Origin of the sequence: Nocardia xishanensis NBRC 101358, from assembly GCF_001613365.1 — a bacterium.
In the GTDB taxonomy this organism is placed as follows: Bacteria; Actinomycetota; Actinomycetes; order Mycobacteriales; family Mycobacteriaceae; genus Nocardia; species Nocardia xishanensis.
The window spans coordinates 114,885-172,555 of sequence record NZ_BDCF01000005.1; the positions used below are offsets into that span (position 1 = coordinate 114,885).

48 protein-coding genes and 3 pseudogenes (2 of these 51 cut by a window edge) are annotated in these 57,671 nt (G+C 67.6%); 21 read left to right on the top strand and 30 right to left on the bottom strand.

Going from position 1 to position 57,671, the window contains the following annotated elements:
- Positions 1 to 411, top strand: partial view of a universal stress protein gene (locus tag NX1_RS05895; protein ID WP_068055245.1) — the 3' portion only. Its footprint begins 483 nt before the window's first position; the window shows 411 of its 894 coding nt (coding positions 484-894); the start codon falls outside the window, past its left edge; the stop codon is at positions 409 to 411.
- A 19-nt stretch (positions 412 to 430) separates the two neighbouring features.
- Here NX1_RS05895 and ppsA read toward each other — a convergent pair whose 3' ends face one another.
- The 5 genes from ppsA to NX1_RS05920 all read right to left on the bottom strand — a co-directional run bounded on the left by ppsA (position 431) and on the right by NX1_RS05920 (position 8,206).
- Complete coding sequence (ppsA, locus tag NX1_RS05900; RefSeq protein WP_068054976.1) at positions 431 to 2,737, bottom strand: phosphoenolpyruvate synthase; 2,307 nt, start codon at positions 2,735 to 2,737, stop codon at positions 431 to 433.
- Positions 2,738 to 2,926: 189 nt separating this feature from the next.
- Positions 2,927 to 4,105 carry a site-2 protease family protein gene (locus NX1_RS05905; RefSeq protein ID WP_245668346.1) on the bottom strand — a complete coding sequence of 393 codons (1,179 nt, stop codon included), beginning with the start codon at positions 4,103 to 4,105 and terminating at the stop codon, positions 2,927 to 2,929.
- The gene (locus NX1_RS05910) at positions 4,105 to 4,776 is read right to left on the bottom strand and encodes a DUF2267 domain-containing protein (protein WP_068054979.1); all 672 of its coding nucleotides are present in this window, start codon (positions 4,774 to 4,776) and stop codon (positions 4,105 to 4,107) included. Before NX1_RS05910 ends, NX1_RS05905 begins: the two co-directional genes overlap by 1 nt.
- 13 nt (positions 4,777 to 4,789) lie before the next feature.
- Complete coding sequence (locus NX1_RS05915; RefSeq protein ID WP_068054982.1) at positions 4,790 to 5,356, bottom strand: flavodoxin domain-containing protein; 567 nt, start codon at positions 5,354 to 5,356, stop codon at positions 4,790 to 4,792.
- A 123-nt stretch (positions 5,357 to 5,479) separates the two neighbouring features.
- A complete protein-coding gene (locus NX1_RS05920; RefSeq protein ID WP_068054985.1) occupies positions 5,480 to 8,206 on the bottom strand; it encodes a cation-translocating P-type ATPase in 2,727 nt (908 codons plus the stop codon).
- Between the two features lie 198 nt (positions 8,207 to 8,404).
- Here NX1_RS05920 and acsA point away from each other — a divergent pair, with 198 nt between their 5' ends.
- Genes acsA through NX1_RS05945 form a run of 5 tightly spaced genes read left to right on the top strand, consistent with a single transcriptional unit; the run spans position 8,405 to position 13,893 of the window.
- A complete protein-coding gene (gene acsA, locus NX1_RS05925; protein ID WP_068055251.1) occupies positions 8,405 to 10,219 on the top strand; it encodes an acetate--CoA ligase in 1,815 nt (604 codons plus the stop codon).
- A gap of 59 nt (positions 10,220 to 10,278) precedes the next feature.
- Entirely contained in the window at positions 10,279 to 11,223 is a 945-nt protein-coding gene (gene pdhA / locus NX1_RS05930; RefSeq protein ID WP_373864866.1) for a pyruvate dehydrogenase (acetyl-transferring) E1 component subunit alpha, read from the top strand.
- Positions 11,220 to 12,188 (top strand): alpha-ketoacid dehydrogenase subunit beta, encoded by a 969-nt coding sequence (locus tag NX1_RS05935; RefSeq protein ID WP_084501059.1) that lies wholly within the window; start codon positions 11,220 to 11,222, stop codon positions 12,186 to 12,188. Before pdhA ends, NX1_RS05935 begins: the two co-directional genes overlap by 4 nt.
- 16 nt (positions 12,189 to 12,204) lie before the next feature.
- A complete protein-coding gene (locus NX1_RS05940) occupies positions 12,205 to 13,635 on the top strand; it encodes a dihydrolipoamide acetyltransferase family protein (protein ID WP_245668347.1) in 1,431 nt (476 codons plus the stop codon).
- Positions 13,636 to 13,638: 3 nt separating this feature from the next.
- Positions 13,639 to 13,893 carry a phosphopantetheine-binding protein gene (locus NX1_RS05945; RefSeq protein WP_084501061.1) on the top strand — a complete coding sequence of 85 codons (255 nt, stop codon included), beginning with the start codon at positions 13,639 to 13,641 and terminating at the stop codon, positions 13,891 to 13,893.
- Positions 13,894 to 13,980: 87 nt separating this feature from the next.
- On the opposite strand, the gene NX1_RS05950 is transcribed toward NX1_RS05945, so the two are convergent.
- On the bottom strand, positions 13,981 to 14,979 hold the full coding sequence (locus NX1_RS05950) for an Acg family FMN-binding oxidoreductase (RefSeq protein ID WP_068054992.1): 999 nt from the start codon (positions 14,977 to 14,979) through the stop codon (positions 13,981 to 13,983).
- 140 nt (positions 14,980 to 15,119) lie between these two features.
- Here NX1_RS05950 and otsB point away from each other — a divergent pair, with 140 nt between their 5' ends.
- The gene (otsB, locus tag NX1_RS05955; RefSeq protein ID WP_281216020.1) at positions 15,120 to 19,079 is read left to right on the top strand and encodes a trehalose-phosphatase; all 3,960 of its coding nucleotides are present in this window, start codon (positions 15,120 to 15,122) and stop codon (positions 19,077 to 19,079) included.
- 75 nt (positions 19,080 to 19,154) lie between these two features.
- Here the strand turns inward: otsB and NX1_RS05960 are convergent, their stop codons facing one another.
- The 8 genes from NX1_RS05960 to NX1_RS05995 form a co-directional block, all read right to left on the bottom strand.
- Positions 19,155 to 19,682: a flavodoxin family protein gene (locus NX1_RS05960; protein ID WP_068054995.1), complete on the bottom strand. Its 528-nt coding sequence runs from the start codon at positions 19,680 to 19,682 to the stop codon at positions 19,155 to 19,157.
- Positions 19,683 to 19,730: 48 nt separating this feature from the next.
- Entirely contained in the window at positions 19,731 to 20,201 is a 471-nt protein-coding gene (locus NX1_RS05965; protein ID WP_068055002.1) for a hydrogenase maturation protease, read from the bottom strand.
- Positions 20,202 to 20,342: 141 nt separating this feature from the next.
- On the bottom strand, positions 20,343 to 21,632 hold the full coding sequence (locus NX1_RS05970) for a Ni/Fe hydrogenase subunit alpha (protein ID WP_068055005.1): 1,290 nt from the start codon (positions 21,630 to 21,632) through the stop codon (positions 20,343 to 20,345).
- A complete protein-coding gene (locus NX1_RS05975; protein WP_068055008.1) occupies positions 21,619 to 22,392 on the bottom strand; it encodes an NADH-quinone oxidoreductase subunit B family protein in 774 nt (257 codons plus the stop codon). Before NX1_RS05975 ends, NX1_RS05970 begins: the two co-directional genes overlap by 14 nt.
- The gene (locus NX1_RS05980; RefSeq protein WP_084501063.1) at positions 22,389 to 23,243 is read right to left on the bottom strand and encodes an FAD/NAD(P)-binding protein; all 855 of its coding nucleotides are present in this window, start codon (positions 23,241 to 23,243) and stop codon (positions 22,389 to 22,391) included. Before NX1_RS05980 ends, NX1_RS05975 begins: the two co-directional genes overlap by 4 nt.
- Positions 23,240 to 23,743: a Crp/Fnr family transcriptional regulator gene (locus tag NX1_RS05985; RefSeq protein WP_068055011.1), complete on the bottom strand. Its 504-nt coding sequence runs from the start codon at positions 23,741 to 23,743 to the stop codon at positions 23,240 to 23,242. The genes NX1_RS05980 and NX1_RS05985 overlap by 4 nt, the downstream gene beginning before the upstream one ends.
- A complete protein-coding gene (locus tag NX1_RS05990; RefSeq protein WP_068055013.1) occupies positions 23,730 to 24,857 on the bottom strand; it encodes a 4Fe-4S dicluster domain-containing protein in 1,128 nt (375 codons plus the stop codon). Before NX1_RS05990 ends, NX1_RS05985 begins: the two co-directional genes overlap by 14 nt.
- A 36-nt stretch (positions 24,858 to 24,893) precedes the next feature.
- Positions 24,894 to 26,231, bottom strand: a complete 1,338-nt coding sequence (locus tag NX1_RS05995; RefSeq protein ID WP_245668348.1) for an MFS transporter — start codon at positions 26,229 to 26,231, stop codon at positions 24,894 to 24,896.
- A gap of 137 nt (positions 26,232 to 26,368) precedes the next feature.
- Here NX1_RS05995 and NX1_RS06000 point away from each other — a divergent pair, with 137 nt between their 5' ends.
- The gene (locus NX1_RS06000; RefSeq protein ID WP_068055263.1) at positions 26,369 to 27,295 is read left to right on the top strand and encodes a LysR family transcriptional regulator; all 927 of its coding nucleotides are present in this window, start codon (positions 26,369 to 26,371) and stop codon (positions 27,293 to 27,295) included.
- 62 nt (positions 27,296 to 27,357) lie between these two features.
- Here NX1_RS06000 and NX1_RS06005 read toward each other — a convergent pair.
- From NX1_RS06005 to NX1_RS06020, 4 genes and pseudogenes are all read right to left on the bottom strand, one after another.
- Positions 27,358 to 28,281 (bottom strand): annotated as a pseudogene (locus NX1_RS06005) (sterol desaturase family protein).
- A gap of 43 nt (positions 28,282 to 28,324) precedes the next feature.
- Positions 28,325 to 29,068: a helix-turn-helix domain-containing protein gene (locus NX1_RS06010; RefSeq protein ID WP_068055015.1), complete on the bottom strand. Its 744-nt coding sequence runs from the start codon at positions 29,066 to 29,068 to the stop codon at positions 28,325 to 28,327.
- A 207-nt stretch (positions 29,069 to 29,275) separates the two neighbouring features.
- Positions 29,276 to 29,569 (bottom strand): hypothetical protein, encoded by a 294-nt coding sequence (locus NX1_RS06015; protein ID WP_068055018.1) that lies wholly within the window; start codon positions 29,567 to 29,569, stop codon positions 29,276 to 29,278.
- A gap of 155 nt (positions 29,570 to 29,724) precedes the next feature.
- Entirely contained in the window at positions 29,725 to 31,149 is a 1,425-nt protein-coding gene (locus NX1_RS06020) for an amidase (RefSeq protein ID WP_068055022.1), read from the bottom strand.
- 156 nt (positions 31,150 to 31,305) lie between these two features.
- Between NX1_RS06020 and NX1_RS06025 the strand changes: the two genes are divergently transcribed.
- The gene (locus tag NX1_RS06025; protein ID WP_157119562.1) at positions 31,306 to 32,322 is read left to right on the top strand and encodes a helix-turn-helix transcriptional regulator; all 1,017 of its coding nucleotides are present in this window, start codon (positions 31,306 to 31,308) and stop codon (positions 32,320 to 32,322) included.
- 21 nt (positions 32,323 to 32,343) lie between these two features.
- On the opposite strand, the gene NX1_RS06030 is transcribed toward NX1_RS06025, so the two are convergent.
- Together NX1_RS06030 and NX1_RS06035 are read right to left on the bottom strand one after the other, a co-directional pair.
- Positions 32,344 to 32,988, bottom strand: coding sequence for a TetR/AcrR family transcriptional regulator (locus NX1_RS06030; RefSeq protein WP_084501067.1), 645 nt, complete (start codon positions 32,986 to 32,988; stop codon positions 32,344 to 32,346).
- 2 nt (positions 32,989 to 32,990) lie between these two features.
- Entirely contained in the window at positions 32,991 to 34,514 is a 1,524-nt protein-coding gene (locus tag NX1_RS06035; RefSeq protein WP_084501069.1) for a wax ester/triacylglycerol synthase family O-acyltransferase, read from the bottom strand.
- Positions 34,515 to 35,300: 786 nt separating this feature from the next.
- Here NX1_RS06035 and NX1_RS06040 point away from each other — a divergent pair.
- Both NX1_RS06040 and NX1_RS06045 read left to right on the top strand, forming a co-directional pair.
- Positions 35,301 to 35,609 (top strand): hypothetical protein, encoded by a 309-nt coding sequence (locus NX1_RS06040; protein ID WP_068055028.1) that lies wholly within the window; start codon positions 35,301 to 35,303, stop codon positions 35,607 to 35,609.
- A gap of 79 nt (positions 35,610 to 35,688) precedes the next feature.
- The gene (locus NX1_RS06045) at positions 35,689 to 36,339 is read left to right on the top strand and encodes a TetR/AcrR family transcriptional regulator (RefSeq protein ID WP_084501071.1); all 651 of its coding nucleotides are present in this window, start codon (positions 35,689 to 35,691) and stop codon (positions 36,337 to 36,339) included.
- 13 nt (positions 36,340 to 36,352) lie between these two features.
- On the opposite strand, the gene NX1_RS06050 is transcribed toward NX1_RS06045, so the two are convergent.
- Positions 36,353 to 37,843 (bottom strand): class I adenylate-forming enzyme family protein, encoded by a 1,491-nt coding sequence (locus NX1_RS06050; RefSeq protein ID WP_068055274.1) that lies wholly within the window; start codon positions 37,841 to 37,843, stop codon positions 36,353 to 36,355.
- Between the two features lie 354 nt (positions 37,844 to 38,197).
- Here NX1_RS06050 and NX1_RS06055 point away from each other — a divergent pair, with 354 nt between their 5' ends.
- Positions 38,198 to 39,586: an MFS transporter gene (locus tag NX1_RS06055; RefSeq protein ID WP_068055031.1), complete on the top strand. Its 1,389-nt coding sequence runs from the start codon at positions 38,198 to 38,200 to the stop codon at positions 39,584 to 39,586.
- Between the two features lie 132 nt (positions 39,587 to 39,718).
- Here NX1_RS06055 and NX1_RS06060 read toward each other — a convergent pair whose 3' ends face one another.
- From NX1_RS06060 to NX1_RS06080, 5 genes are all read right to left on the bottom strand, one after another.
- Positions 39,719 to 40,741 (bottom strand): MerR family transcriptional regulator, encoded by a 1,023-nt coding sequence (locus tag NX1_RS06060; protein ID WP_068055033.1) that lies wholly within the window; start codon positions 40,739 to 40,741, stop codon positions 39,719 to 39,721.
- A 14-nt stretch (positions 40,742 to 40,755) separates the two neighbouring features.
- Positions 40,756 to 41,421, bottom strand: a complete 666-nt coding sequence (locus NX1_RS06065) for a HEAT repeat domain-containing protein (protein ID WP_174555456.1) — start codon at positions 41,419 to 41,421, stop codon at positions 40,756 to 40,758.
- A gap of 454 nt (positions 41,422 to 41,875) precedes the next feature.
- Positions 41,876 to 42,601 (bottom strand): PaaI family thioesterase, encoded by a 726-nt coding sequence (locus tag NX1_RS06070; protein WP_068055051.1) that lies wholly within the window; start codon positions 42,599 to 42,601, stop codon positions 41,876 to 41,878.
- A 91-nt stretch (positions 42,602 to 42,692) separates the two neighbouring features.
- Entirely contained in the window at positions 42,693 to 43,334 is a 642-nt protein-coding gene (locus NX1_RS06075; RefSeq protein ID WP_068055054.1) for a DUF305 domain-containing protein, read from the bottom strand.
- On the bottom strand, positions 43,331 to 44,905 hold the full coding sequence (locus NX1_RS06080) for an LVIVD repeat-containing protein (protein ID WP_068055277.1): 1,575 nt from the start codon (positions 44,903 to 44,905) through the stop codon (positions 43,331 to 43,333). The genes NX1_RS06075 and NX1_RS06080 overlap by 4 nt, the downstream gene beginning before the upstream one ends.
- A gap of 582 nt (positions 44,906 to 45,487) precedes the next feature.
- On the opposite strand from NX1_RS06080, the gene NX1_RS06090 reads away from it, so the two are divergent.
- A complete protein-coding gene (locus NX1_RS06090) occupies positions 45,488 to 45,967 on the top strand; it encodes a DUF6301 family protein (protein WP_068055060.1) in 480 nt (159 codons plus the stop codon).
- Between the two features lie 427 nt (positions 45,968 to 46,394).
- Here NX1_RS06090 and NX1_RS06095 read toward each other — a convergent pair whose 3' ends face one another.
- Entirely contained in the window at positions 46,395 to 46,832 is a 438-nt protein-coding gene (locus NX1_RS06095) for a DUF2690 domain-containing protein (protein ID WP_068055071.1), read from the bottom strand.
- Positions 46,833 to 46,975: 143 nt separating this feature from the next.
- Between NX1_RS06095 and NX1_RS06100 the strand changes: the two genes are divergently transcribed.
- From NX1_RS06100 to NX1_RS06105, 3 genes are all read left to right on the top strand, one after another.
- Positions 46,976 to 47,815 (top strand): DUF2690 domain-containing protein, encoded by an 840-nt coding sequence (locus NX1_RS06100; protein ID WP_068055075.1) that lies wholly within the window; start codon positions 46,976 to 46,978, stop codon positions 47,813 to 47,815.
- Between the two features lie 446 nt (positions 47,816 to 48,261).
- Positions 48,262 to 48,396: a hypothetical protein gene (locus NX1_RS38340; RefSeq protein ID WP_281216021.1), complete on the top strand. Its 135-nt coding sequence runs from the start codon at positions 48,262 to 48,264 to the stop codon at positions 48,394 to 48,396.
- Between the two features lie 334 nt (positions 48,397 to 48,730).
- The gene (locus NX1_RS06105) at positions 48,731 to 49,846 is read left to right on the top strand and encodes a hypothetical protein (RefSeq protein WP_068055078.1); all 1,116 of its coding nucleotides are present in this window, start codon (positions 48,731 to 48,733) and stop codon (positions 49,844 to 49,846) included.
- Between the two features lie 11 nt (positions 49,847 to 49,857).
- Here the strand turns inward: NX1_RS06105 and NX1_RS06110 are convergent, their stop codons facing one another.
- Positions 49,858 to 51,363: an amidase gene (locus NX1_RS06110; protein WP_068055081.1), complete on the bottom strand. Its 1,506-nt coding sequence runs from the start codon at positions 51,361 to 51,363 to the stop codon at positions 49,858 to 49,860.
- Between the two features lie 639 nt (positions 51,364 to 52,002).
- On the opposite strand from NX1_RS06110, the gene NX1_RS06115 reads away from it, so the two are divergent.
- From NX1_RS06115 to NX1_RS06125, 3 genes are all read left to right on the top strand, one after another.
- The gene (locus tag NX1_RS06115; protein WP_068055084.1) at positions 52,003 to 52,362 is read left to right on the top strand and encodes a hypothetical protein; all 360 of its coding nucleotides are present in this window, start codon (positions 52,003 to 52,005) and stop codon (positions 52,360 to 52,362) included.
- Positions 52,363 to 52,486: 124 nt separating this feature from the next.
- Positions 52,487 to 53,713 (top strand): 3-oxoacyl-ACP synthase III family protein, encoded by a 1,227-nt coding sequence (locus NX1_RS06120; protein ID WP_307650013.1) that lies wholly within the window; start codon positions 52,487 to 52,489, stop codon positions 53,711 to 53,713.
- A 2-nt stretch (positions 53,714 to 53,715) separates the two neighbouring features.
- On the top strand, positions 53,716 to 54,684 hold the full coding sequence (locus NX1_RS06125) for a beta-ketoacyl-[acyl-carrier-protein] synthase family protein (protein WP_169812187.1): 969 nt from the start codon (positions 53,716 to 53,718) through the stop codon (positions 54,682 to 54,684).
- 15 nt (positions 54,685 to 54,699) lie between these two features.
- On the opposite strand, the gene NX1_RS06130 is transcribed toward NX1_RS06125, so the two are convergent.
- The gene (locus NX1_RS06130) at positions 54,700 to 55,299 is read right to left on the bottom strand and encodes a TetR/AcrR family transcriptional regulator (protein WP_068055089.1); all 600 of its coding nucleotides are present in this window, start codon (positions 55,297 to 55,299) and stop codon (positions 54,700 to 54,702) included.
- Positions 55,300 to 55,402: 103 nt separating this feature from the next.
- Here NX1_RS06130 and NX1_RS06135 point away from each other — a divergent pair.
- Positions 55,403 to 56,653, top strand: a pseudogene (locus NX1_RS06135) (NADH:flavin oxidoreductase/NADH oxidase family protein); the annotation flags it as partial.
- A gap of 281 nt (positions 56,654 to 56,934) precedes the next feature.
- A pseudogene (locus tag NX1_RS37740) lies at positions 56,935 to 57,090 on the top strand (acetoacetate decarboxylase family protein); the annotation flags it as partial.
- Between the two features lie 88 nt (positions 57,091 to 57,178).
- Here the strand turns inward: NX1_RS37740 and NX1_RS06140 are convergent.
- Positions 57,179 to 57,671, bottom strand: partial view of a TetR/AcrR family transcriptional regulator gene (locus NX1_RS06140; RefSeq protein ID WP_068055091.1) — the 3' portion only. Its footprint extends 140 nt past the window's final position; the window shows 493 of its 633 coding nt (coding positions 141-633); its start codon lies beyond the right edge, outside the window; the stop codon is at positions 57,179 to 57,181.

Here is a 57,671-nt window from a genome sequence, read left to right on the forward strand (position 1 = left end):
GGCAAACCGGTCTTGGTCGGCGTGGACGGGACTGCGAACAGCGTCCCCGCCATCGAATTCGCCTTCGACGAGGCGTCGCGACGCGAGGTCGGCCTGATCGCGCTGCACGCGTGGAGTGATTCGAGCGGGATCGACCTCGTCCCGGGCTGGGACGCCGTGCGGGAACGAGAAGACGCGTTGCTCGCGGAGAATCTGGCCGGATTCGGCGAACGCTACCCGGATGTGCCGGTGCGGCGTGTGCTGGTCCGCGACCAGCCGGTTCGGTCCCTGGTCGATCAGTCGGAGGATGCCCAGCTGGTCGTGGTGGGCAGCCACGGCCGTGGCGGGTTCACCGGCATGTTGCTCGGTTCGACCAGCGTCGCCTTGCTCCATGCGGTGGAGTGCCCGGTCATCGTCGTGCGTGAGCGATGAGAACCGGGGGTGAGCCTCGTCAGTAGGCATCCCCCCGTGCGGACAGCGCCTGTTCGAGCAGAACTCGCCGCTCGGCGGCGGCGATCGCCCGGCGTGCCGCGGGCACGGCGTCCGGTGTCACCGAGATCGAGGTGATGCCCATCCGCACCAAGTACTCCGCGAACTCGGGCCGCGTCGAAGGCGCCTGGCCGCAAAGCGACGACGTGATCCGCAGCCGCCGAGCTGTCTCGACGATCTTCCCGATCGCGTCGAGCACGGCGGGGTCGGATTCGTCGAACAGATCGGCGCACGTAGCGGAGTCGCGGTCGACGCCGAGCATCAGCTGGGTGAGGTCGTTGCTGCCGATCGAGACGCCGTCGACGCCCATGCCTACGTATTCGGGCAGCCAGTGCACGACGGAGGGCACCTCCGCCATCACCCAGCGGTGCAGTCCGCGCTGGCCGCCCAGCGGGCTCTGGTCGACCAAGTCGAGGCACGCCTCGAGCTCCCACCGGGTACGCACGAACGGAATCATCAGGTGCAGGTTCGGAGTACGTTCCCGGACTCGGGCCAGCGCGGTGAGCTCCAAGGCGAACACGTCGGGCTCGCGGATGTAGCGGTAGCAGCCGCGGTAGCCGATCATCGGATTGCGTTCGTCCGGTTCGTAGTCGCTTCCGCCGACGAGGTCACGGAATTCGTTGCTGCGCAGGTCGGTCGCTCGATAGACCACCGGCCGCGGGGCGAATGCCGTCGTGATTCGCTGCACGGACTGGGACAGACGTTCGATGAAAAGGTCCTGCTCGCCGTGGGCGATCAGATCCCGTGGATGGCGTCCGTCGAGCGCCTGCGTGATCAGCGTTTCCGCGCGCAGCAGACCGACGCCGTCCACGTCGGTGCCCGCGAGACGTTCGGCGACCTCGGGTAGCGCGAGATTGAGGTAGATACGGGTCGCGGTCGGTTCCGCCGCGGCGATCGGCGCCGCGGGCCGTGGCACGGCTTGCACCGCTTCCGATCGGCCCGCGCGGATCTGGCCTGCGGAGCCGTCGACGGTCACGACGACGCCGTCGGTGAGCGTGGTGGTGGCCGTACGGGTGCCTACCACGCACGGCACGCCGAGTTCGCGCGCGACGATCGCGGCATGGCACGTCATCCCGCCGCTGTCGGTGACCAGGGCCGACGCTCGTGAGATGGTGGGCAGCCAGTCGGGATTGGTCATGGTCGCGACGAGTACTTCACCGACCCGAAGTGCCGAGCCCTCCGCCGGCGAATGCAGGATGCGCGCGGCGCCGCTGGCTTGGCCCGGTGCCGCCGCGAGACCCTGGAGCAGAACCTGAGCCGGTGTCCGTTCAGCGACCGGATGTTCCGCATCCGCGCGGTCGGCCAGTGTGGTGATGGGCCGTGCCTGCACCAGCCACAGCCGCTCGTCGTCGAATGCCCACTCGACGTCCTGCGGCCTGCCGCCGTGCAGCTGTTCTACCTGCAAGGCTGTGCGGGCCACGGACACCGCCTCGTCCTCGCTGAGCACCTGGGCCGCGGCCTCGTCCTCGCCCAGCTGGACGCGCTGGTCGCCGGTGGGTCCCGGCACGATGGCGAACCCTTGATGGCCGGTGCGAGCGGAGATCAGCGTGGGCCCTTCTGGGTCCAGCGTGTAGGTGTCGGGTTCGGTCGATCCGGACACCACGACCTCGCCTTGGCCGCGCGCCGCCTCGATCACCACGCGATCCAGGCGGCCGGTCGCCGGGTCGGCGGTGAAGGCGACGCCAGACCTGCGTGCCGCGACCATACGCTGCACGACCACCGCGATATCAGGACGTTCGTGCATCTCGCGGCGAGCGCGGTAGGTGAGCACTCGGGGAGTGAAGAGGGACGCCCAGCAGTCGACGACGGCGTCCATCAGCCGATCGTCGCCGCGAACATTGGTCCGCGAGAGGTTCATTCCCGCGAAGGAGGCGGTCGCACTGTCTTCGCCGACCGCCGACGAGCGCACCGCGACGGGCGCTGAATCGCCCAGCCGGTGGTAGGCGGCCAGTACGGCGGCGTGCACTCCCGCCGCCATCGGCGACTGGTGGACGAGCTCGCGCATCCGGGCGCACAGTTCGTCCAGTCGCGCGCCGTCCGAGCGAGCGCTCTGCGCCGCGGCCTCCAGCGCCTCGGCATGCAGAGTGTCGAGTTCGGCGCCGTGCGGACCGTGGATGATCACCTCCTCGTAACACGATTTGAGGATCACGTACCCGGGCGGCACCGGAAGTCGTCCCGCCACCAGCTCACCGAGATTCGCTCCCTTCCCGCCGGCGCGGTCCGCATCCGTCAGCCGCAGGTCGGCCAGGTCGGCCACGTAGTCGCCCATAACTGCTCCGATCGGTCGCATGTCGAACGTCGCGTGTGTAGTCAGCCTCGCTCTGCGCGGTGTCCGTTCACCACGGCCGAAGGTCCCATCGTTCGGCCCGTTCGGCCCCCGGCCGCCGCTCCACCGGTCCCGACCCAGCCGCGCGGTCGAGCGCGGGCGCCATCGCCCCAGCGAATCCGATCGGTAGCGTCACGGTGTGTCTCCCTGCGGGGTGGCGGACGGGTGCCCGGTCAGGTGCCTGCCGCGCGGCGGCAAACCGAGCGCGGAGCGATCACAGGCGAGGACCAGGTCGGTCGAGGTGATCAGCCCGGTGAGCCTGCCGTCGGCGCCGACGACGGCGACCGCGTCCAGATTGGGACGAAGTACCACACGGGACGCGACGTCGATCAACGGTTCGTCCTCCCGGGCCAGAGCGCCTGCGGGCAGCGCCCGTGCGGCACTGCCCACCGTCGTGGTAGCGCGTGCCGGTGCGGTCACCGCCGCCAGATCCGACCATGCCACCACCGCGACCGGGTGACCTGTGTCGTCGACGACGGGAAACACCCGATGCCCGCTGTCCGCCGCGTCCGAGCGCAGCAGTGCGGCGATCGGCCAGACCGCAGGGATCGCCATCGGGCGCGCGGTCATCACGTCGCGAACCACGCTGTGGCCCAGTCGGTGTCGCAATCCGGCGACGGTGAGTTCGGCGTGCGCCGCCGACTGCAGGAACCAGCCGAGCAGCATCAGCCACAGTCCACCCAGATGCCCGAGCAGGATCAGTTCGGCGATACCGATCAGCAGCAGAAGCGTGCCGAGAAACTGCCCGCTGCGTGCGGCCGAAGTCGCCGCGCGCAACCGGTCACCGGTGCGCCGCCAGATCACCGCGCGCAGCACGCGGCCACCGTCGAGGGGTGCGCCGGGCAGGAGATTGAACAGCCCCAAGACCGTGTTCATCACGGCCAGCCACGCCAGGACCGCGGTGATCGGCCCGTCCGGATCCACCGCCGCGACGGCGGCGCCGGCGAAGAACGCCACGGCGGCGATTCCGAGACTGGTCAGTGGACCGGCCAATGCGATGCGCAGGTCGGCCCGCGCATCCCGCGTCTCCTCGGTCAATTCGGAAACACCACCCAGCAGCCACAACACGATCGCCTCGACCTGAACCCCGTTACGCCGGGCGACGATCGAATGGGCCAGTTCATGAGCGAGCAGCGCCGCGCAGAGCGCGACGGCGCCGGTGACGGCCGTCGCCCACACCACCACGGTGGATGCGGTGCCGGTCAGATAGGAGGCAAGGACCCAGGCAAACAGTCCGACGGTGACCAGCACCGACCAGTGCGCGCCGAGACGGATGCCCGCGATCCGGCCGAGCGGAAAGGTTTGACGCATCATCGTGTGTGTGGCGGGTCAGCTGCCGGGATCCCGGATCCGGTCAGCCCCTCGGCGAGCAGAATTCGATGGGCCTCCTGCGCGGCCGACACGCGTGCGGCGCCGGGCGACGCACCTCCGAGCGGATTCTCCAGTCCGCGCACGAGGACGGCAACGGCCTCGGACAGAGCGTGCAGCCGAATGTCGATTTCGTCGAAGCGGGAGGGATCTTTCCGCCCGGCGAGACTCGCCGTCAACGTACCGGCGAATTCGGCGCCGACCAGAATGCGCCGCAGATCCTCTGGCAGCAGGGCGAAGACGTGTTCGAGCTGGCCGGGGGAGAACAAGCCGTTGAGCGTGTCGGTCACCGACCCTGCCAGTGCCACCGCCTCGTCGCTCGTGACGCCTGCTTCGTGAGCGAATTGATCGAGGAAGGAGGAGACGTCGTGGGAAACGGGGACATGAGCGGGTACCCAGTCCTCGAAGTAGATTCCGCGCAGCATTTCGGGCAATTGCGCGCTCAGATGTGCGCTCGCGTTGACACCGATGCGGTCACGGACGGTGTGTAGCCAGGCGCGCAGAACGCGGTGTGCGAACGCCCGGTCGTTGGTGGCGAGGCCGTCGGCGACGGCGCGCAGCCACTCGTGGGCGGTGTGGATCGCGGGCGCGAGTGGGTCGCGGTGGTAGCTCATGGGCTGCGGCCTTTCACGGATGGATCGTGGTGGAACGCGCTGGTGGCAGCCGCAGACTGTGGGCGATGGTGTCGGTCCACGAGCGGATCTCCGCCCAGTTACGCAGATCCCCGTACTGACCATTGCCGAGTAGCCGGTAGAGGGTCCGGGTCCGCAGCGAAATGCCGTCGCGGTCGTAGCGGCCGGCGAATGCCCGGTAGTCGTGCGCGGCGATCGAATCGCGTAGCGCGGCGATCTTTCTCGGAACGATCCGGGCGAGCCGGCGGCCGACCGGGCCGCGCAGCGCCGGGACGAGTCCGACACTGAACAACCACACGTCTCGGTTCGTCAGCTCGTCGCGATGGGCGTGCACGTAGCCGTCGACGGCGGGGAGGAGTTTCATGTTGTGCACCGCGCTGCCGAGCACGAGGGTGTCGAAGCGGGACAGGTCGGGCGCATGGTCGATGTCGGCGAGCTCGACGACCGCGTCGCGCCCGGACAGTTCGGTGCCGATGAATTCGGCGATGTCGCGGGTGGATCCCTGTTCGGTCGCGTAGACGACCGCGATGCGGTGTTTGTCCTTGTCCTTGTCCTTGTCCATGCCCAAGAGCCTTCTAGCATCGGTCCAGCTCGGTGAGAGGATTCGTGCCCGGGCCGACGGGACCATGGTCACCGCCGAGGCCGACGGGGACGTTCGCCGAGGCGTGAACGTTGTGGGCACGGCTCAGGCGTGGTCCCCACGGCGGCGTAGCAGCCAGCGCCGGAGTTCGTCGGCGCCCCACACGATGAACGGATACGGCAGGGTGAACGCGAGCATGGCGGGCGTCAGGGCGGCCGTCCCGAGCAGGCTCTGTATCGCCGGAACGTAGATGATCACTCCGGCGAGCGCGAGTTCGAAGGCGATCCCCCACAACAGCAAGCGATTGGACAGTACGCCGATCGAGCGCAGCGAGGCACGATCCGTACGCGCGGCGAACGCGGTGCCGATCTGGCCCGCGACCATGCCGAAGAAGGTCATCGTGGTCGCCTGCTGATAGGTGTGGTGCAGCGGCGTGCCCGGTCCGGTGGGGTCACCGAGATGCCAGCCGCCTCGGAGCAGGACGAAGAAGAAGCCCGCCATGGCGAGGATCGCCGCGATCACGCCGAGGAAAAGCCACGCGCGCAACAGCATCGGCGTGCGGATCACCGACTCGCTGCGTTTACGCGGCGGCCTGCGCATCAGGCCGGGCTCGGCCGCTTCCCGCCCGAGCGCCAGCGCGGGCAGCGTCTCGGTGCCGACGTCGAAGGCCAGCAGCTGCATCACAGTCAGTGGCAGCGGGACCGCTCCGCCGGAGAGCGCGAACACCAACAGCGGCGTCACTTCGGGAGTGGTGTGCGCGAAGATGTAGCAAATGAACTTCCGAATGTTGTCGTAGACCCGCCGCCCGGCCTGGATGGCCGCGGTGATGGTGGCGAAGTTGTCGTCGACGAGCACCATGGTGGCGGCCTCGCGCGCCACGTCGGTGCCCGAACGGCCCATCGCCACGCCGATATCCGCGCGTCGGAGCGCGGGCGCGTCGTTGACGCCGTCACCGGTCATGGCGACGACGTGTCCGGCGGCGCGCAGTGCGTCGGCGATGCGCAGTTTGGCCTCGGGCGAGGAGCGAGCGAAGACCAGTTCGGTGGGCCCCGCCAGTAACTCGTCGAGATCGGCCTCGCTCATCCGATCGAGCTCCGCACCGGTGACCACCACCGGCTCACCGCGCGTGATGCCGATCTGGCCGGCCACCGCCGCCGCGGTCAGCCCGTGATCGCCGGTGATGACGATGATGCGGATACCCGCGCCGTGGCACAGCCGTACGGCCTCGGCGACCTCGGCCCGCGGTGGGTCCTCCATGGCTATCAGGCCGAGCAGGACCAGATCTCTTTCGGCCTGTTCCCGATTCCGCGGCGCCGTGCGGCCGTCGAGGTCGCGCTCGGCGACGGCCAGCATCCGCAGACCCTGCTCGGCGCGGGCATCGACGAGCTCGGCGACCTGCGCCCGGCGGCGCGGACTCAGCGGTCGAATACCGCCGTCGGAGCCGAATTCGGCGGTGCACAGCGGCAGCAGCGACTCCGGGGCTCCTTTGGCGTGTACGCGCAGCCGACCGGTCTCGTCCGCGTCGACCGTCGACATTCGTTTGCGCACCGGGTCGAAGTGGAACAGGCGCTGCCGGAAGCGTTCCCGCTCATCGGTGCCGACCTGCTGCCCGAGAGCCGAGGCGGCGACCAGCAAAGCCAGCTCGGTGGGATCGCCGACGGCGGGTCCGGCGTCGGCGAGACGAGCGTTGTTGCATGCGGCCATCGCTGCGGCCACACGGGCCAGGGTGGGATCGTCCTTCGTGGACGCGGCTCCGGGATCGTGGGCTCCGGTCGCGGTGTCGATCGCGACGACACGCATGCGGTTCTCGGTGAGGGTGCCGGTCTTGTCGGTGCAGATCACATCGGTGGAGCCGAGGGTCTCCACGGCGCTCAGACGTTTGACCACCGCGCCGCGGCGCGCGAGTTCACGCACGCCGATCGCCAGCGCCAGGGTGATCACCGGCAGCAGACCTTCCGGGACGTTGCTGACCAGCAGCGCCACCGCGAAGATCACCGCGTTGAGCGGGGATAGTCCGGCGCCGAGCATCGCGAGCGGGATGAACGCGGCGGCGAGCAGGACCGAGATCAACGCGATCAACCAGGCCACCCGGCGCACTTGATGTTCGAGCGGGCTCTCGTCGCGCTCGACGCGTTCGGACAGAGCCGCGATGCGGCCGAGCTCGGTGTGCATGCCGGTGGCGAAGACGATCGCACGGGCCTCGCCCTCGGTGCAGGAGGTGCCGCTGAAGACCAGTTCGCGCGCCTGTGCCAGCGGCACTCCCACGTCGACGGCGTCGGCGCTGCGGTAGACCGGCATCGATTCGCCGGTCAATTCCGAGAGATCCACCTCGATGCCGCCATCGAGCAGCCGCGCGTCCGCACAGATCCGGTCGCCCTCGGCGATGACGAGGACGTCCCCCGGCACGACGCCGGTCGCCTCGATATCGGTGATCGCCCCGTCGCGCACGACGCTCGCCCGCATGGGCAGGTAGGCGGCCAGCGCCTCCACCGCCTGCTCGGCGTGCCTTTCCTGGGCGAACGCGAACGCCGCGTTGATCATGATGACGACCACGATCGCGACGGCGACCGGGACGATGCCGACCGCTCCCGCGAGACCGGCGGCCGCCCACAGCAACAGCGCGAGAGGATGGGTGAACTGGCGCACCAGGTCCCTCGGCCAGGTCCGGTGGCCCCGTCGGCGCAACATGTTCGGTCCGTGATGGATCAGCCGCCGTTCGGCCTCACGAGTGGTGAGCCCGCTGCGGCTGCCGCGCAGGTCGCGCAGCAGCAGATCGATCCGCTCGGTGGGATCGATCCGCAGACCGGGTTCGGCCTCGACCAGGTCGGTCACGGTGCCGCCGCCTCCTCGGGTGCTCGTGCCACGAGCGTGCGCCCTGCCGTGCTCGCCGTACAGGGGCGAAGGTCCCGTTCTGGTGGGCACTACCGCCGGGCGCAACGGGCGGAAACGACGGAGGTCACCGGCAGCCAAGGTCTTTACGCCCTGCCGGAGCAGGCCGAGGCTGTCGTTGACTTGAGCACGGAGGCCGAAATGAAGACTTTGAGCCACGACCCATCGAACTACGAGCGGACGCAGTGGGATCCGATCGAGAAGTCTCCGGCGGAACACATCGACGCGAATCTGACCGACTACCGGACGTCCTACAAGGTATTCGATTGGGCTGCGGCGCGATCCTCGCTTGCCGGGCTACCCGGCGGGGGAGTGAACATCGCCCATGAAGCCGTCGACCGGCACCTGGGCACCTCCGTCGCCGATGTCACGGCGCTGCGCGCACTGCGCGCGAACGGTGACCGCTCCGCCTTGACCTACGCCGACCTGGCCGCCCTGAGCAACCGTTTCGCGGGAGTGCTGCACGAGCTCGGCGTGCGCCCCGGCGAGCGAATCTGCATCCTGCTGGGCCGCACGCCCGAGCTGTATATCGCCGCGCTGGGCGGGTGGAAGGCAGGCTGTGTCGTCTCGCCGCTGTTCTCCGCGTTCGGACCGGAGCCGGTACGGCAGCGCTTGGCGATCTCCGAGGCCACGACGCTGGTCACCACGAAGGATCTTTACCGTCGCCGGGTCGCCCCGATCCGCGGTGAGCTGCCAGACCTGCGGCACGTGCTCGTGACGGACGCCGACTCCGGCGGCGAGCTCGAAGGCGGCGCTATCGACTTGGCGCTGGCGATGGTGGCCGTCGACGCCGAATTCCCGATCGTGCGAACCCAGGCCGAGGATCCGGCACTGCTGCATTTCACGAGTGGGACCACTGGAAAACCCAAAGGCGCGGTGCATGTGCACGGTGCGGTGCTCGCGCACCGGATCAGCGCACGTTACGCGCTGGATCTGCGGCAGGGCGATGTGTTCTGGTGTACGGCGGATCCCGGGTGGGTGACCGGCATGTCCTACGGGGTGATCGCGCCGCTGACCCTTGGTGCCACCGTGATCACCGACGAAGCCGACTTCGACGCCCTGCGCTGGTACGGCGTTCTCACCGCGGAGGCGGTCTCCGTGTGGTACACCGCGCCGACCGCGTTGCGCATGCTGATGCGCCGCGGCGACGAGCTGCCGCCCGGCACCGATCTGTCGCACCTGCGATTCGTCGCCAGCGTCGGTGAACCACTCAATCCCGAAGTGGTCGTGTGGGGCCGACGCGTCCTGGGCAGACCGGTCCACGACAACTGGTGGCAGACCGAGACCGGCGCCATCATGATCGCCAATTTCGCCGCCGAACAGGTGCGACCCGGTTCGATGGGACGGCCGCTGCCTGGCGTCGAAGCCACGATCCTGCGTCGCGGGCCGGACGGCCGGGCGGCGGTGGTCGGCGGCGACGTCCGGCACGCCGAAACCGGCGAGATCGGTGAGCTCGCGTTGCGGGAGGGCTGGCCGTCGATGTTCCGCGGCTACTGGGGCCAACCCGACAGATATGCGAAGGCATTCACCGCCGGGTGGTACTTGTCCGGCGATCTGGCCCGCCGCGACGCCGACGGCTACTACTGGTTCGTAGGTCGCGCGGATGACGTGATCAAGTCGGCCGGGCACCTGGTCGGACCGTTCGAGGTGGAAAGCGCGCTGATGGCGCATCCGGCGGTCGCCGAGGCGGGCGTGATCGGCAAGCCGGATCCGGTCGCGGGCGAACTGGTGAAGGCATTCGTCTTGCTGCGGCCGGCCTACGTCGCCACGGAGTCGCTCCGGGCCGAGCTTCTCGCGTTCGGCCGCAAGGCGCTCGGCGCGGTGGCGCCCAAGGAGATCACCTTCGCCGAGAGCCTGCCGCACACCCGCAGCGGCAAGGTGATGCGGCGGCTGTTGAAGGCTCGAGAGCAAGGTTTGCCCGAGGGCGATGTGTCGACTTTGGAGGCCGGGCAGTGACCGCCACCGAACTGCCAGAGCGTGTCGGCGACCGGCCGCCGCTCGTTGCCGCCGAGCGGATCGAGTTGCTGCGCCAGATGATTCGTATCCGGCGATTCGAGGAGCGCTGTGTGCAGCTCTACAGCGCCGAGAAGATCCGCGGATTTCTGCACCTGTACATCGGCGAGGAAGCTGTCGCCGCCGGGCTGCTTGGGCAGATCGGAGCCGGGGACGCGGTGGTGTCCACCTATCGTGAACACGGGCACGCGCTCGTTCGCGGTATTCCGATGGCGGCGTTGATGTCGGAGATGTTCGGCCGCGCGTCCGGATGCAGCGGCGGTCGCGGCGGCTCCATGCATCTATTCGATGCCGGACGGAGATTCTTCGGCGGCAACGCGATCGTCGGCGGCGGGCTGCCGCTTGCGGTCGGGCTGGCGCTGGCCGACGCCATGCGAAATCGGCCCGCGGTGACAGTTTGCCTGTTCGGTGACGGCGCCGCGGCCGAGGGCGAGTTCCACGAATGTTTGAACCTGGCCGCGCTGTGGCGGTTGCCGATCCTGTTCGCCTGCGAGAACAACCGCTATGCGATGGGCACGGCGCTGCACCGCGAGCACGCGGTCACCGATCTCGCGCTCCGCGCCGCCGGTTACGGTCTGGCCGCATGGCCCGTCGACGGCATGGACCCGGAGGCGGTGGCGACGGCCACCCAGCGAGCCGTGCAATCCATCCGCGGCGGAAGCGGGCCGTGCTTCCTGGAACTGCTGACCTACCGTTTTCGTGCGCACTCGCTCTACGACGCCGACCGCTATCGGGACAAGGCCGAGATCGAGCACTGGAAGAAGCGCGACCCGATCCCCGCCCTTTCCGCCGAATTGCGGGCGTCGGGAGCACTCGACGGACAGTCTCTGGCAGACCTGGAGGCCGCGGTCGACGCCGAACTCGACGACGCGATCGCCGAGGCCGAGGCGGGGCCGCTGGAAGCGGTCGCCGACTTGAGCCGTCATGTGTATGCGGAGCGACCGTGATCACCTACCGGGAGGCGATGCGCGAAGCACTGCGGGAGGCGCTGAATCGCGACGACCGCGTCTTCCTGATGGGCGAGGACGTCGGCGCCTACGGTGGTTGCTTCGGGGTGAGTCGCGGTCTGCTCGAGGAGTACGGGCCGCGCCGGATCCGGGATACACCCTTGAGCGAATCCGCGTTCGTCGGCGCGGGCATCGGTGCGGCGCTGAGCGGCATGCGGCCGATCGTCGAGATCATGACCGGCAACTTCAGCCTGCTGGCGCTGGACCAAATCCTCAACAACGCCGCGACGTTGCGGCACATGTCGGGTGGTCAGCTCGGCGTGCCCCTGGTGATCCGGATGGCGACAGGGCCGGGCCGCCAATTGGCCGCTCAGCATTCGCACAGCCTGGAAGCCTTCTACGCGCACATTCCCGGGCTTCGGGTGGTTTCTCCCGCCACGGTCGCGGATGCTCGCGGGATGCTGTGGACCGCGTTGCAGGATCCCGATCCGGTGGTGATCTTCGAGCCGATCGCGCTGTACGGCAGTGAGGGCGAGGTGGGCCCGGATGCCGATGCGGTGGACATCGACCGCGCGGTGGTCCGGCGCGCAGGCACCGACGTCACCGTGGTCACCTTCGGCGCGACGCTGCCGATCGCCGAATCGGCCGCCGAGTCGCTCGCCGCCGAAGAAGTTTCCGTGGAAGTGATCGATCTGCGCAGCTTGCGACCGCTGGACGAGACGACAGTGCTCGAGTCGGTGGCGCGCACTCACCGCTTGGTGATCGTCGACGAGTGCTGGCGCAGTGTCGGCATCGCCGCGGAAATAGCCGCTCGCGCCGCCGAACACGCCTATTACGATCTCGACGCCCCGATCGGCCGGGTGTGTACCGCCGAGGTGCCGATTCCCTACGCGAGGCAGTTGGAGGAGGCCGCTCTGCCACGGGCCGAGGCCGTCGTCGACGCGGTGCGTGAGGCGGTGAGCTGAGGTGGCCGAGTTTCGGATGCCCTCACTCGGAGCCGACATGGTGGAAGGCACGTTGCTGCACTGGCTCGTGCATCCCGGCGATGTCGTGCACAAAGGAGACATCGTCGCGGAGGTGGACACCACGAAGGCGGCGATCGAGGTCGAATGCTTCGATGACGGTGTCGTGGGGTCGATCCTGGTGCCGGAAGGGAAAACCGTGCGGGTGGGCACTCCGCTGGCGACGATCGAACCGGCGGAATCCGTTCGCGGTGCACCGGTTTCCGGTCCGGACGGTGTGCGACGGATCGGTCTTTCCGCCACGCCGCTGATTCAGCGACTGGCGCAGGATGCGGGCATCGATCTGGCGACTCTGCACGGGTCGGGACCCGGTGGGAGGATCGTGCGCGCGGATGTGGAGAACGCCATCTCCACCGGTCTGGGCGCGCCGCCGCGATCCGCACCTGTCGCCGCGGGTTTCGCCGAGGGAGTGCCCTCGGGTGATCGAACAGCGCGTCAGGAGGGGGTCGGCACACCTCCGAGCGTCCAACGGCCCTCGCCACGAACTGCTGTGGCCCGCGCTTCCGGCTATGCGCGTCGGTTGGCGCTCGAGTCGGGAGTCGAGCTGGCGGATGTCTCGGGCAGCGGTCCGGATGGCGCGGTGCGCGCCGGCGATGTGCGAATGGCCGGCGTCGTCCCTGCCGCGGCGGAACCCGCGCCCGGCCAGACCGCTGACGCGGAGGAGTCCGCGCCGGGGCAGACCGCTGCTTGGGCACAGGAGAGCGGTGCCCAAGCGCCGCCGCGTGATCCGGCCGCGGTGCGCAAGGTGATCGCGGCGGCCATGACCAGATCGAAACGGACGGTGCCGCACTACTACCTGTCCAGCACCGTCGACATGGACGCCGCGCAGCGCTGGCTGGACGCGACGAACAGGCGCGTACCTGTGAGCGCGCGCATCCTGCCGTCCGCTCTGGTGCTGTGCGCTACAGCGCGCGCGGCGCGGAGGGTGCGAGCGCTGAACGGGCACTGGGTCGACGACGAGTTCCATCCGGCATCCGCTGTGCATCTCGGGGTCGTGGTGTCGCTGCGCGGCGGCGGCATCATGGTGCCGACGATCCCGGATGCCGATGCGCTCGCTCCCCCCGCCATGATGGACGCGATGCGCGAGGTCGTCGGCAGAGCCCGCTCCGCCCGGCTACGCTCCGCGGACACCGTTCCCGCGACCATCACGGTGACGAACCTGGGTGAGCTCGGGGTGGATTCGGTATTCGGCGTCATCGCCGCGCCGCAGGTCGCGATAGTCGGTTTCGGGGCCGTCACCGCCCGCCCGTGCGCGGTGGACGGCATGCTGGGCGTGCGGCCCCAGCTGACCGCCACGCTCTCGGCGGACCATCGCGCCAGCGACGGCGCGATCGGTGCGCGTTTCCTCAACACGGTCGCCGAGCTTCTTCAGCATCCAGAGGAGTTGTGAGACATGACGCCCCGAACCATGCCGCGTGAGAAGGCGGAAGACGCCGTGCGTGAAGCGCTGCGCGGATTCGCCACCGAGGCCGACATCCTGGCCCTCGGACAGGACGAACCTTTGCGCAGCACACTGGAACTCGACTCGATCGACTTCCTCACCTTCGTGGAACGGCTCTCCGCCGCCAGCAGCCGGATAGAGGAGAGCGACTACCCACGGCTTTCGACGATTCGCTCCTGCGTCGACTTCCTCACCGGCAGCCGCTGAACGTTTGTCGAGGCCCCAGCGGACGCGTATCCGGCGGGCACGACCGGCATTGGCCGAGTTGCCCAGGTACAGGCGGAGGTCAGGGGATCACTGAGTCCCGGCGGCGGATTCGGTCATCTCGAGGATCTCGCCGAGCGGGCGGCGCGGAGTCGCGGGCGCGTTCTCCTCGGACTCGGGTGCGATACCGACGCGAACAAGAACCTGCGGTCGGCTGGAGCTCGCGGTCAGCTCGCCGACCATGGCACGGCTGTGCGGCACCTCTATGAGATGTGTCAGCGGACATGTGGCATACCCGGCGAGTGTGCATTCCAGAAGTACCGTGGACAGCACCTCACCGCAGCGCACCAATTCGTCGGGAGTGTCGCCGTCGGTGGACAGCACGAGAATCATCGACTGGTCGGCGGCAACCTCGCTGCGTCGCGACGCCGCGGTCGCATCGGGGAAGCGGCGGCCGACGGTCACTCGTTGCCGCTCTTCCTGGGACGGCAGGGCCTGTTCGGGCACACCGGTATCGGCGATGGTGTGCCCGGTCCACCATCGCAGTTCGGCGTGGTAGTCGGCGTCGTAGCGGCGCAGCGACGCGGTCATCTCCGATGCTCGCGCCAGAGTGGGGCGGCTGTCGTCGCCCAGGATGTAGAGGGAGGCGTCGGACGGATCGAAGGTGGATCGCAGGACGTATTCGAAATCCGGCCAGCCGGTCGGCGCCAGAAACGGAAGCCGGTCGGTGTGCCGCCGCAGGATGGCGTCGGCGCGCTCGCGGTCGCCGTCGGTGACCATCCGGGCTGGTTCGAAGGTGATGTCAGCCAGATGCTCACGGCGGTTCGGATCGGGAAAACGGGCGACGCGGATGCGCCATCCCGCGGCGGCCAGGGCGGCACGGAGATGACCGAGGGCAATACCGCAGCTGATCAGCATCTGTCTGCCGGAGGTGTCCGTCGCCGCGAGCATGCGTTCGGGTACCGCGAACAGACGCAATGTCGCGCCGTCGAATGTCCAGTGCCAGGGCTGGCTGTTGTGCAGTGACGGCGCCCGGCCGGCGAGCAGGACGGCCTTCTCGATGATTTCTCCGGTCGGTAGGTGGCCCATATCGTCACGGTAGGGATCGGTTGGCCGCTCCGGAGGAGTCCTTGGTCCCGGATCGCACAGCAGGTGGTCCCCGGGTTGAAGAGCCAGCGCGGGACCATCGGCCTCTGGACGGAAGTCATCGGCCGGTCCAATCTGGATGTGTGGACAAGGGTGCACCGCTGCCGCAGATCGATGCGCGCCGCCACGACGCGGTGATCTTCGACATGGACGGGGTGGTGACCGACAGTGCTTCGATCCACGCCGCGGCCTGGACGGAACTGTTCGACGCGTTCCTGGATCACCGTCCCGCCGGCGCCGGGCAAGACCGTTCACCGTTCACCGAGACCGACTATCTGCGTTTCGTGGACGGCAAACCCCGATACCAAGGTGTCGCGGACTTTCTCGCCGCCCGCGGGATCACATTGCCATGGGGGAATTCCTCCGATCCGGAAACGGCCGAGACCGTCTGCGGGCTCGGCAACCGGAAGGATCGTCTCTTTCGCGAGCGGCTGACCCGCGACGGCGTGCGGGTGTTCGAATCGACGGTCTCGCTGGTCAGGCGGCTCGATGCCGCTGGGATAGGCACCGGCGTGTTCACCGCCAGCCGCCACTGCGCGGAATTGCTCGCGGCCGCGGGAATCGGTGACCTGTTCACCGTTCGGGTGGACGGGATCGAGGCCGAAAAGCTCGGTATGCCAGGCAAACCCGATCCGGCGGTGCTGCTCGAAACCGCCCGCAGGCTGGACGCCGCACCCGATCGCACGGTTGTCGTCGAGGACGCGGAGGCGGGCGTCGCCGCGGGCCGCGCCGGAGGGTTCGCGCTGGTGATCGGCGTCGATCGGCACGAAAGCGCCGACCGGCTTTCGTCGCGCGGCGCGGATATCGTCGTCGGCGATCTCGCCGAGGTCCGGCTGCGGGAAGGCTTCCGGCGGATGTCGGAGCTGCCCGACGCCATCGAGCGCTGGACTTCCATCACGGGTCGGCTCGGCATCGAAAAGCCGGCGGTGTTACTGGATTTCGATGGCACCTTGGCCGAGATCGTCACCGATCCGGCGGCCGCGAAGTCCGTCGACGGCGTGGCGGCGGTGCTGGCGGAGCTCGCTGCACTGTGCCCGGTCGCGGTCGTCAGCGGACGCGATCTGACCGACCTGCGCGACCGCGTCGGTGTCGACGGAATCTGGTACGCGGGCAGCCACGGCTTCGACCTGATGGCCCCTGATGGCGCCCGGCACGTGCACGACGCCGTGCCGGGCGCCGAACAGCAGCTGGCTCGGGCAGCCGATGAACTGCGGAGGCGGCTGGGGGATGTCGCGGGTGCGCTGGTCGAGCACAAGCGTTTCGCGGTGGCTGTCCACCATCGCAATGTCGCCGCAGGCGAGGTCGCCAGGGTGGTCGCCGCCGTGCACGACGTCGGCCACGAGGCCGGTTTACGCGTGACGTCCGGCAGGCGCGTCACCGAATTGCGACCGGATGTCGATTGGGACAAGGGCGCCGCCCTGCGCTGGATACTCCGGCATGTCGACCTACGGGTGCTGCCGATCTACCTCGGCGACGACCTGACCGACGAGGACGCCTTCGACGCCGTCGAATCCGATGGCATCGGGATCGTAGTGCGTCACTCCGAGACCGGCGACCGGCACACCGCGGCAGGATTCGCGGTCAGCGGGCCGCGCGAGGTTCGCGAGTTCCTCCAGCGACTGGCGGAGTCGTTGCGCGCCGAGGTCGAGGCCGCGCCGGAGTCGTGGACGCTCACATTCGACGATTACGACCCCCCGCGCGAGAAGCTCCGCGAGTCGCTGTGCACGGTCGGCAACGGCTATTTCGCCACGCGGGGCGCGGCGCCGGAATCGGCAGCCGGGGCGGTCCACTATCCGGGCACGTACATCGCCGGGCTGTACAACCGGCTCGCCGACGAGATCGACGGACATGCGGTCGACAACGAAAGCCTGGTGAATCTGCCGAACTGGCTGCCGGTCACCTTCCGAATCGGCGACGGAGACTGGTTCGATCTCGACGCCGCCGAACTGGTGTCGTATCGGCAGCAATTCGACATGCGTCGCGCGGAACTCGTACGGCAGTTCCGGGTCCGCGACGCGGAAGGTCGAGTCACCGCCGTGCGGCAGCGCCGCTTCGCCGCCATGCACCGGCCCCATCTGGGCGCGTTGGAGACGACGGTCACGGCCGAGAACTGGTCGGGTGCCGTGACCATCCGCTCGGCGATCGATGGCAACGTGCGCAACAGTCTGGTCGAGCGCTATCGCGCCTTGTCCGATACGCACCTGACGACCGAGCGGGCGGTGGCGCTGTCCGACGATTCGGTACTGCTGACGGTGCGCACCAACGCGTCCGACATTTCGGTGGCGATGGCCATGCGCAGCATTCTGCGGCGTGCCGAGCAACCGGTCCAGGCTCCGCGGAAACTGGTCGACCGAGACGGACTGGTCGGACACGACTTCACCGTCGAGATGGCCGAGGGCCAGTCGGTGACCTTGGAGAAGATCGTCACCATCTTCTCCGGGCTCGATCACGCGAGCGCGGGCGCCGAGCAGGAGGCCGCCCGCTGGCTCGAGACCACCCGCGGCTACCCGGAGCTGTTCGAGGGACACGCCGCCGCATGGGAACACCTGTGGGCACGGCTGCGGATCGACCTCGAAGGCAGTGCCAAGGCGGCGCGGATCGTGCGCCTGCATCTGCTGCATCTGATGCAGACGCTGTCGCCCAACTCCACCGATCTCGACGTAGGCGTCCCAGCGCGCGGACTGCACGGCGAGGCCTATCGCGGACACGTGTTCTGGGACGAGCTGTTCCTACTCCCAGTGCTGAATCCACGCTTCCCCGACGTCACCCGGTCGCTGCTGCGCTACCGCTATCGCCGCCTGCCCGAAGCTCGCCGGGCCGCCGCGGAGGCCGGGCTGTCCGGGGCGATGTTCCCGTGGCAGTCCGGCAGCGACGGCCGCGAGGAGAGTCAGCGGCTGCACCTGAATCCGCTGTCGGGCCGGTGGAATCCCGATCCCAGCCGGCGCGCGCACCACATCGGAATCGCGATCGCCTACAACGTCTGGCAGTACTACCAGGCAACCGGCGACCTCGAGTTCCTTGTCGCATGCGGCGCCGAGCTGCTGGTGGATATCGCCCGCTTCTGGTCGAGCCTGGCGAGCTACGACGCGGCGCGCGGCCGCTACACCATTCGCGGCGTCATCGGCCCCGACGAGTTCCATTCCGGATACCCGGCCGCGCCCGACGCGGGAATCGACAACAACGCCTACACCAATGTGATGGCGGCCTGGGTGATCCTGCGGGCAGTCGACGCGCTCGCCGTCCTGGCTCCACGCGAACGGTCGGAACTCCTGGAGAAGCTCGCCGTGCTGCCATCGGAGCCGCGGCACTGGGAGGAGGTCGCCGCGCGCATGTACGTGCCGTTCCACGACGGGGTCATCAGCCAGTTCGAGGGCTACGAGCGTTTGGCCGAATTGGATTGGGATCACTACCGTCGTCGCTACGGCGACATCCAGCGGCTGGACCGGATTCTCGAGGCGGAGGGCGACGACGTCAACCGCTACCAGGCGGGGAAACAAGCCGACGTGCTGATGCTGTTCTACCTGCTCTCGGCCGACGAACTGCGGGAACTGCTGGGTCGGCTCGGATACGAACTGCCGGGAGAGATGATTCCGCGCACCATCGACTACTACCTGTCGCGCACCTCGCACGGCTCGACGCTGAGCGGGGTGGTGCACGCGTGGGTGCTGGCCAGGGCGAACCGGGACCGCGCCGTCGAGTTCTTCGACCTCGTACTCGAATCCGACGTGGCCGACATCCAGGGCGGCACCACCGCGGAGGGGATTCACCTCGGCGCGATGGCCGGCAGTCTCGACCTGCTGCAGCGCTGCTTCACCGGGCTGGAGATCCGCCGAGATCGCCTCATCTTTTGCCCGAGCTGGCCCGAATCATTGGGCGCGCTGACTTTCCCGATGATCTATCGCGGCCACCGGCTCACCGTTCGAGTCAGCGGCGAAGGCGTCGAGATCAGCTCCGATCCCGGCCCGTCGCCGCCGATCGAGATCGTCTGCCGGGACCAGGTCGCGCGACTGACGCCTGGCGGCACGGTGCGGCTGGCGTTCTAGACACCTGGATCGGCGGGATGACTCAGCGACCGCTGTCAGACGGGAACAATAGCGATCTCTCGCAGCACCCCTGCGCTACGCATGGTGGTCGATGCGGTCGAGTTCGGTGAATGCCATTCGGCAAGCCCAGGCGCGGGCTCTGTCCAGCTCGCCCTCGGACAGTGGACCGGTTGTGTCGTCGACGAGGAAATCCGCAGGTTGATCGGCGAGCGAATAACCCAGGTGCCGCAGCCGTTTTCCGATGCCGCTTGCGGCGGAGCCCGGCAACCAGGGCGGTTTGGCGATCTTGGTACCGAACGCCAAGGCGCGGTGGCCCGCCGCGACCGGCAGCGCGGCTTCGAGCCATTCCCGTATGCCGAGGTCGATCGCGATCGGCGCGTCGGTGAGCTTGGCGGCGTCGCGGCGCGTCCTCGGACGGCTGAGCCCGAAGGCGTGGGTGGGTCCGCCGACTACGAGCAGATTGACCGTCGGCGCGGGCACTTCGCCCGCGGTCACCACGTTCACCACTTCCACTTCGGCATGTTCGCGCAACCCCTGCGCGATGGCTTCGGCGACCTTCGCGGTGTTGCCGAACATCGACTCGTAGACAACTCGTGCACGCATGGCGGCTCCTCTGCGCTGTGCACTGTGGAACCCGGAGTAGCGATGACATTACCGACTTGTCGGCGCCGCCCGTCGCAATTCCCGAACAACGGCTTCGGCCGCGAGCGGGACGGCGGCCGCAACCGGCTCGGACAGGCCGACACCTGGATCGAGGCACGCCACGTCCACGGCGATGACGACGAGACTGCCGGGCAGTCGGCCGAGAGCCCGGCCGAGTGGCAACGCGTCCTGGATACCGAGACTGTGCGAAGAGGCGGCGCCGGGCCGCGGCAGCACGTCGACGCCGGTGCTACGAACCCGTCCGGCAACCGCTGGTTCGGAGCGTATGGCGTCGACCACGACGGCTAGCTGCACGCCGGTCCAGATTTCGAGCAGGCTCGTGGGTTCGCCATCCGACACCGTGACAAAAACCCCTGGGATGCCGAGGTTCACGAGCCGTCGCGCGACGGCCGGGCCGACCCCATCGTCACCGCGGTATTCGTTGCCGACGCCGATGACCACGGCCCATGGCTCGCTCATGCCTGCGCCTCGCTGGCGCTCGGCTCCGGCATGCGCGATGCGCGCTGGTACATGATTCGCTCGCTGCGCTCGCTCATGCCTGCGCCTCGCTGGCGCTCGGCTCCGGCATGCGCGATGCGCGCTGGTACATGATTCGCTCGCTCATCGGCGCACCACGTCCACGTCCAGGAAGTGCGCCGAGCAGGAGATGCACGGGTCGTAGTTCCGGATCGCGCGTTCGCACACCGCGGCCAGCGCGGCGTCGTCCAGGTCGAGATTGCCCGCGACGACGCGCCGCAGATCGTCCTCCATCACCGCCTGGTTCTGCGATGTCGGCGGGATGATCGTGGCCGAGCGCACGATGCCGTGATCGTCGATCTCGTACCGGTGGTAGAGCAGTCCGCGAGGCGCTTCGCTCACGCCGTGGCCGACGCCGGGGCGTGGTTCGACTGGAACCGCTGGGCGGGAGGGGCGTTCGTAGCGGTCGATGAGAGCGAGCGCCTCCTCGATGGCGTAGACGACCTCGACCGCTCGTACCAGGATGCTGCGGTACGGGTTGCGGCATTCGGCGCCGAGGCCGATCTCGTCCGCGACCTGTCGCGCGATCGGTGACAGCCGATGGTGATTCAGCGTGTACCGCGCCAGCGGCCCGGTGAGATATCGCGCACCGTCGAGCAACGCGTGCAAGGCGGTGGAGTGCGGAACCTGGTGTTCTCGTACGTGGCTGGTGAAATCGGCTGCGGCGAAACGAAGTCCGGTGCTGGTGTGCACCTCGCCGTTGTCGATCGCGTATCGGTCGGGATCGGTCGCGGTCAGCAGTTCACACTCGAGTTCCACTTCGGGGAACTCGAATCCCGCGGCCCGGCGTGCGGTGTTCACCGCGTAATCCCGCGCACGGAGCAGTAGTTCGGTCAGGGCGGCGAATTCGGTGCGCTCGGGAACTGAGTAGAAGCCGCCGAGCCGCACGTTGACGGGATGGATGGCGCGGCCGCCGAGGAATTCGAGCAGCGCGTTGCCCGCCTTCTTCGTCGCCAATCCCTGCTCGACGAGCTCGCGGTGGTCGGCGGCGAGCGCGATCGCGTCCGGGTAGCCGAGGAAGTCCGGAGTGTGCAGCAGGTGAATATGCAAGGAATGACTGGAAATCCATTCACCGCAGTACATCAGCCTGCGCAGGTCGGCCAGCGGTCGGTCCAGCTCCACGCCGCAGATTTGCTCGAGTGCGTTGCAGGCGCTGGTCTGGTAGGCCACCGGACAGATTCCGCAGATTCGGGAGGTGATATCCGGCGGTTCGGTGTAGGCGCGGCCGCGGAGAAACGCCTCGAAGAATCGCGGTGGCTCGTAGATGTTCAACTCCGCGCTTTCGACGGACCCGTCCGCGACGACAACGCGCAGCGCGCCCTCGCCTTCGACGCGGGCCAGCGCGCCGACTCGCAGTTGCCTACGCCGACTCATCGCCGCTCCTGTTCGCGAAACCCGGCGCTGCCGCGGCGTAGGTGGCGAAAACACGGTCTATGTCGTCGGTGTCCATGCCGTTGACGCGCAGGATGGGAAGCAGCGCATGGATATTGGGGTTCGCCATCGGGCCGAAGCAACCGAAGCACCCGCGGTGATACGCTGGGCACAGGGCGCCGCATCCCGCCTGCGTGACCGGACCCAGGCAGGGGATCCCCTCGGCGACCATCACACAGGTGGTGCCGCGGCGTTTGCACTCGGTGCAGACGCTCGTATTCGGGATATCGGGCGCGCGGCCCGCCAGGAACGCGCCCAGGGTGTCGAGCAGCTGGCGCCGGTCGATCGGGCAACCGCGCAGCTCGAAGTCCACCGGAACGTGTGCCGAAATAGGGGTGGAAGTGTCCAAGGTGGCGATGTACTCCGGGCTGGCGTACACCACCGACGTGAACTCGGTGACGTCGGCGAAATTGCGCAGCGCCTGGATGCCGCCGTGGGTGGCGCAAGCTCCGATCGCCACCAGAATCCTCGACTGCTCGCGGATCTCGATGATCCGTCGCCGCTCTTCCTCGGTCGTGACCGAGCCCTCGACCAGTGAAACGTCGTAGGGGCCGGATTCCGTGGCGCTGGAAGCTTCCGTGAAGTGGGTGATGCGCACCTGGCCCGCGAGGGTGAGCAGTTCGTCCTCGCAGTCGAGCAAGGTGAGCTGGCAACCATCGCAGGAAGTGAACTTCCATACCGCGAGCGTCGGTGTCTTCGTCATAGTTCTCGCACCGCCAATAGTGGTCCGGCTGTCGCGTAGTCGACGATGGGTCCGTCCCGGCACAGCAGTAGCGTGCCCAGCTGACAGTGACCACATCGCCCGACACCGCACTTCATGTTGCGCTCCAGCGACACTTGAATGTCGCTGGCGGGAATCCTTTTGCGTAACAAAGCTTGTGCACACAAGCGCAACATGGGCTCCGGGCCGCAGAGCAGTGCGGTGGTCCGGCCGGGCTCCACGGTCAGGTGAGCCAGCGGCTCGCTGACGAAACCGACTCGACCCCTCCAGTCCGCTGCGGGATGGTCGACAGTCCGATGGAGTTCGATCGCACCGGCCGCGGACCACAGCTCCTGGTCGTGGCGGAACAGCATGTCCGCCGGAGTGCGGGCTCCGCTGATCAGCACGATCCGCCGGTAGTCGGCGCGGGCCGCCAGCGCGGCGAGCACAGCCGGTCGCAACGGCGCCAATCCGACGCCTCCGCCGACGATGACGAGGTCTCCTCCGGCAGCGGACGCCAGATCCCATCCGGTGCCGAAAGGCCCGCGGACACCGATAAGGCCGCCGACATCGGTATCGTGCAGTGCCGCGCTGACCGCCCCGACCGCCCGGACCGTGTGTTCGAGAACGCCGTCATCGGCGGCGGGATTCCCGCTGATCGAGATCGCGATCTCGCCCACCCCGAAGCTGTAGAGCATCATGAACTGCCCAGCCCGAAACCGTTGCGCCGCGTCCCTTGTCGGCGCTAAGCGCAGGGTCACGGTGTCGGAGGTCTGCACGGCGCGGTCGATGACACGGTAGGGCAGCATCGTGTCTCCGTACGGCGCCGGGCGGGCCCGGATGTCTACGCTCATCGGTCACCTCGCTCGGCCGTGATACGGGACAGACCGGCGGTTTCCGCGGGGTTGCGGTAGAGGTCGAGCAGCCGGGCCCTGGTGGCCTGGAGCCGATCCAGCAGCGCCTCGAACAGCATCAAGGTCAGTGCTAGGGCGAATCGCGGATCTCGGTCGGCGAGTTCGGCCAGTGTCCGCGCATCGAACTCGATGGCCTCGACCGGTTCGGCGGTCACCGCGCCGAAATGCCATCGGTAGGGCGGCACCAGCCATGACCAGCCGAGCACGTCGCCGCCCTCGAGGGTCTGGAGGACGACGCCGCCGCGTCCCGGCACCTGCGCGTCCAGCAGTATCCGGCCGCGCCGGATCAGCCAGCATCGGTCGGCGGGCAAGCCTTCCCCGATCACCCGGTGCCCCGCGGGGAAGGCGACATCACGGCCGGCGCGGGCCAGCGTGCGCAACTGTTCTTCGCTCAGCGCCGCCAGCCGCCCGAACGCGGACAGTTCGTCACCGGTCGGCATCGTCGGTTTCCTCGGCCAGTTCGGCGAGCCGGGCCACCTCCGCGGTCAAGTCGATCTCGGCCGGGCACCAGGCGATGCACCGTCCGCAGCCGACGCACCCGGAGCTACCGAATTGGTCGTACCAGGTGCTGAGTTTGTGGCTGATCCACTGCCGGTAGCGGCTTTCGCCGGATTGCCGCACGCTGCCGCCGTGCAGGTAGGAGAAGTCCAGTTCGAAGCACGACGACCAGTGCTCCCAGCGCTCGGCGTGGTCGCCGGTCAGATCGGTGACGTCCTCGGTGGTGGTGCAGAAACAGGTGGGGCACACCATGGTGCAATTTCCGCAGGTGAAGCACCGGCCCGCGACATCCTCCCAGTGCGGGGACTCCCGCGAGTCGCGAAGCAGAGCGCGGATGTCCACCTCGGGCATCGTGCGGCCCATCCGTCCGGCCGCCGCGTTCACCTCCGCGCGGGCGTCCGTGACCTCCGCCGGGTCCGCCGGACGAGCGGTGAGCTCGGCAAGGATCTGCGCGCCGTCCGCGCTGCCCACGTCGACGAGGAACCGGTGTCCCTGCGCGTCGATGCGTTCGGTGAGCGCGAGATCGTATCCGGCCGAGACGCCGGGGCCGGTGCCCATCGACGCGCAGAAGCACACGCCGCCCGGCTCTGTGCAGTTCACGGCGACGACGAAGAGATCTTTGCGGCGGGCGGTGAACGAAGCATCCGCGTACTCCCCGCCGCCGAGCACTCGCCCGAGGATCGCGATCGAGGTGAGGTCGCAGCCGCGGACGCCGAGAAACGCGGAGCGAACCGGAGTGTCCGCGACGGGCTCCATCTCGAGATCCGGCCCGAATCGCGAGATCTTGCGACGTGGGGGATGCAAGAACTGCTTCCAGGATCCTGGACCGGCCGAGTGCGCGAACACCGCCTCGTCGTCGCGGCGACGCAGCCGATACCGGCCGGGTGCGGTCTCCACGCCCCATCCGGCGGGCAGTCGCGCACCGCAGTCCAGTTCGTCCAGGACGATCGCGCCATCGCGCACCTGCGGACCGATGACGCGATACCCCTGCTCACGCAGCACGTCCACCAGACGATCCAGACCAGCGCGATCGATCACGACGGTGTCATCGGACATTGTCGACGCCTCTGTTCGGTCGGGTATAGCCGTCCGCTATCGAGTCTTGTTCGGTAGGCGTTCCACTGGGAGGGACAAAGGTCCCGAATCCCGATGGCCGACGGCATCGGTCCTGGCAGGCGGACTCGGGGCAAGATCCGCCCGGCTCGCTGGTTCCGGCGTGGTCAGCTTTCGCGGTAACAGAAACGGCGTGCCGAGAAGCAGAATCCCGGCCAGGCCAATGGCCGCGCGCGGCCCAGCGACTTGTGCCAGGAGACCCCACGACATGGTGAGCACGGCGGTGCTGGTGCCGGTAGTGATCGACCATGCGGTGAGCACGCGAGCATGGCGGTCCGCATCGATGTTGTTCAACCGATAAGCGGCGAAGACGGGATTGAAAACGCTCGCGCAGAGGATCAACCCGAACTCCGTGGCCATCACGATCACGAGCCCGGCCACGCCGGGTTGGATGAATACCAGCCCGAGAGGCCAGCAGGCGCGGAGTGTGCCGAACATCCGCAGCACCGTCGGTTCGCCGTAGTGGGCGGCGACGTGGCGGGCGAGCCGGGACCCGATCAGGCCGCCGACGCACGCTACAGCGAAGGCCAGACCGTACTGCCAGACCGGAAATCGCAAGTGGGAGAGCATCATCACCGACAAGAGCGGTTCTGTCGCCATGATCAGCCCGTTGACCAGGACGGTGTTGAAGAAGAGCCGGCGCAGTGTGCGGTGGGCGAGGATGTATCGCCATCCCTCGGCGATGTCGCTCCACCGGCGCGTGGAGGTCGTGCGCGGGGTCGGCGGTTGTTCGGGTTGCCTGATCGCCGCGATGCCGAGCGCCGATAACAGATAGCTCGTCGCGTCGATGACGATGGTGGTCACCGGCCCCAGCAGCCCGATGGCGGCGCCGCCGACGGGCGGGCCGACGACCGTGGCCGACCAGGTCGTGGACTCGAACCGGCTGGTGGCCACCAGCAGCCCGTCGGCGGGGACGATGGTCCTGAGGTAGGCGCCGCTCGCGACGGTGAACGCGATCTTCGCCGCCGCGGTGACGGTGGCGACCAGCAAGAGTTGCGCGAAGGACAAGGCGCCGAGCCAGTAGGCGAGCGGTATCGACGCCAACGCCGCGAATCGGACCGCGTCCGTGGCGATCATGACCGGCCGTTTGGCGCGAAACTCCAGCCACGGCCCGAGCGGGATCGCGAGCAGCGCGCCCATCGCGAGCCCGGCTGACGACAGGGCCGCCACTTCCGCCGAACCGGCGCCCGAGACCGTGATGGCAACGACGGAGAACGCCCCGAACCCGATCCCGGTCCCGTAGGCGCTGACCGCGTAGGCGGCCCACAACCACCCGAAGGCCTCGCCGAGTTTCGGTCTCCGCCGGATATTCACCACTCGCTTCGCTCCGCTTCACGCCCAGTCGGACAACGCCTTGTCGCCTGGGAGATCGAAGCCGGTCGATGGGCGTCGGCACCAACAACGGATCGAGCGGCGCGCCACAACTCGTCGTTGTGGGAGTAGGTTCTCGCCTCGTGGATCTCGATGCGGTTCGTACCTTCGTCGCTGTCGCCGAATCCGGCCAATTCCAGGCCGCGGCAGACGATTTGGGCATCACCCAGCAAGGAGCCTCGCGGCGAGTGGCGACGCTGGAGCGAGAACTCGGTGTGCAGCTGTTCGCGCGGACCGCCCGGGGTGCGCGGCTCACTGTCGACGGGCAAGCGTTGCTGCCCCGCGCGCGTGCGCTGCTCCGCGCGGCCGAACGCGTCACGGCGGCGGTGACGCCGGGACGGAGGGCCCTTCGCATCGATGTCGTCGCCCGCAGGATCGCGCCATCCACCGTGCTCTACGACTTCTACCGGCAACACCCCGGCATCGAGCTCGATGTCGTCACCCTTGACCACGCCGATGCCGCGTCGGCGCTGGCCGAGATCGGCGCGGGCACCCTCGATGCCACCTTCAGATCGCTACGCGGCCTCGACCTTCCGAACGAACTGCGCTCCTCGCGAGTGATCGACGACCGGCACGAACTGCTGGTCGGCCCGCGACATCCGTTGGCGAACGCCGAAACCGTGGCAATGGCCGAACTCGCCGATCACCGTATCTGGATGCCCGGCATGACCGACCCCGAGCCGATCGGCTACTACAACGATCTGGCGAGGGCGTTCGGTCTCACCATCGACACGATCGGCCCGAGCTTCGGCGCCGAAGCGCTGCTCGCCGAGATCGCCGACTCGAATCAGCTCGCCACCTTCGTCGGCGAAGGCTCCCGATACCTCTGGCCGGAAAGCTACGACCTGCGCCGAATCCCAGTCGTCGACCCGACCCCGGTCTATCCGCTGTCGATGATCTGGCGAGCGGACAATCCGCACCCCGTCCTTGCGAACTTGCTCGCGTACCTCCGGACCAGGTACCAGGCGACATGCACCGATGACGTGTGGACCCCCGACTGGGCGCGCTGAGACGGGAGACTCGAGAATACGAAAAGCCGAGCCCGAGAACAGGACTCGGCTCTTTCAGCCGATCAGCTGGACGGTGCGCTCACCACGTCGGCGGAGTTCGCGGCGTCGTCGGCGGAAGTCACGGTGCAGGCGCCGTGACGAGTGAAGGGTTCGGCGAGCTGAGCCAAGTAGGCGACGGGGTAGTCGGGCTTGGCCGCCATCCCGAGGTCCGCGCTGCTGAACTCGCGGGCGGGATCGTAGCTGTAGGTGCGCAGCAGGTGATCCCAGACCAGAGTGAACAACCCGAAGTTGACATCGCCGATGCCTGTCCACTTCAAGTGGTGGAAGCGGTGGCCTTCGTTCAGCGCCAGAACGTATTTCAACGGGCCGACGCGGTAGTCGGCGTTGGAGTGCTGCAACAACAACTGCACCGCGACCGCCAGCGACAACGCCGACGCGACCGGCACCGAGATCCCGGCCAGCAACAGCGGGGCGACGCCCGCGATCATCTCGAGGGTCTGGTGCAGCGGGTGTTTCATCAGGCCGTTGAGACCGTAGAAGCGGGTAACGCTGTGGTGCACCGCGTGGAACCGCCACAGCACCCCGATCTTGTGACTGGCGTAGTGCGTCACAGTGGTCCCGAAATCGGCGACCACGATCGCGATCAGCACCTGAACGACGAATGGCCACCTGCTGGGCCAGATCCCGTCACCGGGGACGAGCGCGGCCAACGCCGGAATGGCGGCGACACTGGCGAGGATGAGCGTTTCGTTGACGAAGGTATGCGCGGCATCGCGACCGACGTCGCCGTAAGAGCTGTTCTAGACGCTCCGATACGGCAGCACGCGTTCTGCGGCGAACGACAACGCGATAGCGGTGACCAGCAGAGCCAGCAGCCAGGCTTTGCCGTATCCGCTCGCGGCCAAAACGATTCCGGCGCCATTGACGCCCAGCAGCATGACTGGCGCGTAGCCGTAGCGGACGAGGGATCGAGCGATGGTTGACATGAGTTCAGCGTCGCCGTCGCACCGACGTGGAGGCTTGTAGAAATCAGCTGAGCCGCGCCACGGGCGAAGCCCGCCAGCCGGTCGCGACGAGCGCTTCGGTGGGGGTGATGCCGAACAGGTCGCGGCAGGTTTTGGTCAAGTGAGCGCTGTCGGTGAACCCCGCGGCGTGCGCGGCGTCGGTCAGCGAGCCGCCCGCCCGCACGGTGCCGATCGCCAGGTGCAGACGGGTCCACCGTCGCCACGCCGCGTACGGCAACCCCACCTGCTCGGTGAACAGGTGCGACAGGCGGCTCGGCGACATCGCGACAGCGGCCGCGAGCTCGCCCAGCGACGGTGGCCCGGCCGCGGAAGACGCGGCCACGCGCAGCGCCTCGGCCACCACGGGGTGCGGGGGCCGAGACGGCGGCCGTGTCACCGAATTATGTTGCGGCACTATGGCTGTGGTCCGAGGGATGGCGGCCGTGATCCAGCTCGTGACGTGATCGGCTGGCAGGTCACGCAGTCGAGTGAGTGCGGCGTGGCCGACGGTGCTGGCGGAGTCGAGGTAGGCGATGAAGCCTTTGGTGGCCGGGTCGGCGCGCACCTCGTGACGCACCCCGGGCGGGATGATCGCCAACTCGGCGGCGGCGGCGCGCCCAGCGGCGTCGACCACGGTCACCTCGCCCGCGGTGACGAGCAAGATTTGCACGGCGGCATGCGAATGGGCCGCGGTGTCGCCGATATCGCCGGTGAAGGCCATCAGGCCGGGGGTGAACACGACCCCACCGAGCCAGCGCGGCGTGGTCACCGCGCTGTGCTCTCGGCGGGCAGTCGAAGTGCGGTGAGGGCGGCGCTGATCGCTGCGCGAGCGAAAAACAACGACGACATCGCGTGAGTGTAGGCGGCCCGGCCGCATCCGGCGGCATCGAAGCGTACGGACGAGTTCAGGTCAGCGCGGTCCGGGGAGCGTCGACAACGCGAAAGTGGCGTAGAGCGCCGCCGCAATCGGTGCTGGTCACTCGGGTGTGTGTGGCTGCGGTTCGGTCGGGATCAGAACGCGGGCTTGCGCGAGCCTGCGCAGGCGCTCGTGCTCGAGCCAGAACACCGCGACGCTGGCGATGAAGCACAACGCGGTGACGGCGGCGCCGATCGCGACCCAGCCGGTGAATCCGGATCCCGCCGTGGTGATCGTGGATGCCAGGCCCACCACTCCGGCCATGAATAGCACGATGCCGGGCACGTTGTATATGTCGGCGAGGCTGTCTCCCGGCCTGGCGTGGTAAGGCTGATCGGATGTGTTGTCGCTCACGGTGCTTCCCCTAACGTCGGTGTAGAGCGGGCGGCGGCTGGGAGGTGCCGCGGCCCTTCATCACCATGCCCGTCCGGGGAGGCCCGCGTGCAGAGTCGTTGGTCCCGGTGCGGCCGGACCAAGGTCGACTCTGCCCCGCGGCGATCGGCCCGTCGTCAGTGCGCGTGGATCGCCGGACGGTGCTGGTCCCAGGGGAACTGCCGTTCGAGATCCGCGGCGAGGCCGAGCAGTGTGGCCTCGTCGCCGTAGGATGCGACGAATTGCACACCGATCGGCCAGCCTTCGGCCGAACGAGCCAGGGGCAGCGAGATCGCCGGATTGCCAGTGGCATTGAACAGGGCGGTGAAAGGCGCGAAGTCGAAGATCTTGCGGTACCACTCGTGCGCGGTCAAGGTCGCGTCGTCGGCGTCGAGGTGACCCAGCGGCAGATTCGGGCTGGCGGTGGTCGGAGTGAGGTAGAGGTCGTACTCGGTGAGGAGCCGGGCGACTTCACGGCGCGCGATATTGAACGTCTCCTCGACGACATACAGGTCCGCCGCGGTCCTGGTGGCGCCGTAGGCGACGCAGGCGCGGGTGGTGGCCTCGAGATGGTCGGTCCCGGGATCGATGCCCAGCGCCGTCGCCGCGGTGGTGACGGTGTGGGCGAGGAAGCTGCACCAGGCGTCGAGATTGGCGTGATGGAAGGCCTCGGCGTCGATGCGGGGAGCGGCCTCCTCCACGTGATGGCCCATCGACGCCAACTGTTCGGCGACCCGGTGGACCGCTTCGGCGCAGGCGGGATCGGCCTGGGAGGTATCCGCCGCGACGGCGATGCGCAAGGTGCGCGACGGTGCCGTGATCAGTGCGCGGTAGCTCGCCGGCTCGGCGGGAAACAGGTACTTGTCGCCGGGTTCGCTGCCGTGCACGGCGTCGAGCAACGCCGCGCAGTCGCGGACGGTGCGGGTGACGGCGAACTCCGCGCCCATGCCGAGCAGCGGATCGGCGTAGTCGGGTCCGGCGGAGACGCGGCCGCGGCTCGGCTTGAGCCCGACCAGCCCGCACGCGGCGGCCGGGATGCGGATGGAGCCGCCGCCGTCGTTGGCATGCGCCAGCGGCAACGCTCCGGCGGCGACCAATGCCGCGGCGCCGCCGCTGGATCCGCCCGCGGTGCGGGTCGTGTCCCACGGGTTGCGCGTCGGTGCGCCGTAGGCGACGGCTTCGGTCGTGGCGTTGAAGCCGAGTTCGGGGGAGGTGGTCACCGCCATCGTCGCCAGGCCTGCCCGGCGGAAGCGGGTCATCAACGCCGTGTCGTCGGCGTGGGTCACGCCGGGGCCGAACAACCGGCTGCCGTTGCGCTGGGGAACACCTGCCGCGTGAATGATCAGGTCCTTGATCGCGAAGGGCACCCCGGCGAACGGGCCGGACGCGTCGTAGGCCAGCGGGCGCTCGAACACCTCGCCCGCGACCGCGCCGAGCTCGGGGTCGACCTGCGCGATCGCGGCGGCGGCCGCGTCCTGCACCTCGGCGGCGCTGACCTGGCCCTGGCGAATCAGCGCGGCGAGCTCTGTGGCGTCCCGCCCGGCGTAATCGGCGACATCCATCGGTAACCTCCCGGTTCGTTGTGCTGGTGCGGGAGAACCTAGGGCGGTGCGCGAGGCGCGGCGTCCGTCGATCGACGGACGCGGCCGGACGGCGAGTGTGCGTCGTCGTTGGCGACCGGCGGATGAGGTCGTAGTGACCGGCGTCATACTGTCGGAGTGGTTGCTGCACCCGATCGAGATCTGGACCCCGCTGTCGCGGTCCGAGTGCGAGACGCGATCAGGGCGGCCACGCCGGACCGATCGGGCCTGGGACGGGTGCTTTTCGAGCTGTCGCGAATCGTCGCCTATCAGCACGCCGCGTTGTCACGGTGGGACCCGGTCGCCGGAGTACACATCACCGCGGTCAGCGTCGGCTATCCGCAGGGCGCGCTCGAGATCACCAACACCTGCCTGCACACTCATCCTCTGTTCACCCGGCTCCGGCACGACCAGATACCGATGCGACTGTGCGAGGTACCGGCCGACGTGCGATACGGTCCGATCTTCGATCGAGTCATCGTTCCCCTCGGCTATCGAGAGGGCCTGACCCAACCGCTGTTCGCCGTCGACGGTCGCTATCTCGGCGTGCTCAACATGAGCACCACCGCGGACGCGCCGTTCCCCACGACGTCGGTGACCGCGCTCGCATTGCTGGCCGACGTGGTCGGCGCCGCCATCGATCCTTGCCGCGGCGTCGCGACGTCGGTCGATGAGGAGGAATCGGTAGTGATCGTCACCGCGAACGGGACCGTTCACCCGGTGACGGCGCCCGCCGCGGCGCACCCGCTCGTATCCGGCAGCGCCGGCGTCGAACTCGCGCGGGCGGTCGCCGCGTCCGGTCGACTCGGTGACCATCTGCTGCTCGACGGCGATGTCGTATACCGGACACGAATGCAGCCGGTGCACTCCGGCGGGACCTTGGTCGCCTATCGCCGCGTAGATCCGCCCGGCGGCCTCACCCCTCGTGAGCTCGAGGTGCTCGCGCTGCTCCCGCAAGGCAGCTCCAACGCCCGCATCGCCGCCGATCTGCGGGTCGAACCCTCCACCATCGCCACTCACATCGAACGCGTGCTGCGAAAACTCCGCGTCCCCAACCGAACCGTCGCCGCCGCCACCGCCGTGCGCTGGGGACTGACCGTCAACTCCCGCTCAGCAGAAGCCGGCGAGGTCACCCAGACCTGGTCGACGATGTGATGCAGGCCGTGCGACCACCGTTCATTCGGCGGCGTGCAGGGGCACTTGGGACAGTCCGCCCCAGCACAATTGGATCACGGCTTCGATGGCGTCGGATTTCGGAATCGCGCGGCCGGTGTCGAGCCAGTACAGCGCCGCGACTTGGCTCGCGCCGACCAGGCCCGCGGCCAAGAGGCGGGCCTGCTGTGGGTTCAGTGCGGAGTCGTGTGTCACCACTTCGCTGACCGCGTCCACGCAGGCGTCGGTCGCGCGGCCGATATGCCATTGCACCGCGGGTTCGCTGGTCGCGCTGGATTCGAACACCAAACGGAAGCCTTGTGTCTCGTGGTCGACGAAGTCGAAGTACGTCTGCACCGCGGCGCGCACGCGTTGCTTGTTGATCGCTGTCGAGGCCAGCGCTTGGCGCAGGCTTTCGGTCAGGGTTTCGATGTGGTCGAGCAGGACCGCGAGATACAGGTCCAGCTTTCCGGAGAACTGTTTGTACAGTATGGGTTTGGTGTACCCGGCGCGTTGCGCGATCTCGTCCATGGTGGTCGCGTGATAGCCGCGCGAGACGAAGACTTCGGTGGCGGCGGCGAGGGCGTATCGACGCCGGAAGTCGCGTGCGGCGAATCGATCCGGTGCTGTGAGCGCCGGATATTCATGGGACACGGGGTCTGCGGTCATGGCTATGGCCTCTCTGGCAATTGCTGGAGGTCGGTCAGTGCCTGTCGCAGGTGGCCTGCTAGGTCGCGGACATCGGGGAAAGCGTCGGGAGCGGCGAGGATGCCGAAGTCGAGGTGCCCGTCGTAGGACATGACGGTGATGTTGAGGCCGCCGGACAGCTCGGTGAGCAGGGAGACCGGGTAGCTGTGCTGGATGCGGATTCCATTGAGGTACAACGGCATCTGCGGTCCGGGAACGTTGGAGACGACGAGATCGACCAAGGGGAGGTTCGGCGCGGCGGCGCGGAGCAGGGCCCGGGTGGGTAGACCGTGTAGCAGTGGTGTGAGCAGGGATGTGGCTTTGTGCAGCAGTGTCGGCGGTTGGGTCTGGAATCGCCGCTTCGCGTCGAGGAGGTTGTTGTGCAGCAGTTTCAGTCGATGTTCGGGGTGGGATTCGGCGATCGGGAGTGCGGTGAGCATGAGGGAGAACTGATTTCCAGCCGTACCGAACTGCTCGGGTGTGCGTACGGATACTGGAATCGCGGCGACAAGTGGCTGGTCGGCGGCATGGTCGTGGTCGAGCAACCAGCGTCGTAGCGCCGAGGTGCACAACTCCATCACCACGTCGTTGACGGTGCCGTCGACGCGGTTCTTGATGTTCTTGACCTCGTCGAGGGGGAGTGAGGTGTAGGCGAGGCTGCGGGCGGTGGTGGTCGGTTTCTCGATCGGAACGCCGGGGCGCTTCGCGCGGAGGTCGCCGCGGGCCTGGACCAGGGCTGGACCGGCCTGTAGGAGAGACTGCGCGCGAACTGCCTGGCGACCGAGGATGTTCGGCAGACTGCGGGCGAGCATCTCGGTGATGGAGGGCCTACGGTTGCGGGAGATGCCGTCCGCGGGTGGCGGCGTCGGCTGGTGCTCGGGATGGAAGTCGAGGATGGCTGCCATGATTTCGGCGCCGGAGACACCATCGATCACCGCGTGGTGGATCTTGGTGTAGACGGCTTGGCGTCCGTCGGCGATCCCGGAAATCAGATCGCATTCCCACAGTGGTCGCGTGCGGTCGAGTGGTGCGGCGTGCCTGCGTGCCACATAGTCGGCGACCTGGTCGTCACCGGCGCCTTCGGATAGTCGCATGTGCCGCACGTGATAGCCGAGATCGATGTAGTCGCAGTCCTCCCAGTACGGCAGATCGAGCCCGAACGGGACCGTTCGCACCCTCCGGCGCAACGGCGCGATCAGGTGCAGGCGGTCTGCGAACAGCCGCCGCAGGGACATGACGTCCAGCGGACCGTTCGAGGCAGCGGCGGAGTCCAGGATGGTCACCGCACCGACATGCATTGGGGTCGAGCGTGTTTCGACGTCGAGCAGTTGCAGGTCGAGGGAGCTCAACTGGAGTGGTCGGCTCGGCTCGGGTGCGGCGGGGATGGTGACCGTTGCGGTCTGCGGGGGCATCGCGGTGTCCGTGGCGGCGTACAACGATTCGCCGGGCGTGGTGACGCGGAGGCCGATGCCACGCGGAGTACCGGCATCGGGCGCTGAGGAGTGCATGCTTCCCTCCCGGGGGTGACGGTGAATTTCGTGCGTCGCGGCACGGCGTGAGATGCGTTCGAATGGGGCTGTCGGCGGGCGTAATTCGACTCGGCTCCGAGAACGTGTGCGTCAGTCTAGTTTCAGTCGGCGGTATCCGCCGCCCGAGCCTGGGTCGTGCATTGTGTATTTCGAGTTAACAATTGGTGCGTGTAACTCTGTGTAAATATCTAGCTCTCGCGATCGGAGCCCTCCCTAGCAGGGGAATCGTGTCATACCACACCCACCGGCACCGTGCCGGCATTCGGTACTTGACATATCTCACAACCGAATACTGTGCAACTGTCCAAATTCCTTGAGGTCAGCCGCATTTCGGCGCAACCGTGCTGGACATCAACGCGGTTGTCTTCGGTGCGAAGAGTCGAACCAGGCTTCCGGTGATACCCGACGATTCGGCATCACCGCCTCATCGGCCGAATTCTGCTGCGCCGTAGATATATTTCCGTTGGTCGAGCGGCGCTTTACCGGCCGAGGGGTCCTGCGGGTCGTCGAGCCACGTGGGTCACCAGGGCCGGTCGAGCCCGGCTGGCCGCACCGTCACCGGCGGACGGCTCGGCCGCCGGACGGATCGACCAGCTCAGCCGGAAACCGTGACGTAGAAGCACGCTTCCGGGCACCTCCGTCCGAGCGAGCGGTGCTCTGCCATCGACGCGGCCCGAGGAAGTGCTTCATCAGCCCGGCTGAGCTGGGGGAATCGGGTAGTGGACTGCTCGCGTCGCAGCTCATGCCGGAACGTACGTTCGGCGCATGGGGTTGGCCGAACGATGCACCGTCTCGCCCGTGCCTGCGGGTGGCGATCACGTCGCCTCGGGTCTGGCCACCATCGAGCAGGTGGGACGCGGCAGGGTGTTCGCGAGCACCGCGGGCATCGTGGTGTTTCTCGTCGCCGTGCAGGCCACGATGGCGTTCCAGCTGGGCGACCGCACCGCGTCCGAATGTCATACGTCGGCGCTGCTCGGGTTGTTCGTCGGCGCGATGACGGCACTCGCCGCGCCGACGGCGACCTATCGGTACATGCTCACTTGTACTCGCCGCCGTTCGACTGAGACCGGCTGACGGCCTCGGCGCCCGGCTGTTCGGTCGGTCGCGGGGACCGTGGTCATCGGAGTCCGCACCTGTTTGGGACGATGGTCTCGTGTCGCAATCAGTGAACATGCGGACCGGCAAGCAGGCGCCGGCATTGACGCCTCGCGGCGAGCGGACTCGCACGAGGCTGATCGACGCCGCCGAGTCGGTCTTCGTGCGGCTCGGGTTCGTGGAAACCCGGGTCGCCGATATCGTCACCGAGGCCGGCGTCGCGCACGGGACCTTCTACGTCTACTTCGACTCCAAGGAAGCGATCTTTCAGGCGGTGGTGCTGAATCTCATCGCCGACATGCGCCAGAAGGTCCGTTCACGACTCGGCACCGAGCCACGCACCGCCGTCGAGGCGATCGAAGCGGCGGTGCGCGCCTACGTGCTCGCGTTCCGCGATCATGCCCGCCTGATGCTCATGTGGGGAGAGGTCGCCGGGCTCAACCCCGAGATCGACGAACTGCTCCAGGGCGAGATCGAACTGTTCATCGACCGGGCCACACAGATGATCATCCGGTTGCAGGAAAGCCGCTTCGCCGCAGTCGATGTCGACGCCGCCTATGCGGCGACGGCCCTGTGCAGCATGGTCCGCGAGTTCTGTGCCCAGTGGGCCAAGACCGACGCCGAGATCGACATCGACACGGCCGCGGCCACCCTGTCCACGCTGTGGGTGCGTGGCATCGGCCTGGTCCACGGCGCGCCGCGCGTGTGAACGAGGCGCGCGGTCATTCGCCGCGCAGCGATTCCCGGTCGATGGATCGCTTGAGAATCTTGCCCGTAGCGCCCTTCGGAAGGGCGTCCGTGAACTTGACGATCCGCGGAATCTTGTAGGCGGACAAGCGTTCCCGGGTCCAGCTGTCGATACCGCCGGCGTCCAACGTCGAATCCGGCGCGGTGACGATGACCGCGGCGACCTCCTCGCCGTAATGCGGATCGGGCACGCCGACCACCGCGGCCTCGATCACGTCGGGATGTTCGTAGAGGACCTCCTCCACCTCGCCCGGATACACGTTGTAGCCGCCGCGGATGATCAGATCTTTGACGCGGTCGACGATGCGCAGATCGCCGTCGTCGTCGAATTCGCCCAGGTCTCCTGTGCGGAACCAGCCGTCGGGGGAGAGCGCCTCGGCGGTGGCCTCCGGCCTGCCCCAGTAGCCCTTCATGACGGTGTCGCCCTGAATGAATACCTCGCCGATGTGGCCGGGCGGACACGCGTTCCCATCCTGGTCTCGGACCTCGACGCGCAGCCGAGGGACGGCGCGACCGGTGTAGCCGATCTTCGCGCCGCGGTCGAGATCGTTGAAGGTGCCGAACGCCGTGGTCTCGGTGAGCCCGTACCCCTCGAGGATCGTGCAGCCGAACAGCTTCTCGAACTTGCGCGCGATCTCTCCCGGCAAGGATGCGCCACCGGAGATGGCGGCCCGCAACTGCCGGAAATCGTCCGGGTCCGCGGCGGCGGCCGCGTGCAGCATGGCATTCCACATGGTCGGCACGCCGGCCATGATGGTCAGTCGATCGCGACGCAGCATCTCGAGCATCGCGACCGGATCGAATCGGCCGAGCAACGACAGCGATCCACCACCGGTGAAGCAGGGCATCATCACCGCGGACTGCCCGAACACGTGGAACAGGGGCAACCCGGTCCCGGTGCGATCGTCCGCTGTCCCGCGACTGAGAGCCGCGCCGATCTCGCCGCCTGCCAGCAAGTTTCCGACTGTGAGCTGTGCGCCTTTGGGACGGCCTGTGGTCCCCGAGGTGTAGAGGATGGCCGCGGTCTCCTCCGCGTCGCGGTCGACGCACGGGCCGGCGGGCGCGGCCACGCGCGCACCGTCGGTCAGCGACCAGAACGGTATGCCGATGTTCGCCGCGGCTTCCGCGACGGCCGGGCCGAGACCGTGCCAGCCGATGGCCAGCGAGCAGCCGGCATCGGTGAGGACGTATTCGACTTCGGCGCGGGTCGACATCGTATTCACCGGCACCACAACGCATCCCGCTGCCTGGATCCCCATGTACGCCGCGACGAACTCCGGCACCGACGGCGCGGCGAGCAGGGCTCGATCGCCCGCGCGCAGGCCCGCGGCCGTGAGCGCGCCCGCGTACCGCGTGCTCAGCGAGTACAGCTGCCGGTAGCTCCACTCGCCTCGCTCTGATCGCAGTGCGACGGCGTCGGGAGTGGCTTCGGCGTGACGGCGGACGGGGTCGACGACATTGACCATCGGCGGATCCTTCGAGACGAACTGGGCGGGGACCGCGGCCAGCGTATATGAATCTGACGTCAAGATTATCTTTTCGGCGGAACTGGTCCTCGCGATATCGATGAGCTGGCGTTCTACCGGCGAAATGGGAATGGATTGTGACCGACCGTCGTTCGGGGCCAGCGGAACCGGCGCACTCTGTTCAGTGGCGTGCGATGAGGGCAGGTTCGACGCGGGCTGCGGTAGTGCTACTCGAAAAGTGTGATTGACATTACTCCGGCGCTCCTCCACACTGGGCGCACTCACATGAATCTGACGTCAAGTTTGTTTTTTGGCGCGTCTGTGGGTGATCTATCCAGCTCGAGGAGTATGCGCATGACCGCACCACTGGAACCGGTAGGCCCCGCCACCGAAGAAGCACCGACACCAGGGCAGGAACGGAGTCGCGGGCATCGCAGACTGCTCGGCGCAGGCCTCGTCGGCAGCTCGATCGAGTGGTACGACTTCTTCCTGTACGGGACAGCCGCCGCACTGGTCTTTCCGAAGGTGTTCTTCCCGGACAGCTCGGCGCTGATGGGTACGTTGCTCTCGTTCAGCACGTTCTGGGCGGGATTCGTGGCCCGCCCGCTCGGCGGGGTGCTGGCCGGGCACTTCGGCGACAAGTACGGCCGCAAGCCCGCCGTGGTCGTCTGCCTGCTCGCGATGGGTCTCGCGACCTTCCTCATCGGCTGCCTGCCCGGTGCGAAGTCCATCGGCGTCGCCGCACCGATACTGCTGGTCGCGATGCGCTTCGTGCAGGGTATGGCGTGTGGCGGGCAGTGGGGTGGGATCGTGCTGCTGCTCACCGAATCCGCGAGTCCCAAAAAGCGTGGATTCGCAGGTACTTTCGGGCAGATGGGTGTCCCGCTCGGCGTGATCCTCGGAAACCTGGTGTTCCTCGTCGCGACCTCGACCCTTTCGAACGAGGCGTTTCTGAGCTGGGGTTGGCGGGTGCCGTTCTTCTGTAGCGCACTGCTGTTCCCTGTCGTGCTCTACATCCAGACCAAGGTCGAGGACACGCCCGAGTTCCATGCGCTGCAAGAGGAAGTAGCGAGCAAGCGCGCCGAGCAGGTCGTCGCCGCACCGCTGTCGGAGGCGATTCGGATGCACTGGCGCAAGATCCTGCTCGGCTGCGGTCTGCTCGCCGCCACCAACACCTCCTTCTACATCAGTATCGCGGGCGTGCTCAGCTACGGAACCCACGAGCTCGGCATGAAGCGCAACGACATACTGTCCGTATCGCTGGTGGCCTCACTGATCGGTTGCGCGGTGATCCTGTGGTCGGGCGCCAGATCGGACCGGGTCGGACGTCGGCCAATGATTCTCTTCGGCGGCATCGGTCTGGTGGTCTGGGCCTTCCCGTACTTCTGGCTGGTCGATACCGCGAAACTTCCGCTGTTCGCTGTCGCCATCACGGTGGGCACGATCTTCCAGTCGATGACGTACGGTCCGCTGGCCGCTTTCATGGGCGAGTTGTTCGAGCCCCGGTTGCGCTACTCGGGTGCGTCACTGGCGTATCAGCTGGCCGCGATCACCGTCAGCGGCGGCACCCCGTTCATCATGACCGCGTTGATCGCGAATACCGGTACCACCGTGCTCGTTTCGGCGTATCTCGCGCTGATGGGGCTGGTCACCGTCTTCAGTGCCTGGGTGCTGCGGGAAACCAATCCCGCCGAGGTACGCGCGGACGCAACCGCTGTGCCCGGCGAACATCTGTACAGCTGAACCGGATTCGGCGGCACCGGTCTCCGGACCGGTGCCGCTGTGCGTCTTCCCTGAGCAGCGCTTCACCTGGATCGCCCGTGGGCGCGGCATTTCAGCGGCCAGAACCGGCATCGGGATCGAGCCTGCGTTCGATCAGTTGTGGAAACCGTGTCGTTTCCTAGGGTTTCGCGTGTGCGCGATCGCGGACGCGGTGGCCGCGATCGTCCGGTCTCCGTCGTCGGCCAGCTCGGCGAGGGCCTCCAGCGCCGCAGCGCCGGGAATCTCGGCGAGCGCCTGCGTGATCCGCAAACGCGTCGGGACGTCATCGGTGTTCTCCAGTGCGTCCTGCATGGCCCGGACGATGTCGTCGGTAGAGGGCGCTACCTCCGCCAGCAACCCCAGCACCTCGGCAGCCTCGACATCGGACCGCCCGTCGACGACCATTTCGAGGAGGGCAGGCACCACCTCTGCGACACGCCGAGAGCCGAGCGCCAGGGCAGCGCGATCTCGCACTATCACGTCGCCGTCGTCGAGCGCCCTTCTCAGCAGCGCCGTCGCTTCTTCCGTCGGCACGGCCGCTATCGCGACAGCCGCACGGCGCCGGACCTCGACCACCCGCGAATCCAAACCGACGGCCAGATCCGTCAACCCCTCACCCGCTGCCCGCGCCAACGACCACCGCAGCGCGCCGGCGACATTCGGGTCGTCCTCCGACAGCGCAGCCTCGACCAGCGCTTCGACGGGCAGCGCCGCGCCCTCGTTCTGTGCCAGTACCGCTTGTTGACGGTGGGCCCCTGACTCCGATTCGAGCGCGCGCATCAACGTGACGATGCTCATGACATCACCCCACCGCGCGGGCGCGGCCGCGTCGACGCGCTCGAGCTTCCTCAGCAGTTCCTCCTCGGCGGCGATCCGTGCTCGTGTATGCCGGATGAGCTCTCCCACCAGTTCGGCGGGCGCGAAGGCGGGCTCGTCCAGCGCCCGCTTGGCTTCGTTCAGCGACAACCCCAGGGTCCTGAGGCACTCGACATGGAAGAGGCGACGGATGTCGTCGGCGGAATACTCGCGGTAGCCGCCGGATGTGCGTCCGGTCGGTTTCACCAGCCCCAGCGCGTCGTAGTGGCGCAGCATGCGAGTGCTGACACCGGAGCGCTGCGAGACCTCGCCGATCAACATCCGTCATCTTCCTTTTATGCGTCGAGCCCGGTCACGGCGACGCGCTTGGCCATCTCGAGCGAGAGGGTGAACCCGCTGTCGGGATCGCGACGCAGACGCTCGGTGGCCTCGGCGTGAGCGCGAACGCGTGGATCAGGACTTGCCATGGCGGCAACCAGAACCGGTGCGGCGGCCTCGCCGAGTGCCGCCAGCGCACGGCTCAGGCTGAGCTGCATATGGTAGTCACCCCGTCCGAGCGCCGTCGCCATATCGGCGGCGAGCGCACCCTCCTCGCCGAGCGGAACGAGCACCACGGCGGCCCGCCACGCGCTGAGCGCGACCTCGTCGTGCTCGTCGTGCAGCAGTGCCGATACCGCGGGCCAGGCGGTCCGGTCGCCGATCTTGGACAGCGTGTGCAGCGCCTGACTGCGGGCCTGCGTCGTGTCGGACCCGAGCTCGTCGAGCAGCCGCGGCACCGTGATCTCGGCAGACAACCGGCACAGCGCCCAGGTCAGCATGTCCCGGACGAAGAAATCCGGTTCGACGGCGCACCGGGCGACGAGGGTCTCGGCGAGACGCGGATCGCCCAGTGTACCCGCCGAGAGTGCCGCCCGTAGCCGAGTCGACGAATCGGCACCGGCAAGAGCGTCGACGAGGCGAGCTTCCGGCTCGCCGCGGTTGGTTGTGTTCACGACAACCACCTCCTTCGCCGACCATTCGAGTCCTTGTCACTGTGTCAAGGTCAAGTCGTGGAGTCACGGCCGTGCCACGACGGAATGGGGGAGCGAAACCTACGGCGTCGGTGGTGAATCGGCACCTGCCGCGTCGAGCGCCGGTGCACTCCCAGAGAGGGGCGGCTCCCGGTGCGCTGGCACGCTGTTGGCACACTGGCAGTGCTCGCCGCTCAGCGTGGAGCGGGAAACTGCTTCTGACCTGGATCGACGGAACCAGGTCGGCGAGCAATTACTGAGAGGTAAGGAAAGTATGGGAAGCACCGTTCTCGACATTGTCGCCCTGATCACCAACCGCGCCGCGGCCTTCTGGAACTGGCTGGCCACCGGCTCGGCGGGTTTTCCCCCGCTGTGATTCGGCGCTGATCGAGTTCGATAGCCCCTGGCCTCCGCGGCCGGGGGTTTTCCTTTGCACGGGTGCGGTCTACGCTTCGCGCGGCTCGACCCAGAGCGCTTCGGAGACCGCGCACAGTTCGCCGTCGGCGGTCGACAGGGCCACGCCCACGGTGTATTTGCGACCGTCCTGCCCGATCGGCCAGGCGTGCGCGATGTGCGGTTCGCCCGCTCGGACCGACCGCAGCAACGTCGCGGTGAGTGCGGCGGTGACCGCGCCGCGGCGCATGCCGGACAGCAGGAATCCCGCGTGGCCACCGGGGCAGTCGAGCGCGGCCCACACGTTCTCGGTGGTGACGATGCCGTCCGCCGCGCCCAGCGCCGGGTCTGGGATCCACGCGGCGGCGACGAGGTCACGGCCGGGCAGCGCCCACGGGAACAAGCGCAGGCCCCGGCCAGGCTCGCACGCCGCGCCGCAGCCATAGCAACTGGTGATGGGACGTTCGCCCGACGAAAGGACGCCCGCCGTGAGCGCCTCGGTCTCGGCCCAGCTCGGCGCGGGCGGAACATCGAGAGACAGCGTCGCCGCGCCGATTTCGGCGAGGATCTGCCCCTGCGCGTCGGTGAGGGCGGTGCCGTTCACGGCGGCGCCCGCCAGCGCGAGCGGTGTGCCGACCGGCACCTTGGCGCGGAAATCGACCCGCGCCGTCAGTGCGGGGCAGCGGGTCGCGAGCACGCCGGCGACGAAGCCGCCGAAGGCAACGCTCGGATAGCCGTGGACGTGCTCGGGAAAGGTGATCTCCTCGACCTGAATCATCTACCGCACCAAACCCTCTCCCGGCCGCAGCCATCCCATCGGCACCGACGATACCGGCGGGTCCGGACCGCGCCGACAGCGGCCGGGGCGATCACTGCGGCAGCAGCTCACCCCCGAGCTGGGTCAGCAGCAGGCTCATCACCCCGACCTCTTGGCCCTGCGACTGCACCATCGATCGCGCCGCCTCCTCGACCGGTCCGCCGGCGAGCTGCCGGTCGGCGGCCGTCGCCATCGCGATCCCGCCCTGATGGTGGCGAATCATGAGTTGCAGGAAAAGGATCTCGGCGTCGCGGCCATGCGCCGCGGCCAGCGCGTCGAGCTCGGCCGTGCTCGCCATGCCCGGCATCGGAGTGTCCGGCTCGTGCGCCGAATGCCGATGCGCCGCAGCGGAATCGGTCATCCACGCCATCGCGCGCGTCGACAGGGGCGACGCGTCGGCCAAGCGTAACCAGCCCAGCATCATGCCGATCTCGATCCGCTGGGTGTCGGCCAGCTGCTCGGCGACCCGCCGGACGGTCGGCGCCGCTTGCGGATCGAGGCGCTGGGTCATCAGCAGCGCCTGCTGGTGATGGGCCGTCATATCCTGGGCGAAGCCGACCTCGACCGTGTCGAGAACCGGTGCGGTCGTGTGTTTCTGGGGCAGCACCAGCGGCCGCAGCGCCGCCCCGAGCGCCAGCAGGAGCAGAGCGACCGAGGCGAACGCGGCGAACCGCGCGCCACGCGACGTTTTCACGATCCGACGATCGAACGCTGGTCCGCGGGAGGGGAGTACACCGCGTCGTCCAGCCGCAACACCATGAACCCGTTGTCCGAACACGCGACATAGAGCTCGTTGCCGCGCCATTCGGGCGGGGAGAAGCACCAGTCGGTGGAGACGTCGCCGAAGGCGAGCCGTCCGGTGCGCGGGGTGAGCGCGTCGGCCGGGTTGAACTGTCCCTCCAGCACCGCGCGCGCCGCGGGCGGTGCGCTCATCAGCGGTACGCCGATGATCGAGGCAAGCGCGTGCGGGGAGTTCCAGAGTTCGAGATTGCGTCCGGTGCGCGCGGGCGGGTTGAAGTAGGCGATCTCGCGCACCGCGAACGGATCGCGTACGTCGAAGACCCGTATGCCGGAGGAGGTCCAGCCGCAGGCGAGCGCCGTGGGATCGTCCTGCCGGTCGGCGGCGCAGTAGTGCGATTCGTAGGCGAAGGCCGAACCGCCCATCGAGGAGCCGATATTGGCGTCGATGTGCTGGGGCAGGTTGATTTCCAGCTTCAGCTTGTTGGCCACCTTCGGGGCGCTGTCGTTCGAGACGTCGATCAGTTTCACGCCGCCGGAACCGCCCTCGTCGACGGTGAACAGGTACGGCTTGCCGTCGTAGCTGACGGGAATGCTGTGCTGGGTCGCCCAGCCGTCGGTCCAGAAGGTGCGGCCGAGGTGGTGCACCTGGGGGTTCGGATCGCGGCGCTGCACCGCGCTGATGTCGAGCACGGTGAAACCGCCGAGCGCGGACAGATACATGCGATTGCCATCGGGGCTGATGCCGAAGCCGTGCGCCTCGATGCCGGTGAGGCCCTGCCAGACGACGCGCGGGTTCGACGGGTCGGTGAGGTCGACCGCGCTGACGAAACCGGGGGCGATGCCGGAGGCCCAGTAGGTGCGGCCGTCGGGGGAGAAGCCACCTTCGTGTGTCGTGATCGGGAGGGGCATAAGCAGATTGGTGCCGGGGCCCGGGTTGAGCAGACGCGGGTGCGCACAATCGGAGATGTCGTAGACGGACAGGTAACCCACGCCGGTGCCGACCGGGACGCCGGTGCCGACCAGCAGCTTGCGCTCGGCATTGACCTTCAGGCTCTCCCAGGTGCCCGCGAGCATGGCGGGTTCGGTGAGGGTGACCGTGGGGCGCGGATCGGCCGGATCGGAGACGTCGAGCACCTGGACGCCTCGGCCTTCGCTGATCAGGTCACCCGGGAAGAACGAGCCCATGTAGGCGCAGTGTTCGAAGCTGGTGGAAGTGATACTCGCTCCGCGCCCGGCGAATTGGCCGACCATCGACATATTGCACCGGTAGCCCTGCGTGCTGCGTCCGCTGTCGCGATCGGCGGCGGGCACGTCGCCCTGGAGACCGGGTTCCGGCATCGAGTCCGGTCCGCAGTCCGCGCGAGGCACCGATTTTCGTCCGACATCCAGGAATTCCTGGACGGCGGTGGCGATGTCGGATTGCAGATCGGCCGAGGCGCTGCCAGGCACCATCATCGCGCTGATCACCGCCGCGGTGAGCAGCGCGACCGCTCTGCTGCGGCGCAATCGTGACAGAGAGTGCATCATTGCGACCCCCCACTTCCTTGTTCGCGGTCATGACGCGCCTCTGACTGGGACAGTGACGCGACCTGACTGAATGGTAGTAACGGGGAGTAACTTGCGGAACCGGTTCTGGAGAAATCCCAAATGTTCGGTTTGTTGCTTGTGTTTCCTCGCGGATCGCTGTGTGGGCCGATTCCAGCGGGGTTCGTCCTGCGCAGACGGCTGTCCGAATCGGACGCGGAGGGGGTTGCTGCTGGTCCCTTCGGTGCCCGAGCTGAGAAATGTGGCTGGACGCAGAGAGTGTGCGAGTCTCGCTCTGGCTGCGGCAGAAGGCGTTGATCGTTACCGTTGGTCTTGTCTGCTGGGACAGCACTGGCGTCCAGGGGGCTATCCGCTTAGTCGTCCGAGGGAAGCAGAACGCCGCCTTCTTGTGCGCTGAGACAAGCTCGCGGGTGACGACGCTCCTCACCCATGTGTCATAGGAAGCTTCTCGGTGCGGGCGAACAACAGGGAGATCGACGAGTCGGTCGTAGTAACGCCCCAACCTCTCCGGATCCCCGATCTCGCGCCTCGTCCGACCGGAGCGGAAAGTAGCCTCCGCGCATGCATGCCGATATCGAGGGCGCGATTCGGGTCGCCCGTCTCGCCGCGGAGTTCGACTGGTCCGGGAAGGTCGACGACGTCGAACCGTTCTGCGCCGCGAGTGGATGGGAAATCGTTGAAAAGGAAGGCAGGAGTCCCGTGATCCCCACCGATCTCGCCGTGAACCGGCCCCTTGCCACCATCAACTTGCGGAAGCGGCGGATGGATTACCTGTCGATCTATGTCACCGACGCCGCCGCTCCCGACTCCATACCCCTCGAAGACGAGCCTGAGTTGGAAGCTTGCTTCGCCGATCTGGGCCGAGCGTTGACCGAAACGTTGGGTGCACCAACACGTCACGACGTCGACAAGGTGCTCCGGTGGGACCTCTCCGAGATCGTCATCCGATTGAGGAGGGGCATCGGCTCGGTTCGCCTCGACCTGGTCGGCCGCCAGTATCAGGCCGAACTGGATGAGCCTGACCCCGAGGACGACGACTGACCGCCAGGACGTCGGTAGGTCGAGAAGACCGTCTGCGACAACCATGTTCGCCTCGCGTCTACGCCCCCGATGTCGGCTGAGCGCGTCACTCGAGCGGTGTGACCCGCTCGGCTGTCCTGCGCAGAGGGAATGCCGGGCTGGTTCGCGCTCGTCGATCGCCTTGCCGACGCTCGACTGCGCGGAGGTTTTCGCGTTCAGACGACAGGACGCGCCGGTTGAGTGCGGGGGCGCTGCCGCGTGCAGATCTCGATCACCGAGGCGGTCGATCAAGGCACACCGGCGATTCTGGGTACAGCTATCCGAAGCGATTGTCTTGGTGCGACGGCGCCACCGATGGTCGCCCAGGCGGGAGTGGAAACGGCGGACAGCTACCGCGCGGGCGGTCAGAGACAATGTGCTGTCGCTCTGACCGCCCGCAGGCAAGATCTCAGACGCACCACGTCTCGGTGGTGCCCCAGGAGCCCCAGATGACTCCCTTTACGCACTTGACCGGTGAATAGATCATCTTCGACCAGGCCTGTGAGCCGTTGTTGGTGCTATAGCCCTGGGTGTAGCCGCCTTCCTGGACTGCTTTGATCTGGGAGCTGACAATGTTGGAGCGTGCCCAGTTGGTCTGGCAGGTCGGGGACCATCGGATCTCGACGTACTGGGTGCCCCCAGTTCCATAGACGTTGCCGACGGCGACGGTGTAGGCACCGGCGGCACAGCCGGAGGCAAGGGGGTCTTGCCCGGAGCAGTAGTCGCCGTAGCAGGTGACCGCGTTGGAGGTCGGTGCGTTGGCCACGAGTCCGCCGAGCGCGAGAACTGCGGCCGTCGACAGCAGCGCCAGGCCGCGGCCGAACTTCATCACGGAATGGATTGTCATGTCTCTCATTGCTTTCGATCGGTGGGTCGGTTGGACGATCACCAGTGCAGTGCAGTCCGCATCCATCCAAAATGGTGGTTGGGCAGGTTGGATGAGGGAGCGGCGGGTTCGAGAGGGCAACCGAAACACTTGGGGGTGGAATCGTGAGCGAGCACGAAGCATCGGAAGCCGATCGGACGAGCGATTCGGTCGCGGCATTCGCTGCTGATTTGAAGGCGCTCAAGCAGCAGCACCCCAAGGTGTCCTACGAGATGATGGAGCGCCACCTTCGGAGGCGGAGGATCGAGGTGGGGCGGAGCACGCTCAACAACGCGATCAAGCCGAATTCCTTGGCTACCGAGCGCACCGTCCGCGCTTTCGTGTTGGCCCTGACCGACGATGAAGCCGCAGCAGCCCGTTGGGTGGCACGCCGTAACCGCCTCGCCCCGCCGGAGAAGTCCGAGAATCTCGCCGACCACCCGCCCGCGCCGCCGCGGCGTGCTGTCAGTTCGAACAGACTGTGGCAGATGGCTACCGCGGTTGTGGTGCTGGTCGCAACCAATCTCGCCACCGCTGTTGGCGTACGGTCCTGTGGACAGGATCCTGTAGCGGAGCAAACCGTGCGACCTACCGACAGCCTGCCACTCGTGCAGACTGGCGCGGACCCGGGTAAAACTCACTGCCGCTTCGACGCCAAGGTAGCGGCCGGAAACAACGCCAAACCCCAAATGCTCCTCGAGATCTTGTTCTCCCACACATGCGACGCGGCATGGGCCCGCATCACGCGCTATGACAACGCAGGCCTGGGCAACCGGTTGGAGGTCTCGATCTACCGCCGCTCCGATCCGCACGGACCGACACGCCAGGACGCTGTGGAACCCGACGTCGACTCTGCTTACACCACCCTCATCGTGCGCGTCGACCCGACCGACCGGCTGTGCGCCACCGGGGCGGTGGCCACTGGTGCCCAGGTCGAACATGTCTCCCAGGAAATCTGCACCTGACCACCCCGGTTCGGCTGGGCGCAGGCGCGAAACGAAATTTGCTTGCACAGCCGCACAAGCAGCCCGCTTACCGACGCCGTTATCGACCCGGCGTATGCGACTGGCGCTCGGCGAAGTCAACTGCGATGGGATGAGTGTCAGCCCAGGAGGGCGATGGAGGTCAGCCATACCGAGAACCCGTCAGTATTCCCGTGGCTGGTTGGACAGGTGATCTGTGACGGTATTCGTCGGTGGATCTCGACGTCGCCTGTGCTGGACGATGTTCGTGTCGGTGAATCCTGACGACGTCGTCCTGCTTGTGGTGGAAGGTTTCTCGTGCTCCTCGTGGCCGCGTCAGTAGTTGACGACTACTGGCTGGGCCACGCCTTCCTCCGGTCGGCATCGTCGAAGTCGCCTCTAAGCGGTGACATGGTCTGATGGATCAACATTCGAAAGGGAGGGTCCACGTGAACCAGTTGCCGGCCAACAAACGCTCGCTCGGACTCGCGGCCCGCCTAGGATTCCGGCCGGTCAGCACCTTCGAATGGTTCGACGCCGAGCAGACACTGTGCCTGTCCAGCCTGCACTCGTTCAAAGCTTGAACGACGCGGTCGCCAGACCCATTCTGATCGGCAACATCAGCGCATCCCCCTACGGCCGGACCGGAAGTCTGCGACACACCGCGCAGGTGACGTCACTTCCCATCGACCCGAGGCGAGCCTGAAGCGACTCGGTGACAGCGGAATTCGCCGACAGTGATGTCGACATTCAACGCCCCGGCCACCGTGGCGGGAACAAGGAAGCGATCGACTGGCCCGCGCGCGCGTGAAGGGGACGAAGCGCTACGCCGACGGCGAAACGGCTACGCGCTGAGGCGGATTCGCATCGATAATGAGCCGTGAAGATCGATGTTCGAGAGGTCGGAGGGTGAACCGGATGGACGATGTACTGCTGACTCCGCCAGACGTCGAGGAGGTGCGGCTACTCGCGCGGGGTGTGGTCACGGCCGCGCAGGGGGACGATGGTCTGACGCCGTTGCAGCAGTTGCTGATTCCCGCGCTGTTCCTGTCCATGACCGGCCACGCGGTCGAGTTGGCAACATTGGAGTCGATCACCGCGCCGGAATTCGCGGTCGGATTGGCTCGGCGTAACCGGATCTTCCGTGAACGGATCGTGCAGACCATGCTGCTGGCCGCGCTGGTGGTGCGGCCGCTGCCGCCGGTGGTCGCGACCCGGCTGCGGGAGTTCGCCGACGCTTTGGACGTCGACGACGACATGATCGCGGTGGCGCAGAAGTACGCCGAAGGCGCCATCGATCTCGCCGCGGTCGATTTCGCACGCAACGGATACCTCGGCGGTCTCGACCCGCGCAGGCTCACCGCGCTGCACACCGAGAGTCTGGACAGTTCCTGGGGTCAGATCAGCGACGACCCGGCGCTGGCCGCACGCTGGGCGTCGCTGCGCGACCTGCCGGTGGGCACCCTGGGCCGCGGCGTCGCGGACTTCTACCGCGATCGCGGCTTCGTCACCCCGGGGCTGCCTGGTTCGGCGCCGCCACTGCTGGCCCAGCACGATTGGGTGCACGTGCTCGCCGGATACGGCACCACGTTGGAAAACGAGATCGAGGTCTTCGCTTTCATGGCACGCGCCAACGACGACCCGCGCGCTTTCAGCTTGCTCGCCATGGTGGTCTCCCTCTTCGAAACCGGCTATCTCCACGCCGGCGCTGGCCTGTTCGAGGCGAACGAGGGCCACCTGCGGACCGAGGGCATGGCCACCCGGCTCGCCGACGCCATGCGCCGCGGCGCCCTCACCCGGGGCAGTCACGATTTCCTCGACCTGGACTGGTTCGGTCTCGCGGACCGCCCGATCACGGTGGTGCGCAACGAGATCGACCTGACGCCCAAATCGTCTGCCGCGGTCGCCGCCGGATCGGTCGGCCCATGGGAGGGCGGCGGCATCACTCCGTACCAACTACATTCAGCCGAGCAAGCAGCAAAAGCTGACGGACGACCATATGTCCCATGGCAACCCGACCCGTCACGCGATTGATCGGTCGCCGGTCATCGTTGTTCGTCATCCGCACCTCTTCCTCGCCCGGCACTCGATGGTGCGCCCAACTTCGGTGCCTGGAAGCCACCGATCTTCTGTTCGAGCAGTTCGGCCAGCCGCAGCGGGGTGCGGTCCTCGAACATCGGACCGATGAGCTGCACTCCCACCGGCAGGCCTTCGGGTGAGCGGCCCGCCGGTATGGCGGTGGCGGGCAGGCCGGGCATGGTCGCGAGACCGGCCCAGACGAGCTGGTCGAAGTACGGATACTCGACACCGTCGATGTCGATCCGGCGTTTCAGCAGATCAGGGTCGTGGTCGTGCGGGAACGCAGGAGTCGGCGTGATCGGACACACCACGGCATCGAACTCGGCGAACAGCTGCCGCCAGCCGTGGCGGTGCAGCTCGCGACGGTTGTTCACCGCCAGCCAGTCGCGGTGACTGAACACCATCGCGCGCAACCGGGCCGCGTCCAAACTCTGGTCGTCCGCGCTCAGTTCGGCTGCGCGGCTTCGCAGTTGCTCGTATTCGTCGACGGGAAAGTATGCGACGGAGCCCGAAAACAGCAACTGCATGTAGAGCGTCGAGGCTTCGGTCACATCGGGCAGCAGCGAACTGTGCCGTTCGACGCGGGCGCCGCTGTCGACAAGCGCCTCGGCCACCCGGTTCACGCCCGCCCGCACAGCGGACCCGGTAGGAATGAGCGGATGCTCGTCGATGACCAGGACCCTGAAGTCGCAGAGCCGCTCGTGGCGCGCGGGCGGCAGCGTCACGTCGTACGCGACGCCGAGCGTCAGCGGGTCCGGTCCGGCCATCACGTCGAGCAGCAGCGTGAGGTCGCGCGCGGTGCGCGCCATCGGACCGACGACGGCGAGGTCGAGATCCACCGGCAATGCCTGCGCGGGCGGCGCGACCATACCTCGGGTCGCCGCCAGCCCGAGTGTCGGCTTGTGCGCGTAGACACCGCAGAAATGCGCGGGGGTGCGCAGCGAACCGGCCATGTCGGAGCCGATGGACAGCGCGCCGAATCCGCACGCCAGGGCCGCCGCCGAGCCGCCGGAGGAACCACCCGACGTGCGAGCGTGATCCCACGGGTTGTTGGTGGTGCCATAGATCTCGTTGAAGCTCTGTATATCTTGCAGCCCGAGCGGCACATTGGTCTTACCGAGCACCACCGCGCCTGCGGCCTCGAGCCGCGACACCTGCACCGCGTCCTCGGACGGCACGTAGTTCCTCTGTAACGGCATGCCCCAGGTCGTGGGCAGCCCGGCCATGTTGTAGGACTCCTTGACCGTCACCGGGATACCGAGCAGCGGCCGATCCTCGCCGCTGGCGCGCGCCTGGTCGGCACGGCGCGCGGCGGCCCGCGCACGGTCGAAGTCCGGCACACAGATCGCGTTGATCACGTCGTCGTCCCGCTCGATACGGGCTATTGCCTCGTCGGTGAGTTCCACCGAGGTCACCTCACCGGCACCCAAGGCAGCTGAAAGCTCTTCGGCCGATCGAAAATTCCACTCCATGAATTCGACGGTATCGGTCTGCCACGGCGGACATAAAACGCCGCTTCGCGCAAACGGGAAAGTCGAACGGGTGGCCTTCAGTTCGAATTAGCGCACTCGTTTTGTCATATCCCAGGTCACGGTGTCGGCAGAGCCGACTCGATTGGCGCAGGCCATGAAATGGCATTTCGCACAACGGGATAGATATCTCAATTATCATTGCTGCGCTCAGCGTCGGGTGAGCCGCGGGTGGCCATCGGTTACGACGCGCTCCGGGCAAGCCGACGCCGCTGGGCGGTGGTGAGGCGATCGGTGCGTGCGACCACGGAAAACGCCGGACCTGTTGCGGCGCACTGCGACCGGGGTCCGCGAGGTCGCGGTGGTGTCCGGCGTCGTGCGGCGCCGAAGTTACTTGGTCGAGGGGCCAATCCAGCGCGGCGGCAAGCTGCTCCGGGATGAGCGGTGTGCCTGCGTGCACGAGCGCGGCGACGACGGTGAGCGCGTGCTCGCCCGCCGCGCGAGCCGCTCGCCCTCACCGCGACCTCGCTGCCCCACGCCAGCGACCCCGCCATCGAGGGACCCCGCTCCCGCCACTACACGAACTGTTCGACTCGAGCCCCGACGCCGCGATCCGCGACGCGACCGAGCTGGACGTCTCCATTGTTCGGCGCGGCGGGCGCCACGATCTCCACCGCCGGTGACCCGCACCGCTTCTTCGCAGCCCTGCTCGGCGGCCAGCTGCTCCGCCCAGCCGAACAGGTCGAGATGTTCCGAACTGTCCCCACCGAGAATTGGATCGCGCACACCTGCTACGGTCTCGGCATCTCCTCGGTGACGCTGCCCTCCGGCGTCGCGTTGTGGGGTATGGGCGGCGCGCTGTTCGGTTCGTGGACATACGCATACGGCGCCCGCGACGGCGGTCATGTTCTCGTCGCCGATATCAACGCCGCCTGGGCGTACGGCGACTGGCACGATCCGATCGGCGTATTCACCGATCTGCTCGTGGCCGAATTCGACTGACCTCGGTCGTCCGCGGAGCGCGCGAGCTGAGTCAGTTCGTCCAGATAGCGGTCACCGAGCGCTACGCCTACGAGATCGCCGGAGTTGGATTCGAGCGGAAATGTGGACCGGTCGCCGCGTTGCCATGAGCTGGACGATTGCTCAGTGTCGTTCTGGTGCCTTGTGTTCGGGGGATTTGGTCCTGGCGCTCGTGTCGACAGTCCGTGACGAAATTTCTGTGGCAGGGTGGCGTTCCGACTGCGTTTGTCGCCGAGCGCGACAGCCGATCTTTGTTGCCGAACTGAAGCGGAAAGCAGGGATGATGGTCCGTACGCGTTTCGAGTCGATCGGTGCCTACACACCGACAACTGTCCGCTCCACCGAGGATTTGACCGCCGCGCTGGCCGTGCCGAAGTCATGGGACCTCGAGCGGATCACCGGAATCCGGAATCGGCGCGTCTACGACAGTCATCCGGACCGGTATGAATCGTCTTTCGACTTGGCGCTGCGGGCGATCGCCGACTGTCTGCACCACTCCGGCTACACCGTCGATGAACTGGATGTCATCATCTCGGCCTCCATCACCCGCACCCGAGGTAAGGAAATCTTTTGTTATGCACCGTCTTTCGCGGTGATGTTGGGTCGTGCCACCGGTGCCGACGCGGCGCGGTGTTTCGATGTGTCGAACGCGTGTGCCGGGATGTTCACCGCGGTGATGGTGCTGGATCGGATGATCAAGGCCGGGGTTGTGCGTAATGGCTTGGTGGTGAGCGGGGAGCAAATCACCCCGATCGCGGAAACCGCGGTGCGGGAAATCAGCCAGCCGTATGACCCGCAGTTCGCGTCGTTGACCGTCGGGGACGCCGCATGCGCGGTCGTCTTGGACGGTCGGGGCGACGACGATGACGAGATCCACTACGTCGAACTCATGACCGCCGCGGACGGCGCCGAGCATTGCGGGGGGATGCCCAGTGACATAACAGGTGGAATGGCAATGTACACCGACAACCGGGCGATGCAGAACGAAGCCCGCTACCAGCAGGGCATCGACCGGCTGTCCGATTTTCTCACCGAAACCGGGCGCGGCTGGGAAAGCGAGAAATACGACTACTGGATCCATCACCAGTTCAGCGCACCCGCGATCGACTACATCTCGGATTTGACCGAGCGGCATTTCGGCACGCCGATGCCGCAGAAACTCAACGTGCTGCGCGACTACGGCAATACCGCCTCGACCTCGCATTTCTTGGTACTGCACGAGCACCTCGCGCAACAGAAGATCCCCAAAGGATCCAAGATCCTCATGATCCCGGCCGCCTCGGGAATCGTCTCCGGATATCTCGCCGCGACCATCTCCCGCTTGGAGGCATGAGCATGGCAACGACGATCATCGCTGCCGCGACGAACTCCGACCTCGATACCGGCAGCTATTTCGAACTGGCTGCACGCGCGGCGCTCACCTGTGTGCAGCGCGCGGATGTCGGCCTCGACGAGATCGGCATGCTGATCAACACGGGGGTGTTTCGGGACAGCAATCTCTGCGAGCCCGCGGTGGCGGCGCTCATTCAGAAGCGGATCGGCCTCGGTCTCGCTTATGAGGCCGGGCGGGCGCCGACGTTCTCCTTCGACCTGATGCAAGGCGCCACCGGTCTGCTGCACGCCATCGTGACCGCCGACGCCTTCCTCGCCACCGGCGCGGTCGAGTACGCGTTGCTCGTCGGGGGCGATGTGCACCCCTCCACCGAGCGCCATGTCACCGATTTCCCCTACAGCAGTGGTGGCGCCGCATTGCTGCTCGGAAGCTCGCCTGCCGCAGGCGGACTCGGTCGGCTCCACACCTCTGATACCCCCGGTCCGATCGACCCGACGGCCTGGGTGGATCTGGGTGAAGCCGGCTCCGAAGGTCGTCGCGTCATCTGTGTTCGTGCCGATGCGCAGGACCCGGTCGATTCGGCCGTGGCGGTCGTGCGCTCCTGCGTGGACGAGGAGGGACTCGACGGAGGCGATTTCGCCGAAGGGCAGGCCCTGCTGCTGGTTCCAGCCAACGTGCCCGGATTCCGCACCAGCTTGGCGAACGCACTCACCATCCCGTCACGGTCGGTGATCGGTTTCGCTCCATCGGTCGGCGTTCCCTATACCGCGGCCCCGGTGCACGCCTACCTGAACGCACTGGACATGGGTCTGGTCGACACCGCGCGCACCGTAATCTTTCTGGCCGCGGACGGGACATCGGCAGCGTGCCTGGCCTACCACCCGCCGCCGGCATCGCCCGGAAAGCGCGCGCTTTCGGGGCGAACGCACGATGTCGATACACCCGGCCGGGCCGCCACCGGAGTTCGTTGATCTCCCGCGAGACCTTCAGGCGGGCGGTGTAGGTCCCTGGCCCGACGCTCCGAGGACCGCGTAGACCGCGGCGCGGACCCGGTCGGCGACGGCGTCGGCGGAGATGACGTCGAACTTGCCGTCCAAGTGCAGGAATGCCAGGCCGTGCACCAGTGCCCAGACGGCATTCGCCATCGCATCCGGGTCGGCACTGGGAAATGCTTGCCGCACAATCGATTTGACGTACTCGTGGATCGCGGTGGTCGCGGCCACGCGTTCGGGGCTGGTCGGATCACAGGGCTCGGCGAACATTACGCGGAACAGGCCGGGACGGGTCAGCGCGAACTGGACGTAGGCGATCGCGATCGCGGCGAGGTCCTCGGCGGTGATCCGCGCGGGATGCGCCGCGGACAGGCGGTCCGCCAGGTCGCGATAGCCCACCGCGGCGACGGCGGACAACAGGGCGTCGCGATCGGCGAAATGGCGGTACGGCGCGGCGGTGGACACGCCCGCACGCCGGGCGGCGGCGCGCAGCGACAGCTCGGCGGCTCCGTTCTCCTCGAGAAGTTCCACTGCCGCGCGCACCAGCGCGGTGGGGAGATCGCCGTGGTGGTACGGCTGGGTCGACGGTGTCATGGGATCAATCTAACAAAAGTTGACAATGCTTACATGCACCCATATGTTAGCGGCGTGCACATCGTGTGCTCGATGAACACGGCTAACGAGAGGAGGTCTGCGGATGTCGAGTGGTTCGGTTTCGAGTGAGTTGTTCTCGCCGCTACATTTGCGGTCCGGCCAAGTCCTGCGCAACAGGATCGCGAAAGCGGCCATGGAAGAGGGGATGGCGGGTAAGGGGCAGCTGCCCGACGAGCGGCTGATCTCGCTGTATCGGCGGTGGGGTGCCGGGGGTGCCGGCCTCTTGATCACGGGAAATGTGATGGTGCACGCCGAGGCGCTGACCGGGCCGGGCGGCGTCGTCCTTGATGCCAACGCGCCGCTGGAGCCGTTCGCGGCGTGGGCGCAGGCGGGCAAGGCCGCGGGTGCGGCCATGTGGATGCAGATCAGCCATCCCGGTCGTCAGGTCGAGGCGCGCATGCCCGGCGTGGTCTGGGGTCCTTCGGATATCGCGGTCGACCTCGGCCGCCACTCGAAGCGGTTCGGGCAGCCGGTGGCGATGACCGCCGAGCAGATCGCCGCCACCATCACGCGGTTCGTGACTACCGCGCAGCGGGCCGAGCAGGCCGGGTTCGACGGGGTGGAAGTCCATGCCGCGCATGGCTATCTGCTGTCGCAGTTCCTTTCTCCGCTGGTGAACAACCGCACCGACGAATGGGGTGGTTCGCTCGAGAACCGTGCCCGGTTGCTGCTCGAGATCGTGCGCGGAATCCGTGCGGTCGTCGCGCCGAAGTTCGCCGTCGCGGTGAAGCTGAATTCGGCGGACTTCCAGCGCGGCGGCTTCGACGCCGACGACGCGCAGAAGGTGATCGGCATGCTCGCCTCGGTAGGCGTCGACATGGTCGAGATCTCCGGTGGCAGTTATGAGAGTCCGGCGATGTCGGGTCGTCCCGCCGACGGACGTACCGCGGCGCGAGAGGCGTACTTCTTGGAACTGGCCGCGGAATTGGCTCAGACCAGCGCACTGCCGCTGATGCTGACTGGCGGCATCACCCGTCGCGAGACAGCCGAACGAGTGCTGGCCAACAATGTCGAGCTGATCGGCATGGCCACCGGGCTGGCGGTCACTCCCGATCTGCCCAACCGCTGGCGCGAGGGGTTGGAAGCGGCCGGGACGCTGAAACCGGTTACCTGGTCGGACAAGTCGCTCGCCTCGGCCACCGAAATGGCGATGGTGCGCTACCAGATGCGCCGGATGGCCGAGGGCAAGAACCCGGCACTCGGTGTCCACCCGGCGTGGGCACTCGTCGCGGACCAGCGTGTTCAGAGCCGGGCGCTGCGCCGCTACTCACGATGGCTCGGGTCCACCGAACGGCACTGCGCTCCCGGGGCTTCCCATTCCGGCGATCCTCTGAACTCGGACGGGTCCGCCTCGCCGCGGATACCGCAGAAAATTGATGTGACCCGAACGCAGCCCCGCCTGCTCTTTGGAGCCGGAGCGCGTCACGATCCCCGCACGCGTCGCGATCGTCGTCACCGGATTCGGTGGCATCGCGACCGCGATTCGATTGCGCTGCAAGGCATCACAGCGATCCGCGGGCTTGTCTCCGGTGGTCTGGATGCGTGCGTCCCACGACCCCGCAGGCGAATCCGCGGCGCGGCGCAACGCTCACTGCAAACTTCGGACAGGGCCGCATGGCCGAGGACCTGCGATCGCTCGACCCGATCAGGACCATTCGGCTCGATGTCATGACGGAAGGTCAACTCGCCCTGCATATGCCGGTCCCCACCTCGATTCGAAGCCGGGGTTGAACGGCTGGTGCACGAGTGAAAAGCGGCAGCGGTCTTATGTTGCCGTCCCGGTCATCGAATACTCCCTTCGGCATGCGGCTATCGCATATCAGCCATCGGTGTCCGTTGCCGGGCGGGGAGACGCCCCGGACCCGGCGGCAGTGAGCCCGCTGAGGAAATCGCGGGTGAGCGCCGCCGCTTGGGCGCGGCTCTGCTGGGAGTCGCCCGTCTCGGCGATGGTCAGTGACATCTCGGTCAAGGCGCCGTAGAAGGCGCTGGCGACGAGTTCGGGCGGGTATGCCTGGATGATTCCGGCATCGAGCAGGTTGCGGGCCGATTCGACGACGAGGCCGCCGAGGTGGCGTTGGTCCAGTTCGCGCCAGCGTCGCCAGCCGAGGGCGATCGGCCCCTGCAAGAGCACGATGTGCCGGTAGTCGGGTTCGGCGCAGACGTCGAGGAATGCCACCAGGCCGCGGTCGACGCGCTCGATCGGATCCGTGGCCGAGTCGATGGCGGCCCTGATGCGTTGTGCCGCACGCTGTTCCAAGTCGTCGACGACGGCTTCGAACAGGCCCTTCTTGCCGTCGAAATGGTGATACAGC

Bases quoted from the DNA above. Each gene is read 5' to 3' on its own strand.
- ppsA (WP_068054976.1), bottom strand. From the start codon at position 2,737: ATGGGCGACTACGTGGCCGACCTGGCCGACCTGCGGCTGACGGATGCG.
- NX1_RS05905 (WP_245668346.1), bottom strand. From the start codon at position 4,105: ATGCGTCAAACCTTTCCGCTCGGCCGGATCGCGGGCATCCGTCTCGGC.
- NX1_RS05910 (WP_068054979.1), bottom strand. From the start codon at position 4,776: ATGAGCTACCACCGCGACCCACTCGCGCCCGCGATCCACACCGCCCAC.
- NX1_RS05915 (WP_068054982.1), bottom strand. From the start codon at position 5,356: ATGGACAAGGACAAGGACAAGGACAAACACCGCATCGCGGTCGTCTAC.
- acsA (WP_068055251.1), top strand. From the start codon at position 8,405: ATGAAGACTTTGAGCCACGACCCATCGAACTACGAGCGGACGCAGTGG.
- NX1_RS05940 (WP_245668347.1), top strand. From the start codon at position 12,205: ATGCCCTCACTCGGAGCCGACATGGTGGAAGGCACGTTGCTGCACTGG.
- NX1_RS05945 (WP_084501061.1), top strand. From the start codon at position 13,639: ATGACGCCCCGAACCATGCCGCGTGAGAAGGCGGAAGACGCCGTGCGT.
- NX1_RS05950 (WP_068054992.1), bottom strand. From the start codon at position 14,979: ATGGGCCACCTACCGACCGGAGAAATCATCGAGAAGGCCGTCCTGCTC.
- NX1_RS05960 (WP_068054995.1), bottom strand. From the start codon at position 19,682: ATGCGTGCACGAGTTGTCTACGAGTCGATGTTCGGCAACACCGCGAAG.
- NX1_RS05965 (WP_068055002.1), bottom strand. From the start codon at position 20,201: ATGAGCGAGCCATGGGCCGTGGTCATCGGCGTCGGCAACGAATACCGC.
- NX1_RS05970 (WP_068055005.1), bottom strand. From the start codon at position 21,632: ATGAGTCGGCGTAGGCAACTGCGAGTCGGCGCGCTGGCCCGCGTCGAA.
- NX1_RS05975 (WP_068055008.1), bottom strand. From the start codon at position 22,392: ATGACGAAGACACCGACGCTCGCGGTATGGAAGTTCACTTCCTGCGAT.
- NX1_RS05980 (WP_084501063.1), bottom strand. From the start codon at position 23,243: ATGAGCGTAGACATCCGGGCCCGCCCGGCGCCGTACGGAGACACGATG.
- NX1_RS05985 (WP_068055011.1), bottom strand. From the start codon at position 23,743: ATGCCGACCGGTGACGAACTGTCCGCGTTCGGGCGGCTGGCGGCGCTG.
- NX1_RS05990 (WP_068055013.1), bottom strand. From the start codon at position 24,857: ATGTCCGATGACACCGTCGTGATCGATCGCGCTGGTCTGGATCGTCTG.
- NX1_RS06020 (WP_068055022.1), bottom strand. From the start codon at position 31,149: ATGGATGTCGCCGATTACGCCGGGCGGGACGCCACAGAGCTCGCCGCG.
- NX1_RS06030 (WP_084501067.1), bottom strand. From the start codon at position 32,988: ATGACCGCAGACCCCGTGTCCCATGAATATCCGGCGCTCACAGCACCG.
- NX1_RS06035 (WP_084501069.1), bottom strand. From the start codon at position 34,514: ATGCACTCCTCAGCGCCCGATGCCGGTACTCCGCGTGGCATCGGCCTC.
- NX1_RS06040 (WP_068055028.1), top strand. From the start codon at position 35,301: ATGGGGTTGGCCGAACGATGCACCGTCTCGCCCGTGCCTGCGGGTGGC.
- NX1_RS06050 (WP_068055274.1), bottom strand. From the start codon at position 37,843: ATGGTCAATGTCGTCGACCCCGTCCGCCGTCACGCCGAAGCCACTCCC.
- NX1_RS06055 (WP_068055031.1), top strand. From the start codon at position 38,198: ATGACCGCACCACTGGAACCGGTAGGCCCCGCCACCGAAGAAGCACCG.
- NX1_RS06060 (WP_068055033.1), bottom strand. From the start codon at position 40,741: ATGTTGATCGGCGAGGTCTCGCAGCGCTCCGGTGTCAGCACTCGCATG.
- NX1_RS06070 (WP_068055051.1), bottom strand. From the start codon at position 42,601: ATGATTCAGGTCGAGGAGATCACCTTTCCCGAGCACGTCCACGGCTAT.
- NX1_RS06080 (WP_068055277.1), bottom strand. From the start codon at position 44,905: ATGCACTCTCTGTCACGATTGCGCCGCAGCAGAGCGGTCGCGCTGCTC.
- NX1_RS06090 (WP_068055060.1), top strand. From the start codon at position 45,488: ATGCATGCCGATATCGAGGGCGCGATTCGGGTCGCCCGTCTCGCCGCG.
- NX1_RS06095 (WP_068055071.1), bottom strand. From the start codon at position 46,832: ATGACAATCCATTCCGTGATGAAGTTCGGCCGCGGCCTGGCGCTGCTG.
- NX1_RS06105 (WP_068055078.1), top strand. From the start codon at position 48,731: ATGGACGATGTACTGCTGACTCCGCCAGACGTCGAGGAGGTGCGGCTA.
- NX1_RS06110 (WP_068055081.1), bottom strand. From the start codon at position 51,363: ATGGAGTGGAATTTTCGATCGGCCGAAGAGCTTTCAGCTGCCTTGGGT.
- NX1_RS06120 (WP_307650013.1), top strand. From the start codon at position 52,487: ATGAGCTGGACGATTGCTCAGTGTCGTTCTGGTGCCTTGTGTTCGGGG.
- NX1_RS06125 (WP_169812187.1), top strand. From the start codon at position 53,716: ATGGCAACGACGATCATCGCTGCCGCGACGAACTCCGACCTCGATACC.
- NX1_RS06130 (WP_068055089.1), bottom strand. From the start codon at position 55,299: ATGACACCGTCGACCCAGCCGTACCACCACGGCGATCTCCCCACCGCG.